The sequence below is a fragment of the Vitreimonas flagellata genome (assembly GCF_004634425.1).
GTDB classification, from domain to species: domain Bacteria; phylum Pseudomonadota; class Alphaproteobacteria; order Caulobacterales; family Aquidulcibacteraceae; genus Vitreimonas; species Vitreimonas flagellata.
Genome location: NZ_SBJL01000004.1, coordinates 1 through 53,463, shown reverse-complemented (window position 1 = coordinate 53,463; position 53,463 = coordinate 1). Strand labels below are relative to the sequence as shown.

The following is a 53,463-nucleotide window of genomic DNA, read 5'->3' as shown; positions in this document are numbered from 1 at the left end:
GCCGTTCGATCAGTGGCGCGTCGGCCTGCACCATTTCTGTTTCCGCCTTCGCTCACGCGAAGACGTGGAGGCGCTCCACACATCGATGCGCGATTTCGGCGCCAAGATCATCCGCGCCCCGGAAGAAGGCGCCTGGGCGCCCGGCTATTATTCGACATTGTTCAAAGACCCCGACGGCATCCGCATCGAAGCGCTGTTCATTCCCGGCAGCGGCAATCTCGATCGCATCAAAGACAAGCCACTGACGCCGGTGGGTTAGCAAATGCGGGGATAGAGCGGCGCTCTATCCCACACGCGCCGGCCCTCTTGGACCGCCGGCGTCCCCGCCGGGGTGGTTGAAACAGCAATATCTTCAAAGATTTTGTACGCCAAACCAAACCGCCGGCTGGAAGCCGGCGGTCAAGAAAAAGAATCTATCCGACCGACTTATGCGCGCACTTACTCTGCCGCGCATGAAACACACCGCCCCCACCATCACAGAGCATAGAAAGACCAGGCTGATCGCCGGGGCTCGTCTGCTGCTCTTCTGGGTGGGCGCGCTCATGTTTCGCGACAGCTTAGGCCGCGTCAGCGAACGTCACCTGCTCGCACGCGGCTTCTACGCCAATCTCGACGCCGTCGCCGGCACCATCAACAACATCATCATCCTTCACGCGGCCGCCAAGCTTGGCATGGGCACAGGTCATCCGCCGAAGCTGCGCACCATCACCCGCGCGGGCCGCGGCTCCTATCTCCGCAAGCGCTTGCAACATCGCGACCTGCTCACGCGCTTCGTGCTCATCGTGAACACACTCAACAACGTCGACGCCCTCGCCGACCGCGCCGCGCGTCGCCTCGCCCGCGGCCTCACGCGCCTCTTCGGCATTCGCTTAGTGCGTCCGCTGCACGAGCGCGTCAGCACGCTGGCTACTCCGCCAGTGTTTGCAGCGGATAGCTCCTAACATGGAGCGCGGGAGTCCTCGCCCGCACCTTTCCGTCGACCCAACCGTGTGAGGCCCCGCTTCACGCGGCCAAGGTCGTGCGCAGTCCCTCCCCGCGCGCGCGGAGGGGTAGGGGTGGGGACCGCTCAGTGTTTGAAGAGCGCACATCATACGGGCCGGCGCGCAACCTTGATCGACGGCGCGGTCCCCACCCCTGCCCCTCCCCACTTCGTGAGGAGGGGTGGGCTATGCGCGCTCTAAAGCCTCGCTCGCTTCGAGCCATGCGGCCTCGGCTTTCGCTAAGCCGGTCGCCGCATGGGAGCGCTCTTTCAACAAAGATTCCCCGCGCTTCTGATCGCGATTGAAAAGCTCCGGATCGGCCAGCGCCGTATCGATCTTCGCGAGCGCAGCTTGCGCTTGTTGCATCTCGGCTTCGGCGGCTTCGAGCTTGCGCTGCAACGTGTATTTCGAAACCTTCGGCTTCGTCTCAGCTTGCGCCGAAGCGGCTTCCACCTGCTTCACCGTGCCCTCATCACGCGGGCGATCCGCCGCCGCGACAAGCTTGCGATAATCTTCGAGGTCGCCGTCATATTGGCGCGCGCGCCCGTGATAGACGAGCCAGAGGCGATCCGCGCAGGCTTCGGCCAGATAGATGTCGTGCGTGATCAGCAGCACGGCGCCTTCGTATTCATTGATGGCGTGGATCAAAGCTTCGCGGCTGTCGATATCCAAGTGCGAGGTCGGTTCGTCGAGGATCAGAACGTGAGGTTTGTGGTGCGCCATCAGGCCCAACAACAACCGCACCTTCTCGCCGCCCGAGAGGTTCTGAACCTTCGTGTCGATCTTCTCGACGCCGAAACCCATCCGCGCCGCAAGCGAGCGCAGACGCGGCGGCGCCCAATCCGGCTCCAAATCGCGCACGTGCTCCAGCACGGTTTCGCCTTCGCGCAATTCGTCCAACTGATCCTGGCTGAAATAGCCCATTACGGCTTTGCCCGAGGCGACGCGCTTCCCGGCCAGTAGCGGCAACCGCGCGGCAATCGATTTCACCAACGTCGTCTTGCCCTGCCCATTCGGGCCGATGATGACGATGCGGTCATCGTGATCGAGCCGCAGCGACACCTTCTTCAGGACCGGCTTGCCTTCGATGTAGCCAAGATCGCATTCGTCCAGCACGACGAGCGGCGACGCCAGCTGCACCGGATCCTCGAAGTGGAACGGGATCGTGCGCTCTTCGAGCGGCACGGCGATGTCCTGCATCTTTTCGAGCTGCTTGATCCGGCTCTGCGCCTGCGCCGCCTTCGACGCCTTGGCGCGGAAGCGATCGATGAATTTTTGCAGATGCGCCTTTTGCGCATCCTGCTTGGCCTTCATCCCTTGCGCCAGCGCCATGCGCTCGGCCTTCTTCTTCAGATACGCATCGTAGCCGCCAACGAAGACTTCAAGCTTCTTGTCATCCAGCGCCAGGATATGCGTCACCGAACGATTGAGCATTTCGCGGTCGTGGCTGACGCAGATCACGGTGTGCTCGTATTCGCGCAGATATTCTTCGAGCCAGGCCGCGCCTTCGAGATCGAGATAGTTCGTCGGTTCGTCGAGGATGAGCAGATCGGGCTTGGAGAAGAGCACGCCGGCGAGTGCGGCGCGCATGCGCCAGCCGCCGGAGAATTCGCGCGCGGCGCGCGTCAGATCTTCTTGTTCGAAACCGAGCCCGATCATGATGGCGCTGGCGCGCGCTTCGCCCGAATAGCCGTCGATCTCGGCCAAGCGCATATGGATGTCGGCGATGCGCTGTGGGTCTTCCGCCGTCTCCGCTTCCTTCAGCAGCGCCGTCATCTCCTCGTCCGCCGCCATCACAAGTTCGATCAGCGGCGTGTCGACCTGCGGGGCCTCCTGCGCAACGAAGCCCATGCGCGCGCCGCGACGCACGCGGATCGATGAATTGGCCTTGCCCACTTCGTCGCGGATCAGCTTCAGCAGCGTCGACTTGCCCGTGCCATTGCGGCCGACGAGGCCGACCTTCCAGCCCTCAGCGATGAACGCATTGGCGTTCTCGAACAACGGCCGGGGGCCGATGCGATAGGTGAGGTCGGAAATCTCCAGCATGGGGGCTGCGTTAGACCCGCCAGCGGGCGCGAATGCAAGCTTTGGCGTGCACTCCACGCAGTCGTGAACGAGTCACACGACGAAAAACGGCCGTGGCGAGCGCCACGGCCGAGTCTTCCCTTGAGAGGCGCGGCGGGATGGACGCCGAGCCTTTATTCCAAAGCGCTTAGTAGCGCGCCCGCAGCGTGATGCCGTAGGTGCGCGGGTCACCCAAGAACGCGCCCTGCGTCGGACCCGCCGTGCCTTGTTGCAATGGCGCGTCGAACGCGACTTGGACGTATTCCTCATCGGTAAGATTACGCGCCCAGAGCTCAACCGCCCAACGCTCGTCCGCCGTGGCCAGACCGATGCGGCCGTTCACCAACGTATAGGACGGTTGCAACTTGGACGGACGCAAGTCCGAACCCGTCAGCTGATCGTCGACATAGCGCGCGTCGAGATAGGCCAAGCCCATCATCGCGCCGTTGAACAGCGGTCGATTGTAAGTGAACGACGTCGTGGCGGTCCACTCCGGCGAATTCGTCAGCTGAGAATTCGGCAAGCGGGCCAGCGTCTGCTCACCTGTGATCGGGTTGCGGTTCGCAAGCACCCAACCATCGTCCGGACCATAGGTCGCGTCAGTGTAAGCGACGCCTCCATTGATGGAGAGGCCTTCGATTGGCGTGCGCCAGATCAGGTCGAGCTCGACGCCTTCCGAAGTTACTTCCGGCACAGTCGTCACAACGAATTGGATGCCATTGTAGGTGTTGAGCTGGAAGTTCGAATACTCATTCGAATAGACGGCCATGTTCAGCAGCAGGTCGCCGTTGAACCATTCCGTCTTCACGCCGATTTCGTACGCGTCAACAAGTTCGGCGTCGAAGTCAGACGACGGCGCACCGCCTTGATAGGTGTAGTCGAAGTTCCGATCGAGGTTGAAGCCGCCGCCCTTGTAGCCGCGCGAGAACGAGGCGTAGGCGGAGATGTTATCGGTGAATTCATGGCGAAGCGAAACAACGCCCGACCATTCGTCTTCACCGCGGCTTTGGTTGTAGCCGACCGCATCAAGCTCGTTACGGAGCCACGGCACGCAATAGCCTGAGCGAAGCGCGGCGATGACCGAGCTGAGCGGCGGGCCCGCGGGCGCAACGGTTGGGTTGCAATTGTTGAATGGCGCAAGCGTGCCAGCTGGCAGCGCGAACGCGGCTTCGAGACCCGCGATCGTCGCCGACCGCAGCGCGTTGACGTTGAACGGTGTGTTGAAGTCCGCTACCAAATCCTTGTCTTCTGTGGTGAAGCGCAAGCCGACCGTGAGATCGGTTTGGTCTGTGATCGCGAAGATGTTGTGCGTGAAGAAGGCGAGCGAGCTGCCGTCTTGCACATAATGGTCGAACGAACCGACATTCGCCGGCACGAGCGCGAGGCCGTTGTACAGCGTCGAGAGCGAGCCGCCGACGGGCGCCGTGCCGAGGCCAGGCGCGACGGTGCCGCCCGATATGATGCTGTCGAGACCAGCGAAGTACGCGCCGTATTGGGAACCGGTTTGGAACGAGAAATTCCGGTCGATGACTTCGTCGGAATAGAACACGCCAAACAGCCAATCGAGACGGCCCCACTCGCCCGCGAGACGGAACTCTTGCGTGAAGATTTCGAACTCGGTGCCGTTCGCGTCGCCTTGCGGGACGTACACGATGTCAGCTTGCGAGTAATCGGAATCGCTGCCGCCGGCGGAAGACCAATTGCGATAAGCCGAGATGGAGGTCAGCGTCGCGTTGCCGAAATCCCAATTCAGCTCGCCCGACACGCCGTAATCTTGCAGTGACGCCGCATAGCCGTAGTTCGAGAAGCCGATGCGATCGCCGATATTGCCATCACCCAGCGCTCCCAGCGGCGTGCCAACGCTGACATTCGGGCCATAGCCGCCCAGGTTGGCGATCCATTGCTGGCGGCCGGTGCCGTAATTGACGGGCGCGCCTTCAACGCCGGAAGCGTTGAGGTTCGTAACCGGATTGCCGTTGAGCAGAACTGGATTGTAAATCTGCGCCGCGCAGCAGGCTTCATCCCGCTCCGAATAGTCGGCAATCAAACGCAGATCGACATCGTCTGTAATCTGCCACAGCAATTGGCCGCGCAGATTGTAAGCGCCGCGTGTGTTTGCATCGCCACTATCGTCGTTCGGACGCGACGGGCCAAGCAAAGTGTTCGGGCCGTCATTGTTAATGTCGAGGAAGCCATCGCGATCGGACTTCGACGCGAAGAAATTCAGACCGATGACGTCCTCGACTAGCGGAATGTTCACACCGGCAGCAAGACGCGTCTCGCCCCAATCGCCGTACGTCGCTTCGCCGAAGGCGTCGAATTCGCCGAGGTCCGGCGCGCGCGTGTTGATCGTGATGAGGCCGGCCGATGTGTTGCGACCGAACAGCGTGCCCTGCGGGCCGCGTAGAACTTCGATCTGAGCGACGTCGCCAAGATCAGACAGCGCCACACCGTTGCGGGCGCGATAGACGCCGTCGATGAAAATGCCGACCGCCGATTCGAGGCCCGGGTTCGAGCCTTGCGTGCCGACGCCCCGGAGGCGCGCCGTGGCCGAGGCTTCACTTTCAGACACGTTGAACTGGAGCGCCGGCGCGACCGATGTCAGGTCCTGCACATCGCGGATGCCTGAGTTTGCAATCATCTCCGCCGTGACCGGCGTGACCGCGATCGGCACTTCCTGCAGCGACTGATCGCGCCGCGTGGCGGTGACGACAATCTCGTCATCCGTTTCTTGTGCCAGTGCGGGGGTGGCCGTGATGGCCCCCGCGACGCCCAAACCAAAAGCCATAAGCGCGCGCGTGCTCGCGCGGATTCCATCCCGCTTCTTCGACATTAAATTCCCTCCCGCGTGTCTCCGAGGTCTTTGAGCCTCGCCGTACACTTGTGTATGGTAGGGTCGTTTTTGTTCCGGCGTCTAGAGCAATTTCGCCCCAATTCGCACGCTGTGTTGATTGCGTAACACTGACAATCGTCATGCTGCACCGCAACATGGCCAATAAGAGCGAGAAAAGGCCATGAGCGAAACGTCGCCAAACGGCACCGCAAGTCTAGATGTCGCCGCCTGGGTCGAAGCGGCGTTCGACGTGATGGCGGAAGGCGGCATCGACGCGGTGCGTGTCGATCCGTTGGCCAAGCGCTTGGGCGTCACGCGCGGCAGCTTTTACTGGCACTTCGCCGATCGCGATGCGCTGCATCTAGCAATGCTGAAGCATTGGCGCGAGGGCGCGAGCTATCTCATCTATGCGCGCGTGGAGCGCGCGGCCGACGCGAAGACGCCGGCGGAACGCCTGGAAACGCTGCTCTCTCTGCCCTATTCGAGCCCCCGCTCAGCGCGCGCTGCAGCGATAGAGCTTGCGGTGCGTCTCTGGGCGCGCCGCGACAAACGCGCAGCCAAAGCGGTCCGCCACATCGACCGGGTGCGCTTGGACTATTTCCAAAAGCTCTTGATGCAACATGGTCTAGACAAGGACGAAGCGCGCAAGCGTGCGTTCTTGTTCTACGCCGCGCTGATGGCCGAGGCGCTGATCTTCACGGACAATCGCGATCAGACCCGCGTCGATCTCAAGCACTCATTGCTGGGCTGAGGCTGGCTGCACCGTGCCAAGCGTGAGCGCGATGTCGCCCGTGTGGGCCGCTGTCGTGTAGCTTGGACGCGCCGCCACAAGCTCGGCGGCGATTTCGGGCGCGCCGAGATATTGACCGAGCACGAGCCAATCCGTCGGGGTCGCGTCCGCATTCACCACCAAGACCGTTTCAGCACCATCGCACGCGCGGCCGACACAGATGATGCTGTTGAAATCGACTGTGGCTGATGAGTTCAGCACCGGCGCGGCGTCGACGCCGTTGATACTCGCACGCGAGAGTTCGGCGGAGAACGGCACGCGGATCGTTGTGCGATAGGCTCCATTTGTCGCGTAGCGTAGACGTACGGTGCGCGCGCCATCGATCACTTCGTCGCTCACAAGCTCGACGCGCGGCGCAGGCAGGTTCGCGCTTGGCACGGACGTGCTCCACGATGGATAGCGATCACCAGGCACGACCATGCGTGACGTGAAAGGTGCGGCGGCGGCGATCTCTTGCGGCAACGGCAAGCGCGGTGGGCCGGCAATGATGTGCGCGTCGTTGTTCAGGGCATCTTGGAAATAGACGAAATTAAACGCGCGCGGCCGCGCCACCGTGGAGGACGGCAATAGCGCGGCGACGCCAATGGCGACCAGGGCAAGCGCGCCAAGTGCAGCGACGGGCAGTCGCCACGGCTTCTCGCCTTGCAACCGCGCGATCGGGCCAAGCCACGGCAGCAGCGCAATCACGATGAGTACGGCATTGAGTGCGGGCATGTCGTAGCCCAACGTCACTTCAACCAAGGCAAAGAGCGGCGCCCAGATGATGAGCGCGGCGAGTGCTGCAAGCAGAGCGCCGAACCGCGCGGCAACCGGCCAACGCCACGCGAGCAATGCGCTCAGCGCGAAAATCGAAGCTGCGAGCGCGTCGAGAATGGAAAGGCCGGGCAATGCAATCGCGCCAGCCAAGCCGAAGAGCGCGAACCACAGCATGGCGGAGGCTTCCACCAGCGGCGCACTGGCGCGTTTGTCGGCGAACCAAAGACCAATGGCGAGCGCGGTGAGCGCGATCAGACCTGTCCAAGCGCGCGTCGCTTCGGGGTGCCCGAACCAGAACATGCCGGGGCGCAACGTATTGAAGGCGTAGCCGATCAGAAATGAAGCGAGCCCCGCGACAAGGAGCGCAATGAGCGGCGCAGCAAAAGCGCGCCAACGGCCTTGGCGCCCGCGCGTCCAGAAATATGCGGCGGCGATGATCGCGCTGATGGCGAGCAGCGCCGTGCCAAGCCATTCCGGCAAACTTATAAGGACGCGACCGAGAATATCGGTGAAGATAAGCGCCTCTGCGCTGCCAGCGTCGGCGTTCAACGCAAAAGCGCGTGTCGTGCCAAGCGCGCTATCGCCCATATGCTGCAAGCTCACGCGGCTCATGTTCGCGAGATTGTCTTGCGGCGTATGATAATTGGGCCAGCTATCCGAGATTGCGATGTTGACGATATCGACGCCCTCGCGCCGCAAGACGGTGACATCCGTCGAGTTCGGCAACAGATCATAAACAGCGGCCATCATCGAATTCGTCATCGGACGCTGCGCGCCAGCGGCGTAAGCGCGGACTGAATCCGCGTTCGGCCGTGCGGTTTCGAAGAACGTCGCCGGACCACTCGTGCCACGCGCTTCAAGGTTCACGATCGCTTGCACGTCGTTCATTTGCGGGTCTTGCGTTGCGAAGGCGTGTGCGCCGAGCAACGCCACCTCTTCGCCGTCGCTGATCAGAAAGATCACGCGGCGCTGCAAATCTTGTTGTGAGAGCAAACGCGCGATCTCGAGCCAAGCGGCCATACCCATGCCGGCATCGCTCGCGCCTGGGCCGGCCGGTACTGAATCATAATGTGTGGCGGCGAGGATCGCGGGGCCTTCGCTTGGACCCACGCTGAACACGACATTCCGCACGCGTGCGCAATACGAAACGGGCGCTTCGGGGTGCGGCAGACAGGTAAAATGCTCGCGCACCTCGGGGGTGAAGCCGAGCGCGCGGATCTCGATGAGCAAGCGCTCGCGCACCCGATCAGCAGCTTCGGTGTCGAGCGGGTGCGGCTCTTCCGGCGACAGCACGCGCTCAATGCGGGCGAACGCAGCATTGGCGTCGAAGGCGTCCGGTGCGTTGGAGGTGCGAACCGGGTCAGGCTGGATGACGTAGCCGGCGCCCATCAGCGCCAGGAACAGCAGGCCGAACAAAAGCAAAGCGCGCAACGACATAGATCAGCTCCCAGAACCGGGATCTCACGGCGCAGCGTTATTGCCTAGGCTGAGTGAAGGTACCGGAGCCCGATCTGGCGCAAGCGAAAGGATGGTGGACCTGAGCGGGATCGAACCGCTGACCTCGTCATTGCGAACGACGCGCTCTCCCAACTGAGCTACAGGCCCCCTTCGCGGGAGCCGCGATATAGTGCCGGTGCGGCTGGGGCGTCAAGGCGCTCACCTTGCCGAATCCAGGCGGACCGGTTTAGACCCCTCCGAACCGCTGAAACACGCTGAAGAGCCGCATGATCAACATTTTATACCAGCTCATCCACACGGTGCTCGGCCTTCTGGTCGTGGTGCTGATTGTGCACGTGGTGCTGTCCTGGCTGTTCGCGTTCGACATTGTCAGCCGCCGCAACGAATTGGTGAGCGGCATCTGGCGCTTCACCAGCGCCATTACCGAACCGATGTTGCGACCGTTGCGTCGCCTGATCCCGCCGATCGCGGGCGTCGATCTGTCGGTGCTGGTGTTGCTGCTCGTCATTGTGCTGGTGCGCGACAGCGTGCTGCCGTGGCTGGTCAATCTGCTGGTGGGCGGAGGCTCGTTCCTCTGAGCCGGATGCGCGTCCGGCTGACGCCCTCGGGCGGCGCTGACCGCATCGATGGCGCGGATCTTGACGAAGCCGGCCTGCCCTATCTGAAAGCGCGCGTGCGTGCGGCGCCGGAAAAGGGTGAGGCCAATGCGGCGCTGGAAAAGCTGCTGGCCAAAGCGTTGGGCGTGCCAAAATCGCGCGTGCAGGTGGCGCGCGGCGCGACAGCGCGCTTAAAGACGATCGAGATTGACGGCGTCAGCGAAGCGGAGATCGCATCGTTTCTCGCCAAGCATAAGGAGTCGCAATGAGCGGACGCATCATCGACGGGAAAGCGATCGCGGCGAGCCTGCGCGCCGATGTAGCTGCGGCCGTGAAAGCTCTGCCGAGCCAGCCGGCCCTCGTGGTCGTGCTGGTCGGGGACGATCCAGCCAGCCAAGTCTATGTGACCTCCAAGGGCAAAGCCACGCGCGAAGCCGGTATGCGCTCGGTGGAAATCCGACTGCCGGCGGACACGAGCGAGGCCGACCTGATTGCACGCGTCGATGCCCTCTCTCGCGACCCGGAGGTGGACGGCATCCTCGTGCAATTGCCGCTGCCCAAGCACATTCACGAAGCCAACGTGCTGGCGGCGATCGATCCGCTGAAGGATGTGGATGGGCTCACGGAAGCCAGCGCTGGCAAGCTCGTGCTCGGCAAGCCGGGCTTGCGGCCTTGTACGCCGGTGGGTTCGGTGATCCTGGCGAAGACCGAGCGCCCCGATCTCGCGGGTGCGAACGTGGTCGTGATCGGCCGCTCGATCCTTGTGGGCAAGCCGGCGGCGCTTTTGTTCCTCGAACAGAACGCGAGCGTGACGATTGCACACTCTAAAACACGCGATCTGAGGATGGTGTGCCGCGGCGCGGACGTTCTGGTGGCGGCTGTGGGCCGCCCAGAAATGGTGCGCGGTGATTGGATCAGGCCGGGCGCGATCGTGATCGACGTCGGCACCAATCGCGTGCCTGCGCCTGAGAAGGGTGAAGGCAAAACCAAACTCGTCGGCGACGTGCATTTTGCCGAAGCCATTCAAGTCGCTGCGGCGGTAACGCCGTCGCCGGGCGGCGTCGGCCCCATGACGATCGCCTGCCTTCTGCGCAATACCGTGCTCGCGGCATGCGCACGACGGGGCTGGACCGTGCCCGACGCACTCGCACAAAGTTAAAAGCGACCCTCGGCGCTTGTGAGCACCCGAAAGCGCGTCTAGCTTCCGCCCCCTAGCCCACCAGGGAGGGGATCCAACGTGGCAAATCCATCGAAGCCAAGCGGTCTCGGCCGTCTGTTCATCCGCAAGTCGGTTGAACAAATGCACGCCGAGCACGAGCAAGGCGAATTGAAAAAGACACTAGGCCCGATCAATCTGATCTTGCTCGGCATCGGCTGCATTATTGGCACCGGCATTTTCGTTCTGACCGGACGCGCGGCGGCGGAATTCGCCGGCCCCGGCATCATGATTTCATTCGTCATCACCGGCACGCTCTGTGCGCTGGTGGCTCTCTCGTACGCGGAGCTTGCGTCGGCGATCCCGGTCTCGGGGTCGGCGTATTCCTATTCCTATGCATCGATGGGCGAGATCGTCGCCTGGGTGATGGGTCTGCTCCTCGTGCTCGAATACGGCCTCGCCGCTTCGACCGTGGCCGTGGGCTGGTCGGGCTACACGGTCAGTTTGCTCGCAGATCTCGGCGTGCACATACCCGCGGCACTCACAGCGGCGCCAGGCGTGCCAGTGCTTGATCACGACACCGGCGAACAAATCGCCGTTGGCATGGTCAACTTGCCGGCGATCATTGGCCTTATCGCGGTCACGTGCTTGCTGGTTGTCGGCATTTCGGAATCGGCGTTGGTCAACAACATCGTCGTGTTCATCAAGGTTGGCGTTGTTATCGCGTTCATCGTGATCGGCGCGGCCTACGTGAACCCGGACCTCTGGACCCCGCTCATTCCGGAGCAAATCCCGGCGCCTGCGCCGGGCACGGACATGAGCATCTGGGCGCAGATTGGACGCGCACTTTGGGGCGTGCTGACAGGCGCCGACACCGGCCAGTATGGCGTGCCCGGCCTGATCACGGGCGCGGCGACCATCTTCTTCGCCTATATCGGCTTCGAAGCGGTCTCCACCGCCGGCGCGGAATCGAAGAACCCGGGCCGCGACATGCCGATCGGCATTCTCGGCTCGCTCATTATCTGCACCATTCTCTATATTCTGACCTGCGCTGTGCTGGTCGGCATCGTGCCGTACACCCAGCTCAACAATCCGGCGCCGATCGCGCTGGCCGTCGATCAAATCGGCCTGCCGTGGTTTGCCTTCGTGGTGAAGCTCGGCGCGTTCGCCGGTCTTTCGTCGGTGATGCTGGTGCTGCTCTATGGCCAAACCCGCATCTTCTACACGATGGCGCGCGACGGCCTGATCCCGCAGGTGTTCGCCAACGTGCACCCGAAGCTGAAGACGCCCTGGATCAATACGATCCTGGTCGGCCTGCTCGCCATGGGCTTTGGCGGCTTCATGAGCCTCGACTCGCTGGCGAACCTCACCAACGTCGGCACGCTCGCCGCGTTCGGCATTGTCTGCTTGACGGTGATCTATCTGCGCTTTGCCCGGCCGAACATGAACCGGCCGTTCAAGACGCCGCTGTTCCCGATCACGCCTTTGCTCGGCGCGCTGATGTGCATCTTCTTGCTGCTGTCGCTGATGGCGCACGACGAGACGCGCAACTTCTTCCTGATTTATCTGGCGGGCGGCTTCGTGCTCTACTTCGCCTACGGGCTGTGGAACTCGAAGCTCGGCAAGGGTGAAGTGGTCACGGGCCACGAACAGCCGAACCCGGTTCAGCCGAACCAATAAGGCAAACACCAAACTCAAGAGCGCCGCCGTCGAAAGACGGCGGCGTTTTTGTTTGGGCTCGCCTTCGGACGCGGTCGCGCCATATTGAACGCAAAGGAGCGAGCCATGCCTGCAGAGAAGATTGGCGCATCAGCCGCAATCGCCCGCCTCCAAGGCTGGCATGCCACGGGTGACCGCGACGCGATCACCAAGGAATTCCGTTTCAAGGATTTCAACGCCGCCTTCGCGTTCATGACGCGCGTGGCGCTGTTCGCGGAAAAGCACGACCACCATCCGGAATGGACGAACGTCTATAATCGCGTCGAGGTCACGCTCACGACGCACGACGCGGGCGGGGTCACGGACAAGGACGTGGCCCTGGCGCATTTCATGGATCGCGCCGCCGAGGATTATCGCGACTAATTCCCCGTTCCACACGGCGGCGCTGGGAACTACAGGATCAGCGCCCGCAGCGCGTATGCAACCGTCGCCACAGCAACTAAGCCGCCAACCCACAACGCCACGAACCATAGCAGCCGTTTGCCCAGAGGCCGCGGCGCTTCCCCCTCTTCCGGCGGGCCTTCAATGATAGGCGGCATCGTTGTCGACCTTGGCGCGGAAAATCCAATAGACGTAAGCCGTGTAGCCCAAGATGATCGGTAGCATCGGGATAGCGCCCCAGAGCATGAGTGAGAGCGCGTTGTCCGCTGCGGCGGCGTCCGCTGGCGTCATCGCGAAGGGCACGATGTAAGGCCACAGGCTGAACGCGAGGCCGAGATAACCGATGAGGAAAAGGCCGACCGCGTAGAGATAGGGCGCGAAATGGCGGCGTTGGTCTGCGCCGCGCCAGAGCAGATAGCAAATCACGGCGGCGAGGATCGGTAGTGGCGCGAGCTTGATGAAGGTTGGCCAATCCACACTTGTCATGGTGAGGCCCCAACGCTCAGTTACGCGCGGATCGACGCCGAGCGTGGCGAGGCTGACCGCGCCCATCGCGAGCGCCGTGAAGAGCGCGAGTTGCTTTACCCATGCGCGTGCGCGTTCGAACAGTTCGCCTTGGGTTTTGAATACGAGCCATGTGGCGCCGAGTAACGCGTAGCCGGCGACAAGTGAGGCGGCGACGAGCAACGAGAATGGCGTCAGCCAATCGAGCGGGCCGCCGGCGAATTGGCCGTTTTCTAGCGCCACGCCTTGGATGAAGCCGCCGAGCACGAACCCCTGCGCAATGGCCGCGACCATCGAGCCGGCGGAGAACGCGATCGTCCACCATTTGGCGCCGAGGCCGCGGCCGTGGTGACGAAACTCGAACGCGACGCCGCGGAAGATCAGCGCGAGTAGCATGAGAATGATCGGCGCGTAGAGCGCCGGCATGAGGGCCGCGTAGGCTTTCGGGAATGCGGCGAACAAGCCGCCGCCGCCGAGCACGAGCCACGTCTCGTTGCCATCCCAAACCGGCGCGATGGCGGCTTGCATCTGGTCACGCTCGCGCGCGTCTTTCGCGAACGGGAAGAGAATGCCGACGCCGAGGTCGAACCCATCGAGCGCAACATAGAGAAAGACGGCGACGGCGATCAGGATCGCCCAGATCATGGAAAGCTCGATCATCACGGCGCCTCCTCGATCGCGGCGCCGAGCGGCGTACCGGGCGGTTGCTTGGATTGCGGCGGCGGCTCGTCGCTCTCCGGCCCTTTGGCTATAAGACGCAGAATATAGAGAGCGCCAGCGCTGAACACGATCGCGTACACGACCATGAAGAAGATGAGCGACGTCGCGACTGAAGCGGCGCTGACCGGTGAGACGGCGTCGGCGGTGCGCAGCACGCCATAGACGACATAGGGCTGGCGTCCGACTTCGGCAGTGATCCAACCGGTGAGCACGGCGACGAAGCCGCTGGGCGCCGCGAGCACGAGCGCGCGATGATACCATGTGGCGGCGTCAAGACGTTTGAGCGCCCAAGCCGCCGCGCCCCAAAGACCAAGCGTCACCATCGCCAAGCCCATCGCCACCATAATTCGGAAAGACCAGAATACGATCCAAACCGGCGGGCGATCTTCGGGTGCGAACGCGTCGAGCCCCTGCACTTCCGCGTTGGCGTCGCCGGCGACAACCCAAGAGCCAAGTCCTGGCAAGCCGAACTCAAAATGATTGCGTTCGGCCGCCTCGTCCGGCCAGGCGAAGAGAATTGTGGGCTGCTGTGTTTGCGTTTGCCACCAGCCCTCCATCGCCGCGACTTTGGCCGGTTGGTGCTCGTGCGCGACGACGCCGCTCTCGTGACCGACAACGATCTGCATCGGTGCGACGATGGCCATCATCAGAATCGCCATGCGCAACGCCATACGACTCTCCGGCAGGGCTCTATTCTTCAAGAGCGCAAACGCCGAGGCGCCGGCGACGACCATCGCCGTGGTGAGATAAGCGGCGAGCACCATATGCGCGAAGCGGCTCGGCAGAGACGGATTGAAAATCACGTCGATGAAATTGGTCGCGATCATCGTGTCGTCATCGGCCCAGGTCCAACCCTGCGGCGTCTGCATCCAAGAATTGGCGGCAAGAATCCAGAACGCGCTGATCAGCGTGCCGATTGCGACAGCGCAGGTGGAGAAGAAGTGCAGCCCCGGCCCCACTCGCTTCCACCCGAATAGCATGATGCCGAGGAAAGACGCTTCAAGGAAAAACGCGGTGAGCACTTCGTAGGCCAGAAGCGGCCCTATCACACTGCCGGTGATGGAGGAGAACAAGCTCCAATTCGTGCCGAACTGGTAGGACATGACGACGCCGGAGACGACGCCCATGCCGAACGACAGCGCGAAGATCTTCACCCAGAAAAGGTAGAGGTTCTTGAAGATCGGCTTCTTTGTGAAGAGCCACAGGCCTTCAAGCACGGCGAGAAATGACGCAAGCCCGATCGTGAAGGCCGGAAAGATGATGTGAAAGCCGATCGTGAATGCGAATTGCAAACGCGATAAAAGCAGCGCGTCCCATTCCATGCGTCACCTCGTTGGAGGCAACCTATGCCGCAACGCCAGCTTGGCCAAGCTTGCGCTTTGCCGCGCCGCGCCACACAGTCGCGCGACATAAAGGGAGGACATCATGGCCGGGCGTGTTGCGGGTAAGAAGGTGTTTGTGACTGGCGCAGCGCAGGGTCTGGGTGCGGCGATCGCGGCGGCGGTGGCGGCCGAAGGCGGCAAGGTCGCGATCGCGGACATCAATTCGGCTGGCGCGGAAAAAACCGCCGCTGAGATCAACGCGACGCACGGTGCGGGCACGGCTTCAGCCTATGCACTCGATGTCACGAACGAAGCGCAATGGATCGCAGCGCTCGAAGCGGCGAACAACGCGATGGGCGGCATTTCGGGGCTGGTGAACAATGCCGGCGTCGCGGGCGACAAGGGCGGCGTCGAAGAGCTCGATTTCGCGACCTTCAAGCGCATCATGAGCATCAATGTCGATTCGGTGTTCTTGGGCGCGAAGTACGCGATCAAATATCTTGCCGCCAACCAACCGGCCTCGATCGTGAACATCAGCTCGATCGCCGGCATCATCGCGAGCTGGAATACGCCGGCATACAACGCGTCCAAGGCGGCGGTGCTGCACCTCTCCAAGAACATCGCGCTCTATTGCGCAAAGAAGAAGCTCGACGTGCGCTCGAACTCGATCCATCCGACCTTCATCAGCACGCCGATTCTGGATCCGCTGCGGGCGATGTTCGGGGCCGAAGAGGCCGAGGCGAAATTGGCGCGGCAGGTTCCCCTGGGTCGCATTGGCCAGCCAGCGGACATCGCCCTGGCGGCGATCTATCTCCTTTCGGATGAAAGCCGGTTCGTCACGGGCGCGGAACTGAAAGTCGATGGCGGCATCTCGGCTATGTGATTTGCCGATCCGGTTCCCCCGTCCAACATTGAGAGAATGAAAGCACTGATGCGGAAGCTCGCAGCCCTCCTCTGCATGTTCACGCTGGCGGCGTGCGGCCAGCCTGCCGCGCCTAGCGGTGGCGAAGCCCCAGCGGCGCAAGGCGGCGCAGACGAGGTGATGCTCGGCTCGACGCAGAATTTGCCCGATTGGCTCCTGGTGGCGCGGCAACGCGATTGCCGGGGCGAAGGCGCCGCGGACCAGGAGTGTTTGGGACAGGTGCATTTCAACCAGCGCACGATCACGCGCAGCGCCGATGGTTCGACGGCCGACATTTGGGTGCAGGTCACGCACGGACAGGAGCAGCCCTACCAATACGAAACGGAAACCACGCGCACCACGATCCGCTTCACGCAACAGCGCCTGCACTATCGCTTCAATTGCAACGAGCAGACATTCACGTTGGTTGAGCGTCAGATCATGGGCGCGAACGAAACCGTGATCACGCGCGACGAGCCGCGCCAGATTTATCGCGCGCCCGCGCAAGGCAGCGTTACGCACATCGTGATGCCAATCGCCTGCCGGGGCGCTTAAGAGCTGCGGCGTTGATAGATGATGTTGACCAGCAGTACGCGGGCGCCTGGCGCGCCGAGCGCTTGATCGATGGATTGCTGCATCAATCTCGTAAGCTGCGTTGGGTCCGGCGCGGTCCGGTCGCGATAGTAAGTGTTCGCATAGACCGCCAAAGCGGTGCGAAGCGCATCACGTAAGCGGGGCCCGTTGCGTTGTGCGCGCTCGCGCAGGGCCGCATCCGGCACGTCGATGCCCATGTCGACGACGAGCGTGCCGCGTGTGGAGGCGCGTTGCAGCACGCCCGCCGAAAGCGTCGGCATCGGCACGAACGATTCGGCGGAGGTCAGGCGCTCCTGGCGCGTGGCGGGCGCTTGGCTACCCCCGCCCGAACCGCCAGCCGCGGCGGCGGGCCCGGCGACGAGCGCCGCACATAAGCCAACAAGAAGGGCGCGCCTTTGCATGAGACGTGAAAATGCGCCGTCGTGGTTAGGGAAGGGTTAGCGCAGCGGCTTGGCTTCGCCGGGTGCGGGGTCATCGCGAAACATGGCGGCGAGATCAACGGTGGAGCGTTGACCGAGAGCGTCAAAATGCTCGGCAAGCCATTGGTCGGCGGCGGTGCGCCCGGTTTCAAACAGCCTATTGAAGAAGCCAATGTCGGTGTTGAGATCGACGCCCAGGCCAAGCGGCGTAAGCGCTGTCCCTTCGCTGACGTTGTGCACCAGCATTTTGCGATAGCGCTTCGACGGGAGCATTTGCTGATCGAGCATGCGGCCGACAAACTCGATGGCGCGGAGTTCGCTCAAGAGATTGGCGTTGAAATTGATCTCGGCGACGCGCGCGGTGATTTCCACCGGCGAGCGCGGCGCGCCGGCCCGCTCGATCGGGTTGATCTGCACGATAACGATGTCGCGCGTAGCTTCGACTCCGAACAACGGAAAGAGTGCGGGATTGCCGGTGTAACCGCCATCCCAATACGGCGCGCCATCGATCATGACGGCTTGGAAGAGTTGCGGCAGACACGCGGACGCCATGACGTGATCGGCGGTGAGTTCGGCATTTTTGAAGATACGGATGCGGCCGGTTTCGACATTGGTGGCGCCGATGAAGAGCTGAATCTCATCGCAGGCGCGCACGTGTTCGAAATTGACCAGTTCGTTCACGACTTCTTTGAGCGGATTCACATTGAGCGGGTTGAAATCGTAAGGGCTCGCCCAACGCGAGGCGATGTCTGCCCACATGGCGAGGTAGGATTCAGGCGCCCAACCGGGCTTGAACGCGTTCAAGAACGCCATCATCGGCGTGCGGCGATAGGGATTGGTCCGCCCTTCGCGCGCGATGCTTTCCCAGAATTGGCGCAGCTTCGCGCGCGCGCACTCCGCGCCGCCTTCGCGGAAGCCATCAGCCAACACCACCGCGCACATCGCGCCGGCGGATGAGCCCGACACCGCCTTGATGGCGATGCGCTCATCCTCCAGCAAACGATCGAGCGCACCCCAGGTGTAAGCGCCGAGCGCGCCGCCGCCCTGCAGCGCGAGCGAGATTGGCTTCGGTTTGACTTTCGCCCGACTCACTGCGCCGTCCAGCCGCCGTCTACACTGAGCGACGCGCCGTTGATTTGATCGGCGGCGGGCGTGGTGAGGAAGAGCGCGATGCCGGCGACATCTTCGATTTTCACGAACTCTTTTGTCGGCTGCGCGGCGAGCAGCACGTCATTGATGACTTGTTCGCGCGTCATGTTGCGCGCCTTCATCGTGTCCGGGATTTGGTTCTCGACCAACGGCGTCAGCACGTAACCAGGCGAGATGGCGTTGCAGCGCACGCCGAACGCCGCGCTTTCGAGCGCGACCGTTTTGGTCAAACCCAAAATGCCGTGCTTGGCGGCGACGTAAGCCGACTTGAATGGTGAGGCGACATGCGCGTGCGCGGAGGCGATGTTGATGATGCGGCCGTATTTGCGCTCCTTCATCGGGCGCATGGCGGCGCGAATGGCGTGGAACGCGGCGGAGAGATTGAGCGCGATGATCGCGTTCCATTTGTCGACCGGGAAATCCTCGATCGGCGACACATATTGGATGCCGGCGTTGTTCACGAGCACATCGAGGCGACCAAACGCGCCGACCGCACTGTCGACCATGCCGGCGCAGGCCTCGGGCTGCATCAGATTGGCGCCGTCGTAGCGGACCTCAACGCCGGTTTCGGCGGCGAGCGCGGCGCGAACCTTCTCAATTTCGTTAGGATCGCCCAGGCCGTTGAGGGTGACGTTCATGCCGGCTTTGGCGAAGGCGGTGGCGACGCCGAGGCCAATCCCGCTGGTTGAGCCGGTTACCAATGCGGCTTTACGTTCGCTCATGTGCTTACCTTCTTCTGGTCGTCTTGCGCGCGTCACCCGGAACCGCTAGCGCAGGCGGGGATATAGCCGGCCTGCGGCACGCGAGGGACACGTCATGGATTTTTCCGCGCCTATCAATGCCTTCGTCGCGGGATTTCCGGATTTCATCATTCAGTTAGGTGTGGCGCTCGGCCTCTTCATCGCCTCGCTGATCATCTACGTCATTATGACGCCGCATAAAGAGCTGGCCTTGATCCGCGCCGGCAATCCGTCGGCTTCGCTTGCTTTTGGCGGCGTTGTGGTCGGCCTTGCCATTCCTTTGGGCTCCTGCCTCGCCCACTCGTTCGGGGTCTGGGATTTGCTGATCTGGGGCGTGGTGACGCTGCTGATCCAGCTGCTGGCGTTCCGTTTTGCAGATATGTTCCTGCGCGGCCTGCCGCGCCGGATTGCCGAAGGTGATGTGGCAGCAGCGGTATTTTTGATGAGCGTGAAAATTGGTTTGGCGCTGATCCTTTCGGGCGCGGTCGCCGATCCCAATGTGAGCATGATCAGAGGCGGCTGATTTGTTTCGTCTGATCCCGGACTGGTTGCTCTACATCATCGTCATCGCGGCGGTGGTGTTTGTACTGTTCCGCATCGACCAACGCGCGGACGCACCGGAAGCGCTGCCAGATGCGCCGTCATCGGTGAACGGCTCCTATCTGCCGCCGCCCTCGATCTATGATCCCGAAGTGCTGGTTGAAGTCGGCCCCGTTTCGTCTGGAATGGGGTCAGCGTTTGCGATTTCAGAGGAAGGTTGGTGGCTGACGGCGCGCCACGTCGTCGACGGATGCGAGCATGTCGGCCTTATCGTCTCGCGCGGCCAAGCCGTGCAGGTCACCGAAGTGAAGCGCGCGCTGTTTGCCGACCTTGCGCTGCTGCGCACGGACCAAGCGCCGGTAGCGCTGGCGCTCGACACGTCAGAGCGCGATTTCCAAATTGGCCAACGCGCCTTCCATGTCGGCTTTCCGCAAGGCAGGCCAGGCGAAGCGTATTCGCGCTTGATTGGCCGCGAGACGCTCGTTGCGCGCGGCCGTTACGATGTTGAAGAGCCGGTGCTGGCATGGGCTGAGCTTGGCCGTACGTCGGGCCTCGGCGGTTCGCTTGCCGGCATTAGCGGTGGGCCTGCATTCTCATCGAACGGCCAAGTGATTGGGGTAACGATCGCGGAATCCGCGCGCCGCGGGCGCATTTACACGGCCGCGCCCTCATCGGTGTTGCGCTTGTTGCGCGTTGAACAAGTTGAAGCCGCTGGCGCTCCAGCGCCGCGCCTCACCTCAGACAATTACGGCCAGCAATCGGATGATTTGCGGCGCGAGCTTGCAGTGGCGCAAGTGGTCTGCGTTGCGCCCGGCGATGGGCCGTTGAACAGATGACCGCACCTTTCGCAGATCGCTTGATCGAAAGCGTCCGCCGCCACAACACGCCGCTCTGCGTTGGGCTCGATCCATTCGCGGATAAAATTCCTGCGGCGCTCTTCGGCGACGTGCGCGAAGATATGCAAGCGCTGCTAAAGTTCGGCGCGAGCGTGATCGACGTGGCGGCCAAACATTGCGGCGTGTTGAAGCCGCAGCTTGGTCTGTTCGAGCAATTCGGCGAGATGGGCTACGCAGTGGCGCGCATGTTGTGCCAGCATGCGACCGATACCGGCATGATCGTGATCCTCGACGCCAAGCGCGGCGACATCGGCACGACGGCGGAAGGCTATGCGCGCGCGTCGCTGGGGCCGAAGCCGGGCTTCAACGCCGATTGCGTCACGGTGAACCCCTACATGGGCAAGGACACGCTCGAGCCGTTCGTCACGTTGGCGCAGCGCGAGGGCAAAGGCGTCGCCGTGCTGGTGCGCACCTCGAATCCGGGCGCGGGCGATGTGCAAGATCTGCAAGTTGGCGGCGCACCGGTATGGCGGCGCGTTGCCGAGATGCTGGCGCCGGAAACGCAGCGCCTTTTGGGCGCGAGCGATTGGTCGGGCCTGATGGCGGTGGCCGGCGCGACCTATCCGGAGGAAGCGCGCGCGCTGCGCGAGGCTATGCCCCACGCGCTGTTCCTAGTGCCGGGTTACGGCGCACAGGGCGCGAGCGCCGCGGACGCGGTGGCTGGCTTTGTTGCAAGCGGGAAAGGTTTGGAGGGCGGCGTCGTCAACTCGTCGCGCGGCGTGACCTATCCACAAGCCGCGCAGGCCGCGACCAGCATCGCTGAGTGGCGCAGCGCCATAAATGACGCGATGACTCGCGCGTCAGGGGAACTTCGCGCAGCTGTCACGCGCTGACGCGCGACAAAGCTCGCGAGATTGGTTAATCACCGACTCGGGGGAAGCGCCCGGACCGGGCGCGCGAGGGAGACTACCCATGCGCAAGAATGTAACGCGCGCCCTTTTTGCCGCGCTGGCGATCTTCGTCGCCACACCTGCTTTTGCCGATGGTCCGGGCACTGCCGGACCTGATGTCGCCGCGCCGCCAGTGCGCGCGCAACCTGTTCAACCGGCAACGCCGCCAGCGGCTCAGCCTGCCGCCGCGCCTGCCGAAGGCCGCTCGGGCGTGATCCCGCTGAACGGCGACGAACTCACGATCAACGTACCAAACGGCTACAGGCTCTATTCGGCGGAAGAAGCGTACGCCTTCCTGCAACGCAACAACGCAACGGCGCCGAGCGGCACCGTGCTTGGCCTACTCGCGCCGGCGAACACAGACGTGCGCGCCAACAATGTTTGGGCGACGGTGATTTCCTACGACGCAATTGGCTACGTGCAGGCGGAAACAGCCTCGGGCTTGAGCGACACCAATCTCGAAACGCAAACACGCGATGCGCGCGCGGCACAGAACAAGCCATTCGAAGGCTTCGCGGTGATGCCGGCGTTTGTCGCTGAAGGCACGCCGCAAGTCGTGTGGGCTGAGCGCACGGCTGCACCTGGCGGCGGCCAAGGCAAGGATTTCCGTCACGAATTGAAATTGCTGGGCCGCTATGGCGTGGCGACGATGACGAGCATCGGTAGCGCCGACCAAATGCCAGCGATCGAAGCGGCGGCGTCTGAAATGCAGAACATGCTGAGCTTCCCGACTGGCCGCACGCATGCGGATTTCCAAGCGGCAAGCGACCAAGTCTCGGCCTATTCGATACCGGGCTTGGTAACCGGCGTGGCGGCGGAGAGCGGCACGGCGGAAGCCGCTGGCGATGGCGGCGGGCAAGCGCAAACCGCGTTTGGCGGCTTGGCTGGCTATTTCCCTTGGATCGCGCTGGGTGTCGTGGTGCTCGCGGGCGTCGGCTACATGATGATGCGCCGTCGCGACGACGATGATGAGGACGACGAGGAAGAAGCGGCCGCTTAAGGTGCTGATTCAGCTTAGTGAGATTGAGGCGCGGCGAAAGCCGCGCTTCTTTTTTGTGGCTTATGCGATGAAAACGCCGTCGTCGCGCAGTTCGATGGCGAAGCGCTCCAAGCCTTCGCCATTGCACGGCCCCCCGGCACAAGCGCCGGATTCGAGCGCAAAACTTGCGCCGTGCGCGGTGCAGACGAGATAGCGGCCTTCTTGGATCACCATGCGCCCATCGGGGCGTTCCATGGGATAGCCGGCGTGCGGGCAGCGATTGCGGAACGCGGCGATGGCATCACCACGGCGCGTGATGATGATCGAGAGCCGCGCCTCGCCTTCCGCGAAATCGACCACGATCGCGCCAGGATTTGGCACCGCATCGACGCGCGCCAAGAAGAGGCCGGACTTGGGAGTCACACGCCTTCAGCTTTGAACGGACGCGACAGCAAAGCTGTGATCGCGTCATCAATGCTGATGCGTTCACCGACAATAGCGTCGACGGCTTGGCAGATCGGCATCTCGACTTTGTATTTCGCCGCGAGCGCCACGACGGCCGGCGCGCTCTCCATGCCTTCAGCGACGGAGCGGCGTTCGGCGAGAATGTCTTTCAGCGCGCGGCCTTCGCCGAGAGCTGCGCCAAGCGATGTGTTGCGCGAGGTGAGCGAGGCGCAGGTGAGCACCAGATCGCCCAAGCCGCAGAGGCCGGAGAGCGTTTCGGCTTTTGCGCCCATCGCGAGGCCGAGGCGCGTGAGTTCGGCGAAGCCGCGCGTGATGAGAGCAGCGCGCGCGCCGTCGCCAAGCTTGCGGCCTTCGGCGACGCCGCAAGCGATGGCGATGACGTTCTTCACCGCGCCGCCAATTTCAGCGCCGATGAGATCGTCTGCGAAGTACGGGCGGAAGGTTGGCAGGCCGATCGTGGCGACGATGCGTTGCGCGAGCGCGGCATCCGGGCTCGCGATCGTGATTGCTGTCGGCAGGCCGCGCGCGACGTCTTTCGCGAAGCCAGGACCGGACAGCACGGCGGGGCCGATTTCGGGCAACTCTTCCCTCAGCACGTCCGTCATGAGCGCCAGCGAGCCACGCTCGACGCCCTTGGCGCACAGCACCAGCGGCGCGCCAAGCTGCAGGTGCGGGCGGGCGCTGCGCAGGACGCTGCGCATATGTTGGGCAGGCGGTACGGCGAGGATCAGGTCGGCTTTTGCGGCCTCTGCGATGTCCGCGGTGGCTCGGACAGCGGGGTTCAGCTTCTGGCCGGGCAGGAACAATGTGTTCTCGTGCGCCTGGTTGATGCCTTGGACAACTTCGTCCTCGCGCGCCCAGATCAGCACATCGCGGCCCGCGGCGGCGGCCACCTGCGCCAAGGCGGTGCCCCACGCCCCCGCCCCAAGGACGGTCACGTTCTGATAGGGCTGGGTCACAACGCTGAATCCTTCATTGATCGTTCAGTAGAAACCGCATAAATGGAAGGGATGGACGAAAAGACAGCTACGCGCGATCGCATTCTCCAGGCGGCCATGAACCGCATCAAACACTACGGCTATGGCAAGACAACCATGGCCGAGATCGCGGCCGATTGCGATATGTCGCCGGGCAACATCTATCGCTTCTTCGAAGCCAAGATCGACATCGCCGAGGCGATGGCGCGCAAGCATTACGCTGAAGAACAGGCCGAAATGGCCGCGATCGCGCGCAAGAAGGAGTGGCCGGCGGATAAGCGGTTGCGCGAGATTTTCTTCAAGCGCATGCGCGATTCCTACGCGATGTTCGAGGAAAACGCCAAAATCCTCGAGGTCGCCGAGGTCCTGGTGAAGGAGCGTCCGCTCTTCTCGAACGAGCAATTGGCGCTGGAGCGCGTATTTCTCTCAGCGCTTCTGGAAGAAGGCGAAAAAGCCGGTCTGTTCGCGCCGGCCGACCATATGTTCAACGCAGAGATGATGCAGTCGGCGACTATGAAATTCGGCGTGCCGCAGCTCTTCTCGAAGCTCACCCTGCCCAAGCTGGAGCGGGAGCTTGAGGGCGTGCTCAACCTCATCCTGAACGGCATCTACGCCCGCAAATAAGCTCGTAGCGCATATCCCAGCCTCAAGCGAAACGAGCTTTACACAAATACTGAACGAAAACTATTTTATTCATTGAATACGTGACGGCGTCAGGGTACATATAATCCACCGAACAACGCCAAGCCCTGGAGAGCCCAATGACCGCCACCCGCCCCTCACACCTTCTCAGCTTCAGCTTCGTCGTCGCAGCAGCGTTGCTTGTTACCGTTGCGATGAGCCCGATCGTCGAAATCGCGGCCCGCGTGGTCGCCTAGAATTTCTGCCTGGGCGCGTTTCCCAGCGCGCCCCTGTCCCCTTGTGCAGGCGCGAAGACTTCGGTCTTCGCGCCTCTCTTTTGCCTGCAATTATGGATCGACATTAACGATTTGCCCTGCATAATTGCATATCAGGGCTGGTTTTTGCTGACTACCGCCGCCGCGTAGCAAAGATTATCTACCGGCCGTCGATGTTAGCAGTTGCAGCATCGACTCACTGATGAGGGGAATTTCGAATGTCTGCGCAAGACCTGCCTGCCACCGCTCGGGCCCTGTCCGTTGTGGTCGCGATCGCACTGGTCGCCACCGCGCTGGCGCCGTTGTTGTTCGCTGCCGCGCGCGTCGTGGCCTAAGCTTTTGCTCCCTTGCGTCCCGGCTTGTGGCTGGGGCGCAAGCGGGCAGCGGCCTCGTCTAACGGCCAGCGTGGACGGGCTGGAAATGACAGGTCGTCACTAAATCCCAGCCGCAATCTTTCAGCTCCGGCCAAAGCGATCATCGCCGCATTGTCGGTGCACCATTTGAGCGGCGGGGCGATAAAGTCGTAATTTCGATCCGCCGCCAGAGCTTCGAGCCGGCCCCGGATCGCCTGATTGGCGGCCACACCGCCGGCCGCCACCAATCTTCCCTTTGCACCCCAGACCATATCGAATGCGCGCATCGCGTTGCGCGTGCGATCGGTGATGATGTCGAGCACGGCCGCTTGGAAGCTGGCGCAAAGATCGGCTTTGTCCTGATCCGTCAGCACGCCGAGCGTCGCCACCTCGCGCGCACACGCGGTCTTCAAGCCCGCGAAGGAGAAGTCGCAACCTTCGCGGCTGAGCAACGGACGGGGCAGCGCAAAGCGCTTCGGATCGCCGTTTTTGGCGGCTTTTTCCACGAATGGCCCGCCGGGGAAGCCGAGATCGAGCAGCTTAGCGAGCTTGTCGAAAGCTTCGCCGAGCGCGTCGTCGATGGTGGAGCCGAGGCGACGATAAACGCCGACGTCGAGCACAGAGATGAATTGGCAATGGCCGCCCGAGACCAGCAATAAGAGGTACGGGAAGGTCGCGCCGCCTTCGGCGAGGCGCGGGCTGAGCGCGTGGCCTTCGAGGTGGTTCACGCCGATCAGCGGCTTGTTTTGGGCGAGAGAGATCGCCTTCCCAGCCATGAGCCCGACCATGACGCCGCCGATCAGGCCGGGGCCGGCTGTTGCCGCCACACCATCCAAATCAGCAAAATTCATCCCCGCGTCGGCCATCGCCGCTTTGATCGTCCCGTCCAGGCCTTCGACGTGCGCGCGGGCGGCAATCTCGGGAACCACACCCCGATACGGCGCGTGATGGGCGGCTTGGCCGAGCACCACGTCGGAGAGCACGTGCGGTCCCGCCTCATCCAGGCGCAGCACGGCCGCCGCGGTCTCGTCGCAGCTGGTCTCGATGCCGAGGATGGTGAGCGGTTTCATGGCGGCTCATTTGGCGCGTTCCCCCGCGCCGCGCCAGCGGCTAAGTGAAGTTATGGCTGTTCTCTTCCGCATCGGCGCGCGTGGCTCGAAGCTTTCGCTGGCGCAGACCGAGCAGACGCGCGCGCGTTGGGCGGCGTTGCTGGGTGTTGAGCTGAGCGCGCTGGAGATCGTCCCGATCGTGACGACGGGCGACACGATCCAGGATCGGCGGCTGATTGAATCCGGCGGCAAAGGGCTCTTTACTAAGGAGCTCGATGAAGCGCTGCTCGATGGGCGCATCGATGTCGGCATTCATTCGTTGAAGGATCTGCCGACGCGGCTGCCCGATGGCATAGTGCTGGCCTGCGTGCCGGAGCGCGAAGATCCGCGCGACGCCTTTGTGAGCCTTAAAGCGAAGAGCCTGGCTGAACTGCCGGCGGGCGCGAATGTCGGCACGGCGAGTTTGCGGCGCCAGGCGCAGGTGCTTTACGCGCGGCCTGATCTGGGCGTCGTGACGTTGCGCGGCAATGTCGATACGCGCTTGAAGAAGCTGGAGGCCGGCGATGCAGACGCGACGTTCCTGGCGCTCGCGGGCCTGAAGCGTTTGGGTTTGGAAGCGCGTGCGGTAAGCTTGGTTGATCCGATCGAAACGCCGCCTGCTGCGTGCCAAGGCGCGCTTGCAATTACGGCGCGCGCAGATGATGCGCGCACGCTTGAGGCGCTGGCGAAATTTGAGGACGCGAATGCGCGCATTGAAACCGAAGCGGAGCGCGCGTTTTTGGAAGCGCTCGATGGCTCGTGCCGCACGCCGATCGGGGCGCTCGCCCGCGTAAATGGCGCGGAAATGCGCTTTGTGGGTGAGACGCTGACGCCCGATGGCGTGACGCGTTGGCGACGCACGGAGACGGTTGCGCTCGGTGGCGAGGTGATTGCGCAAGCGCGAGCCTTGGGCGCAACGCTTGGCGGTGAAATTCGCGACGAAGCGGGGGATTCCATCATGATGGATCACGGGTGACGCGGGTCGCCATCACGCGCGCGATGCCGGAAGCGGAAATCACGGCGCAGCGCGTGCGTGCGTTGGGCGCGGAACCGGTGATTGCGCCGCTGCTGACGATCGTGCCGTGCGGCTACGACACGAACGTTGAAGGCGCGCAGGCGCTGATCTTCACCAGCATCAATGGCGTACATGCGTTTCCGGCGGTGCGCGAAGCGCAGGACAAGATCATCCTTGCTGTCGGCGATGCGACAGCGGCGGCGGCGCGTGCGGCGGGGCATAAGAATGTGCGCTCGGCCGACGGCGATGTGGCCTCGCTGGCGGCGCTCGCGAAAGCGACGCTCGATCCCGCCCGAGGCAAAATCATTCATATCGCCGGCGAACACATTGCCGGCGATTTAGCGGGCGAGTTGCAACGCGCCGGCTATCGGATCGAGCGACGCACCGCGTATGCGGCGGTGCAGGCGAGCGTGCTGCCGCCGCAACTCACAGAAACCCTGGATATCATCCTCTTCTACAGCGCACGCGCTGCGGAGGCGTTTGTTGCGCTCGGCGCACCCAATGCGGCGCAACTCACAGCGGCCTGCATGAGTCCCGGCGTGGCTGAAAAAGCGGCGAAAACCATCTGGAAGCGCATAATCGTGGCGCCCGCGCCACGCGAAGACGATCTCTTGCGCGTCACACTCCAAGAGTAATTCTCCCCTGCTGGGGCAAGCGCTTGAGCGGCTTCACCGGGGGCCGTAGGTTTCTGCTTCGGCCCCGACTCATTTCCGATGCGAAATCGCGGAAACGTCGCGGGAAAATTTTGGGGAGCCACATGAGCAGAGACGACGACGAAGCGGAGCGCGGACGCGCCGAGCCGATCGACGTTGAGTACGAGCCGGCTTATCGCGACGATGATCGTCGCGGCGGCGGCATCGGCGGGGGCACGGCTCTGGCGCTGGCGGTGTTGGCCGCGGGCGTGGGCGCAGCGGGTGGCGCTATCGCGCCACGCCTGCCGGCCGTGCAAGCCGCCCTCAATGACGTGGCGCCTTTGCAGGCGGCGAGCGTGAACGGCGCAGAGGCGCCGTCGAATGTCACCGAATTGGATCAGCGGCTCGAGGCGATCGAGGCGATCGTGAACGCACCGCTGGCCATCGCGGCGAGCGATGAAGCCGAGGGCGGCAGCGCCACGGCGCGTCTGTTCGCGCTGCAAGCAGGCCTGCGCGATGTGGAAAGCCGCTTGAGCACGATGCCGTCGACGGCGGAAGTGCAAGCACTCGTCACCGAAGTGCGCCGCTTGCAGGAAGAATTGCCGGCGGTGGCGGCGGAAGCACGGGCGGCCGCGACCGCGGCGCGTGCCTCGTACGCAGTCGTGGCGGCGGCGGAAGCGGCGCGCTCCTCCGGCCCATTCCCGCAGGCGCATGCAGCGCTTGCGACGTTGCTGCCGAACGATCCGAACGTGGCCGCACTCGAGCCGCTGGCGCGCACCGGCGCACCGACACGGATCGAATTGCGCGATCAGTTTGACCGCCTCGACAACGAGATCATTCGCGCCGCACGGCAAAGCCAAGCGGGCGGCGGATTCTGGGGTCGCATCCAAGCGGCGCTGGCGCAATGGATCGTCGTGCGCCAATCGAACGCGGGCGACACACCGGAAGGCATTGTCGAACGCGCCGAGCAATATCTCGCTTCCGACCGCTTGGCGGAAGCCATTCAAGAACTGAACCGGCTGACAGGCGCATCCAAGCGCGCCGCCCAGCCTTGGCTGAATGACGCGCAGCGCCGGCTCGAAATCGACCAGCGCCTCGCGGCGATCCGACAAGAATTGTCGCGGAGCTAAAGCACGATGTTGCGCCTCGCTTTCCTTTTGATCATCGCGGTCGCCGCGATGCTGGCCTCGTGGCAGATCGTCACCACCGACCCAGGCACGGTGGAGATCAATTGGTTCGGCACGGAAGTGAGCACGAGCGCATTGTTCGGTTTGCTGATCTTGGTGGTGCTGATCGCGATCGCGCTGCCGGTGTTGCGTTTGCTGATGTTCTTGATCGATGCGCCGGGACGTATCGGCAAGGCAGGCCAACGCGCGCGCATTCGCAAGGGCCAAGAAGCTTTGGCGCTGGGCTTGATCGCGGCGGAAGCCGGTGAGTTCGAGGAAGCGCGCCGCCAAGCGGATCGCGCGGAAGATCTGATCGAAGAGCCGCGCCTGGCCATGCTGTTGCAAGCGCGCGCAGCGGAAGTTGCCGGCGATACGGCGGGCGCGGAGCGCGCCTATTCGGGCATGTTGCAGCACGAGGATACGGAAATCCTCGGCCGCAAAGGCTTGATGGCGGCAGCGTTGAAGCGTGGCGACCGCACCGCGGCGCGTGCCCACGCGGAAGCGGCGCTGAAGGCCTCCAAGACATCGACTTGGCCCTATCAATACGCATTCGATCTCGCGGTGCAGGCCGGCGATTGGGACGCTGCGCTGGAAACGCTGGAAATCGGCGACAAGCGCAAACTCGTGGAGGACCGAGTCGCCAAGCGCCGGCGTGCGGTGCTGATGGCGGCGCAAGCCGCGAAGATGGAGCGCGAGCGCCGCATCGATAAGGCGTCCGACCAAGCGCAGAAGGCGTTTCGCATGGCGCCGCAATTCGCGCCAGCGGCCGCACTCTCCGCGCGCCTACTGGTGGCCGAAGGCAAGAACGAACGCGCGGCCTCCATCCTTGAAGATGCATGGGAAAACGCACCGCACCCGGCTTTGGCGCATGCCTATCGCGACCTCGCGGCTGGTGAGTCACGCGAAGCGCGCGCGGGCCGCATGGGCGCCTTCGCCGACAAGCGCCGAGATCACCGCGAGTCGAAGATCGTGCTGGCGGAACTCGCGATGGAGCGCGGCGATTGGGCGACGGCGCAATCGCTGCTGGAAGACGCCTATCGCGAAAACCCTTCGTCCCGGATTTGCATTCTGTTCGCGCAAGTCGCGCGTGGACGTGGTGACGAGAACGGCGCGCGCACGTGGTTGGCGCAAGCGGCCGCTGCGCCGCGTGAATTGGACTGGTCGGATCTGGATCCGGAAGGTCCGGCTTTCATGTATGACGACGCGGATTGGGCGCGGCTCGTCTATGTGTTCGGCGACAGCGGCCAGCTTATCCACCCACGCATGGAGCGCGGCCAAAACGATGCGCTTGGGCCGGTGCTCGCATTGCCGACGGCGGCTCTCACCGCGCCGCGGGCAGACCTCCGGGCCGAACGCGCGCCGGATGAAGCTGAAGTCGAAGAGGTGCGCTAGTATCAGCTAGCGTGCCCGCGCCTCATTCTCCTCGACGAAATGCGTCCATGCTTCGTCGGCGATCATGCGCGCGCGTCCGAGATCGAACACGGCGACGCGCGCTTCCTTGGAGAAGTCTAGGCCATCGCCGCCTTCGAACGCTTCGGGGATAGCTGCGACGTGATACTCCATGGCGTTACGCCGTGCGAATGCGGCGTTGGCGATGAGCGTTGCGCGGAGATTGGCCTTGAGTGCGGCGTTGAGGGCCCGCTCCGCGACGCTGATGGGCGCATCGATCGTGACCTCCAATTCGGGGTCGGCCTTGCCGTTCACAATCACCCAGACCCGACCGCCCTCCAGCACGCGGTTCTGATCATCCCACGTCCAAAGCATTTGCGGCAGCGCCACAAACGGATTCATCACGCCGCCATCGACATGCATCTCACTGAACACGTCGGGCGCGCCATCCGCGGCCAAGCCACGCTGCGCGTGAATCATCACGGGCGGAAAGGCGCCTGGGATGCTCGCGGAGGCCTGCAGCACGTCGCGAAAGAGTTCGAGCGCTTCCGGCCCGCCGCGCGCGGCGATCGCGCCCATATTCCAGATCACACCGCGCTCTGAATCGAGATCGGTGGTCGCCACCAATAACGTGCGGCCAGCATTGTGCTCGGCGGCGATGCGCTCAAGCAACGCGGCGTCGATGTAAGTCTCAATCAGTTCGCGCAACGGCCCGGCGCGAAACACACCCGAGCCGACGAAGGCGCGGAGGCCGCGGTTTTGAAGCAAATCGGAAGCTTGGTCGCTGGTATAAGCCTCGCGCAATTCATCGTCATAGTCTGGACCAAGAAACACGAACGGCGCCGCGAGCGCGCCTGTGGACACGCCTGTGACCACTTCAAAGTCTGGGCGATCGCCGCGCTCCGTCCAAGCCGTGATCAACCCCGCCGTATAAGCGCCGTTCGAGCCGCCGCCCGAGAGTGCGATCAAGTCGAAATGTCCGTCGGCGCCACGCGGCACGCCTTGGCTCAAGCCCTGTTCTAGAGCCAACGCCGCCTCACGATCCTCGATCGAAAAGCGCACGCCGGGAAAACCAATCGGATAGGCGCCGTCGCGATTTATGATCCCGAAATCGGACCGCGAACCGCTGGCGCAGCCGGCGAGCGCAAGCGTGCATGACGCAGCGATGACAATTGTGCGGACCACAACGCGCATGAACTCACCAATCAATAGCCTGCCGCACATTGTACGGCAGGCTTCTGGATAAGCTCAATTGCGGGCGATCGCCTCAGTTGAAGCTTTCGCCCTTCTCGGCCTTCGCCTTCAGCAACGGCGCGACCTCGACGCCGTACTTGCCGAGCGCCGCGGCGATCTTGTCGAGCCCCACGGTGTCCGCCCAGAACATCGGGCCGCCGGTGTAGGCCGGCCAGCCATAGCCGTTGAGCCAGACGATATCGATGTCGGAGGCGCGCTGGGCCATCTTCTCCTCAAGAATCTTCGCGCCCTCGTTGACCATGGGATAGAGCAGGCGTTCGAGGATTTCTTCATCGCTGACGGCGCGCTGTTGCTTGCCTGACTTAGCGATGAAGTCGGCGATGATGGCTTCGGTTTCGGGCGACGGCGACGATTTGCGGTTCTCGTCGTAATCGTAAAAGCCCTTGCCGGTCTTCTGACCGCGACGGCCACGCTCGCACAAAACGTCGCGCACAGACTCGCTCTTCGACGTTTCCGCGCTCCAGCCGATATCGAGACCAGCGAGGTCCGACATTTGGAATGGCCCCATCGGGAAACCGAATTGCGTCAGCACGCGATCGACATCCCAGGGCTTCGCGCCTTCGAGGATCAGGGCCTGCGCTTGCGCCTGGCGCTGACTCAGCATGCGATTGCCGATGAAGCCAGGGCACACGCCGGAGACAACCGCGACTTTGCCGATCTTGCGGGCCAATTCCATGCTGGTCTTCAGCACAGCCGGCGATGTCTTGGCGCCCCGCACCACTTCCAAGAGCTTCATCACATTGGCCGGCGAGAAGAAGTGCAGGCCGATGACGCTTTCCGGCCGCTTGGTCTCCGCCGCCATTTCATCGACGTTGAGATAGGACGTGTTCGAGGCCAGGATCGCGCCGGGCTTGATCGTGGCGTCGAGACGGCGGAACACGTCGCGCTTGATGTCCATGTTTTCGAATACGGCTTCGATGACGAGATCGCTGTCGGCGAGCGCGTTGAAGTCGAGCGTTGGCGTGAGCAGACTCATTGCCTTCTCGACTTGCTCGGCGGTGATACGGCCCTTCTTCGCGGTGTTCTCGTAATTCTTGCGGATGATCGAGACACCACGATCGAGCGCGGCTTGTTCGCGCTCCACGATCGTAACCGGGATGCCGGCCGACAGGAAATTCATGGTGATGCCGCCGCCCATCGTGCCAGCGCCGAGCATGCCAACCTTCTTGATTGGCAATACCGGCGTATCGGCCGGGATGCCGTCGATCTTCGCGGCCGCGCGTTCGGCGAAGAAAACGTGGCGCAGCGCCTTGGATTGGTTGCCGGTCAGCAGCTTGAAGAAGACCTCGCGCTCTTTCTTGACGCCTTCGGCGTACGACAAATCGACCGCCGCACGTACAGCTTCTATGCACGCAGCCGGCGCGTCGAGCCCACGCAGCTTGCGTGCGTTCTCGGTGACGAAGCGCTCGAACACGCCGGCATCGGCCTTCGCGGCTTCGATCTTGTCCGTGCGTGCGCTGCTCACCGGTAGCGGTGTCTTCTTTGCGATCTCGCGCGCGAAAGCGATGGCGTCGGCCTCAAGCGAATCTTCGCCGGCGATGCGATCGACGAGACCGATGCTCTCGGCCTTCTTGGCGCTGACCGGATCGCCGAACACAATCATGGGCAGCGCGTCGGCGACGCCCGCGACACGCGGCAGACGCTGCGTGCCGCCTGCGCCCGGCAGCAGCCCAAGCTTCACTTCAGGCAAGCCCAGCTTCGCGGTCGGAACCGCGATGCGATAATGGCAACCGAGCGCGACCTCGAGGCCGCCGCCCAGCGCCGTGCCGTGGATGGCCGCGACCACCGGTTTGCTGCTTTGTTCGATCAGATCGCACACATCCGGCAGGCCAGGCGCCTGCGGCGGCTTGCCGAATTCGGTGATATCGGCGCCGGCGAAGAAGGTGCGGCCCTCGCAGCGGATGACGATCGCGGAGACACCCGAATCCGCCGCAGCGGCCTTTACCGCAGCCTCGAGCCCCGCCCGCACGGCGTGCCCCAGCGCGTTCACCGGCGGATTGTTGGCGCTAACGACAAGAACGTCGCCATCCTTGCGGGTGGTCACTGCGGACATGGGAGGTCTCCTTGTTTTTGAATTGGCCGGGACCGTAGCGGCTCGGCGCCGGCCCGGCCAGATTGTGTCTCTAAGTCAGGCGGATATGCGCGGTCTGCGGTCGGAACGGCCAAAACCCGCCCTGTCCGGCTTGCCCTAAAGCGCGGCTGCGCGTATTGAACCGCCCTCCCGAAGGGGCCACAACGCCCCAAGGTCAGGGCCGCCTTAGCTCAGCCGGTAGAGCGGCGCATTCGTAATGCGTAGGTCAGGTGTTCGAGTCACCTAGGCGGCACCATTTTCCGGCGGCAGCGCGCGCTCAGGGATCGCGTCGAGCGCCACGCCGCGCGGCATTGCCTTCAGCACCCAGCCCCAGAAGATCGGCAGCATCAGCAGGATGATGGCGAGCTTCACGAGATTAGCGAAGGGCAGCGCATCAAGCGGCGTGTGCACTGCGACGAGAACGTAGAGCAACGCGCCGAGTCCAAACAGCGACGCCAGCAACAAGAAGAAATAGCGCTTCGGCGTTTCGCCGATCAGCGCCTGCGTTTTGGGATTGGCGTCAGCAAGACGCGCAAGCGCTGCGCGCACGAACGGTGTGTAGCTGGCGGAGCGCTCTTCGTATTTGCCGCCACCGAGAAAATGACCGTTGTCGATCTCGATCTTGCGATTGTGTTTGGGCTGAAGCTCGAACACGTAGCGCCAGGGCTTGGCGCGCGTCGGTTCGTGGCAGAGGCGGACGCTGACGATGTCCTTCCACGCATAGCGGCGTTCATGGCCGGATGCGCCGCGCGTGACGAGTGCGTCCGGCTCGACGCGCCATTCGCGCTCGCCGCGAGAGATCGCGCCCCACCGACTGACGTACTTAACCGGCTCCATTCCAGGAATCTGCCTCAAGACTGGCGCACCCGACAGGATTCGAACCTGTGACCTTTGCCTTCGGAGCTGGGCCCGCGCGGTTTTCCGGATACTACATTTAGTTTCCGGATTTTTCCTACTTCTCTGATCTCGTTGCAAATTTCAAGCGAGTACGCACTTTCGAGTTGCTGCGCGTTTCCGCGCGTTTTCGCAGCTTGGTGGTTGCCCCGTGGTAGCCATGACATCGCCTTCAACACGCGACCGGTCCGAGCAAAGACAATGTCGCCGACATTTATTGATTTTGCGCGCGCCGATTTCGATACGATCGCAACGCCGGCAAAGCGCATTATCGTTTGGGACAGTGCACAGAAGGGCTTGGGTCTTCGCATCTCGCCCAAACGCGCGATGACCTATATCGTCAAAGTGCGCTTGGGGCGCGGCCGCTTTGCCGCACAGCGTTTCGTAAGCCTCGGACCACTTGGCCAACTCACCATCAAGAACGTGCGCGCCGAAGCGCAGGCAGTACTCGCCCGCGCGCTGACCAAGTCGCAACCCGAGCCACGCCCAATTGTCGAGTTCAATGACGCGCTGACGATCGCCAAGCTCTGCGACATGTGGCTTGAGAAGGCCGCCCACCGCAGACGAGGACGCGGCCCCCTCGCCGGCTCGCTGCGCAAAGAGGCGCATGTGCGTAACGACAAGGGCCGAATCGAGGCCCACATCAAGCCGCTTCTTGGCAAAGCGCGCGTGCGCGAGCTCAACCGCTCTATGATCGAATCCTACCGCGACGCAGTTTCACGCGGCGACACACGGCTGACCAAGAAGGGTCAGCGCAAGCGGGCCAAGCACATCATTCGCGGCGGCGAAGGCACCGCCAATCGTTCACTTGCGCTGCTTTCGACCATCATGTCGTTTGCCGTGCGTGAAGAGATCATCGATCGCAACCCGGTGTTCGGAATCGAGCGATCGCCTGGAAACATGCGCGAGCGCTTCCTGAGCCAGGAGGAATTCGCACGCCTGGGCGAGGTGATCGCCCGCGCAGAGAAAGAAGGCGCCCATCCATTCGGGTTGGCGATCATTCGCCTTCTGGCGCTCTCGGGCGCGCGCAAAAGCGAAATTCAGAACCTTACCTGGTCCTCGGTCGATCTGAACACGGGCTTCCTGCGTCTGCCGCGCTCGAAGACGGGGCCCCGCATCATCCTCATCACCTCAGCCATGCGGGCCATCCTTGAGAAGATCAAACGCGTGGACGGAACTGATTTTGTATTTCCCAATGCCGACAAGACCGCGCCTTTCAATGGCGTGCCGAAAATGTGGGTCGGCATCCGCGAAGCTGCGGGCCTGCACGATGTGCGCCTGCATGATCTTCGCCACTCGGCGGCGTCTTTTGCACTGATGAGCGGCGTTGGACTTGAGGTTATCGGTAAGCTTTTGGGGCATTCGGACCTGAAGACGACACGGCGCTATGCCCACCTCGCCGACGTTGTAGTGCGCGCAGCCGCGGAACACACTGCGGACCAGATCGCTGATCTGATGGCAGCCCGTGCCTCCGAACCGCCCGTCCCTGTCCCGCCATCTCCCTCAACGCCCCACGCGACCGAGCCCAGAGGAATGAGGTTTGGCCCCGCGCCCGGCGCCCGGCGCGCGCCCGCCAGGCCCGACGGGCGCCGGCCGGCGCGCGCCTGACGCTTGCTCCATTGGTTGCACTTATGGTACCATTATGAACATCGAGGAATATCTCGACGTCGATGGCCGCAGTCCATTTGGGGCTTGGTTTGACGCATTGGACGCCAGTGCAGCCGCGCGCGTAACAGTGGCGTTGGTGCGGATGGCGCAGGGAAATCTCTCCAATGTGAAATCCGTCGGCGCGGGCGTTCTGGAATATCGGATCGATTTCGGTCCGGGCTATCGGGTCTATTTTGGACGGGACGGCGCCACGCTCGTCATTTTACTCGCGGGCGGCACGAAGAAGCGGCAGCAGCAGGATATCCAAGCGGCGCAGGCGCGCTGGGTCGAGCACCGGCGGCGGAAAAGGGAAGAGAGATAGCCACAATGTCGCTCACACGCGCCTTCAAGGAAACGGTCCAAGCACGCGCGCAACGAGACGCAAAGTTCCGCCGCGCGCTTTTGATCGAAGCGATCGAGGCGCTGCTGGCGGGCGAGCTTCAAGTGGGAAAAGCGATCCTTCGCGACTACATCAACGCCACGATCGGTTTTGAAGCGCTCGCGGAAGCCGTCGACATCAACGCAAAGAGCCTGATGCGCATGCTTGGTCCTGAGGGCAACCCTCAGGCGGCCAATCTCTTTGCCGTGGTGAAGCGCCTTCAAGACATCGAAGGTGTCGCGCTCGAATTGCGCCCCGTGAGGCAGCGCCGCCCCTCGCATTGAGATGGGTGGAGACGCCTGCGATCCTTATTCCGCCAATTTCTGGCTTCACGCACCTGTCCCTCAATGTTGGCTTATACACGATCGTAGCGCTAAACGCCCTCGACTCAGCCGTCGTGGATTACGCGGCATGTTCATACATAAGGGGGAATGAGACGAAGGATTGAGGGCAAGATAGAATGCGCCGCAGTACTGAACGTACTAGCGGCTTGTCTGCACATCTATTTTTGCAGGCCGCGCGCGACCCGCGAACGCACCCTGCAGGCCGCAGGCGGGCCGCGTGACGAAATGAGCCGCTAACGCGAGAGATCGGAGCGTTGGCGATGGCGTCGAACCATGGCGACGACGAGTTCGAAGGCAAGCTCGGCCACGCGCGCCAGATCCGTCATGGCCCGAACAGAATGTTTCCCACGCCATCGGCGGCGAACTCGAAACGTGTTTCCCAACGCACGCGCGCGGCCTGGTTCAATCGCAAACGCGGCGCCCCGAACGTCAAACCGCCCTCACCGCAGCGCCCGTCGCGCAGCCAGAAGGTCATGGTCAAGATCAAGCCCGTGACGCATGGCGGCGGAGGGCGCAGTGCAGCCTCGATGATGCGCCACACGCTCTATGTCGAGCGCGACGGGGCTGGTCGAGACGGCGAAAAGGTCCAGGTATTTGATCGGGACCTCGATGAAGCCAACGGCGCGGCCTTCGTGGAGCGCTGCGAGAAAGACCATCACCATTTCCGGGTGATCGTCTCCCCGGAATATGGCGGCGCCATCGAGGATCTGAAGGAATACACCCGCGAGCTGATGCGCCGGGTCGAGTTGGACTTGGGAACTCGCATCGATTGGATTGCGGCGGAGCACCACGACACGGGCCATCCGCACATTCACCTGCTGGCGCGCGGGGTGGATGATCATGGCCGCGACCTCGTCATGTCGCGTGAGTATGTTTCCCATGGTTTTCGGGCCCGCGCCGAAGAGCTGGCGACGGAGATCTTGGGGCCTCGGCTTGAGCAAGACCGGTTGAGCCAGGCGGTGAAACTCGAGCGCTTCACTGATCTTGATCGCGAGCTGCTGCATCGTGCGCGCGGCGGCGAGATTGCGATGAGCATGCTTGGCGACGACCGCATGCAAGCAAGCCGCCTGGTGCAGAGGCTCAATCAGCTGGAGGCTTGGGAGCTTGCCGACCAATCCAGACCAGGCGTTTGGCGGCTGGACAAGGAGCTGCAAGAGAAGCTCATCCGCTTGGGCGATTCCCGCGACCGCGAGCGCGCGACGGCGCGGCTCTTGGCGCAGGAGAACCGAGGTCTCGAGCCCGAACGAACGCGCGAGCTGGAAGCGGCGCATTCAAGCCAGCGCGTCAGGGGACGCTTGGTCGGCTGGGAAAGCCTTGGAAGCGACGAAAAAGGCCCCTGCCTCATTGGTGTTGAGGGCATCGACGGCAAATTCTGGACGGCGCGGGTTTCGCGGGTGGAAGATTTGCGTGCGCTTTCCGGCGTCGAGCATGGCGCGATCGTTGAGCTGTCGCGGGGAACGGCGGACATCAAGCCGTCGGACCGCACCATCTGGGAGATCGCCGAAGAGAATGGTCTCACCTATTCGGCCGAGCTGCATCGCGAAGCCCGCCCCACGGACAGAGCTTCTTACATCGAGATGCACGAGCGCCGGCTTGAGGCGTTGAGGCGCGAAGGCATTGTCGCGCGGGAGAGCGACGGCACATTCCGGCTGCCGGAGAATTATCTCGATCGCGTTATGGCGCGTGAGACTATGGGCGGGCGCGAGAGTGCGGAGGTCCAGCTGATCGATCCACACTCCATTGAGCACCAAGCCAGATATCGCGGACCGACCTGGCTCGACCGCATGGCGGATGGTTTGGAAGACAAGAGCCAGCTTCGCTACGAGGGCTTCGGCGCCGAGGTGCGCGATTCCTGGAAACAACGGGAAACACTTCTGGAGCGGATGGGGCTTGGCGAGCGCCAGCACGATGGCTTCTATCTCACGGAAGGCTGGCACGAACGCCTGGCGCAGCTGGAACTCAAATCCATCCGCGACCGCATCGAACGCGACACCGGCCTTGTGGCGCATCTGGCGCGCGACGGCGAGCATGTGCAGGGCGTCTTCACCTGCCGCATTCATGGCGCCCAACAGAGCTGGGCGTTGATCGCGCACGATCGCACGGCCACGCTTGTGCCCTGGCGCAAGGAAATGGATCGCGCCTTCAATCAACTCGTCTCAGGTCGGGTCAACGATCGAACCTTCGACTTCAAATATGGACGCGGCACTGAGAAGAACCTCAATCGCGGGAAGGGCTTCGGCCTCGATATCGGCTTTTGATTGGCTCGGCGCCTTGGGGCGCGGGCTTGTCGGCTTCGCCAAACAGATCGGGCTGAGCCGCAGCGGGCTTTGCTTTGCGCACCTTGCCGCGCAGCCCGGTGGATTCCGCACGGGCCGCCACGGCCCGTGCATGACGGCGATTTTGTTCGAAGGCTTTGCGTCCACGGAATTGATCGAGTGCGGCGCGAAGTGCGGGGAGCTCAGATGGTCGCCAATAAAGCCGTCTGCGAAAGATCGTCGGTGCGGGAAAGTCCTCGATGTTGCTGTGCATGGCGCGCCATAGACTGGAGCGGCTGATGTCGAGTTCAGCCAGGACACGCTTTTGTGGGATGAGGTCTTTTAGTATCCGCACCCTACTTCCACCCTACCATGAGGTGATGCAGGGTTAGACGCGGCGGCGGGAAACACGCGCGAACGCGGCGCGATCGAATAAAAGCGGGTGCATCACGCTTGATCATCGCACCATGATGAAAACATGCGCGGGCGCGAACGCCAATGGCGTTCTAGTATTGCGCGAGCCGTTCGCGCCACGCGCTCGAAGAGGTATCATCGGCTTTGGCCATCACGCGGTTTGCGCGGCTCACTGGACGAACGGCGCGGAGCCGAGATCTGGCTTTTGAAATATTCTAGAAGATGGGAGCGGCGATACATGGCGCGATCTGCGACGTGCGTGCAGAGCGGACCAGTCCCCTCGTGGAATTTGCGCGCCAAGGTTTGCGGCGCGGTCTCCAAGCCCAATTGCGTTAGATAGCGCGCGGCTTCCTTGCGCGAATAGAGCGGGTCCTTACGCGGGTCCTCGTGTGGTTCCTCGATAATCTCAAGCATGGCGTTCTGCTCCTGTGGATGGGGTGACGCACAAGAGCCGCACGGCGCGATCGTTTCGGTCAAGACGATGAAGGGCGCGGGAAACAACGGGCAACGTATGGGCGACAACGGGAAACGATAATCGCAGGTGGCGATGCGTTTCGTGTGGTCGTTTCGATGAGACGCGCTTACTTCTTCAGGCGCACGCCTGGGCCGCCGTCTTTGCTAACTTTGGCGTCCAAGAAAATCACACCCGCAATCTCAAGCGCGCGGCGCACGGCCTCGACGTTGGCCTCGGTGCTTCTTTCCGGCCCCATTGCCCCTTCCATACGCTTGATCGTCGGCACCGAAAGCTTCGACTTCTCCGACAGCTCTCGTTGACTCCAATCGAGAAGGGCACGAGCAGCCCGGATTTGCGAGGCGGTGAGCATCGGATGTGCCTTTGGGATTATTTGATCCCTTTGGGTTGACTCTCTCGGGTGATTTGATACCCTTGGGATCATTGTAGACCGAAAGCGTTACAAATGTCCCGACGCCCACAAGGGGCGGCGCCTGCCGGCGGCTGCCTGAACGATCTCTCACGCCGCTCCGTCATCGGCGGCGCGACCGTCGCGCCGTGGATTGCCGCCGTCCCCGCGAGCGCCAACGACATCGATCCTTGCATCAATGCGTGCGAGCACTGGCTAGCGCTCCACGCAGAGCACAAGCGCCTTGCCCATCGATGGTGCGATTTGGAGGCGGAGCTTGAACGCACGCACAATTATCTGAGCCTGCCGCGCCGCAAACAGCGTCGCCTGCCGCAAGCGCATGAGTTGGAGGACATCGACGACCGCTTGGACGAATTGCACGAGGAGATGCAAACCCTCCTAGCACTGCTGCCGACCATGGTCGCCACCAGCGACCTCGGTCTCGCCGGAAAGCTTGCCGTCGCCGCGATCGAGGTTTGCCCAGAAGAGAACGCCGAGGCCCATCACCTCATTGCGTCGATACTCCGCGATTTCAAATCCAGGCCCACAGCGATCGCGTGATGGCGTCAGTTCTCGGCTTCATCGCCCTATTGGCGCTCGCAGGCGCGCTCTTGCATCTAGCTTGGTACCTAGTGCTCGCGGTGTTGATCTGGGCGCCATCCGCAGCCGGCGCGCTCGTGGTGGGTTGGTACGTCGCCATTTGGACCGACAACGCCCTCCTCGGGATCGCCCTTGCCATTCTCGCGGCAACAATGATCCGCGCGTTTGTCGCCCGCGCCTTGGCTTGGCTTTGGGCGCACACATTTGGCGAGGTGGTGGCCCGATGAAGAAGCTCACGCCACCCAAGCTTTCGCGTCGCCACCTAATCGGCGGCGCGGCAATGTCGCCGTTGATCGGCGTCTCTACGGGCAAGCCGCTCAGCAGAACCACTCCTTTGTCCGCCTCCGCGCCTGCGATCGATCCGGTGGTCGAGATGGCGCAAGAGTGCTTGGCGCTCCACCACGAAAGCGAAAGGCTCCATCGGCGCTATGGCACGGTCGAGGAATGGCTCGTCGACCGTCATGATTGGTTCAAACTATCTAAGGCTCAGCGCCGCGCTCTGCCCGAAGGGCGCAAACTCCAAGACATCAAGGATCGGCTCGACTTCCTGTGGAAGGAACGACCGCGCAAAATGCGCCGGATGCGAAACACGAGGGCGACGAGCCTTGAAGGCGCCATCGGCAAGCTAAGATGTGTGGCAGGCGGCATGGAGCCGGACGAGTTTCCGAGCGCCTTTAAACTCCTGCAGGCCACGATCCGCGATCTGGAAGCAATGCGCATCTGAACGCCGAGACGGCGCGAAACTCGATCATCGACTGGCGCGAGTGTGCGCCATGCCGGACATTCAGAAAAAATCGGCGATTGGCAATCTATCGCCGAAAGCTGCCGTTAATCCCTGCGCCGCGTAAGGACGCCGAGAAAACGGAAGAAGTAGCGTAGGCCGAATACAGTGAAGAGCCCGAAGATTACGAACTGCAGTACCCGAGTGCGCTCAGCGCCAAGCATGCTCTCTGCCCAAGGCGACAAAAAATAAAGCGAAGCCGCAGCCACCATCGCTGCCGCTACAAAGCCGATCCAGTCGTGCAAGAACTTCTTCAAGTCGCCTGTCTTCGCTTCAAACCGAAGGTGTCAGTATGACCGGGCCGAGACGTTTGGGCCAGTCGCTAGCGCCGCTTTGCGCCACTCGTGCGCCGTCCGACATTTTTTCCGAATGGCCTGCTCGACTGAATCCAGCGTTTCGTGCCCTGCCCGCCAATTCGGCACGGCGTCGCCGATAAGCGTCATTCCGAGTATCTCATGAAACGATAGGTGGCGAGGTGGGGCGGCCATTCGCGGCGGGTGACTTCGAGCTCAACCCGAGAGCCCGACAAATACAGAACGCCGCGCGGAAGAGGCACGGTCACCGTGCGGCCGGAGTCCAGACGCACGGCTATCATCATGGGCTTGTTGTTGTCTTCCGACGCGGGCTGATGGGCTCCGATCGCCGTTCCATAAACAACCTCACCGGCCGTTCTCGGGGTGGCGTTGTAGTACGCTAGGCCGACGAAGAGCGCGCCGATGATCGCCCACACATACCAAGAGCGTTTCAGGTCGAGCAGGAAGTCCTGCCGTCGCACCTGCTTGAAAGCTCGCTCTATCTCTCTGGGATGGCGGGTCATCACCCCGCTTCTTGAGCGGCCGGCGCGCTCCAATCAAGCCGTTGCTGCCCCGCCCAACAATTCGGCGCACGATCGCCGCAAGCGACATCAGGGTTGTGGCGAAGCGGCGACCCGTTCGCCGATCAACCGTGCTCGTTCATTCCATCGTTCTGGATCATTACGGAGACGCGGCGCTCGAAGCAGAGCGGCAAGTCGGGCGCTCTCGGAGGGATCAAGTTCGGCAGCGCCTTTCCCGAACAGTGATTGCGCCGCACTTTCGATGCCGAACGGACGCGCTCCAAAGTATGCGTTCGACAACCAAGCTCTGAGCATTTGCGTATCGCTATAGCGCTGCTCAAGCTGACAAGCCGCGAGGACCCGCGTGAAATGTCGCCGCAGAGAGCGGTCGGGCTCAAGCTCCATAAAGATCATCGTTGAAAGCGCGGTAGAGACCGACGAACCAGATACGCGAACGTCAGGCTGTGTTGCGGCTCTCCAAAGACTAGCCACAGGTCGGCAGGGAGCATTTCGGGCGTTCCATGTGCCCCCGAACTCCGCAATCGAAATCGCCCTCTCAGCAACCGTCAGCGTCGTGTCAGGCGGTGGTCCGCGTAGAACGCCCGCGCGTTCCGCCGAAGAAATGGCCGAACCTGCCTGCGCCCAAAGGACCGCGAACGTCACCACCGGGATCGTGACGACCGCCAGCAACACAACCAAAACCACCGTTCGGATCGTCCTCATGGACGGCATCATACACGAGGCGGCAGTGTCTGCTCTGGGCCACGCCCCCGCGCTGAGCAATAATTTTCGAATGGCGTGCGCGATTCAATCGAGCCTTTCGCGCCCTATCTATCAATCCGGCGCGCTCTCGCCGATTGCGGACATGCGCAGGCGAGTGTTCATCGAGCATCCTTCCATCCGCCATTCTTCGATCTGACGACCTTGAAGACGAGCAATCCCATAAACTCTCGAGGTACTCGTATTGTGGGAGTCGTCAGCACTCGAACGACTATTCCATTTATTGGGCCGAGCTTTCCCGCTTCGCCAACAATAACTTCGTTTGGCGGACCGCATTGCGGATGGGCCTGTATGAAGGCCAAACGCACGGCCTCGAAGATCGGCGGGTCGTCATAAGGATTGAGTTGCTGGAACGCGCGACCGCGTTCGCCGTCCGGCATCGCCGAGAACTCTTCCCACGTCATGGCGTGAGATCACGATGACGACGGCCAAGTGTCAACGTCGCCTTTGGGCCAGTCGTGCGCCATTCGACGATTTTTCCGAATGGCGGCCCTGCTCCAATGCAGCCGCTCGCACCCTATCCGTCAAATCGGCGCATGATCGCCGTAAGCGGCCAGTCCGACATTCGCGTTGCACTACTCTCGCACATCCTCACGAAATGGAGAGATCCCGATCCGGCCGCCTAATGGACCAAAACACAAGCGCGAATACGATCATCGACAGAATACAAATCGCGGAAATCTCGATAAGCCCATGCCAAGATTGAAGGAAGCCGGCACCTTCTGATTGGCGCATGTACTCCATGCGCACGAAGGGCCGCAGAATAGCGACCGAGAGCCCGCAACCAAGCACAACTCCGACTAGGCTGTAGCTCACGACTGAAGGCGAAAACCGCGTCAGCAACCAGTGGATCGGGAGGAATATGAGCACGCCAACCGCGAAGAGAATGGCAAATGAAATCGCGATGCCTGTCAAATGGGCGTCAACGGGATAAGCCTCGCCGTAAACGATGAGCGCTATCGCCACGCCGGCAGCGTTGCCCACGATCCCAGAGGCCAAAGCAGCAAAAGCAACGCTGACCAAAGTTCGGAATATGCTTGGACGCTGGTCCTTTGCGCTTCGCTCAACCGGCATGACAGAACCCTTCCGGCAAAGAATTGTATTGAGTGCACGATGGTGACCGGCTGCAAAGGGCCAGCCGCGCGCCATCCGACATTTTTTCCGAATGGCTGGTGCGCTCCAAAGCCGCCGATCGTGCCCCACCGGTCAATCCGGCAAGCCGTCGCCGAGACACGACGTTGCAGATGAACGAGATTCTTCAACTGCCCGACGACGTGAGAGTCATCGCGCGTTTAGCGCCAGCGGACCCCCGCTGGTGCGCATTCGTCTCCCGCCAGACAATACCGAAGCGAACCCCGCACACTCGAGCCACATAGCTAACCTCCAAGCCCCGCTATCCAGCGTGCGGCCGAATCCCACGCCGCCAGCTGGCTGACCTGGACCAGCGTCGCATACTTCGCCACGAGCACTCCGGCGCCGATCATATAGACCGGGTGTGGCCGACCGCGCGTGCGCCAGTCAAAGATGATCGGCACGAGCAGGAACATCACGGACAGCGCGCCGGGGATCAGATCGACGAACACAGGCGGTGGCGGGATTTCTCCATTGACCGCCGGCGGCAACCCGCCCATCGCCACCAGAAACCAGCGCGCAATTGGTGCATCAAGAAGCCCGATCGTGGCCAGCAGCATCAGCCGCTTGTGGATATCCGGCTTCTTCACATTGGCGATGGCAAGCGCCACGACTGATCCAAAGAAGATCATCCCGCTCACTTGCACCCACGAGAAGGCGCGCATGCCTGCGGCAAACTCTGGATTGGCATAGGCGTTGATGCGGATACCAACGATCACGAAGACCGAAGCCACCATCGCGGTGGCCAGCGCCACGCCGAGCATGCCCCAGTCTCGGTGCGCCTGCGCGCGGCCCGTCGCAACCAGCCAAGTCTGGGTACAAAAAAAGATCATCCATCCGAAGAACAGCAAGCCGTGAATGTGCTGGAACGGCGGACTAAAAGCGGCGCCTCGCGTCAACGGCACGAAATAGGTCGGCACAAAGCCGACGACTGCAATGGCGAGGCACGCCATCGCCATCCAGGCATAAAACCACCGCGACCTGTCGCCCACGCTGTCCGCCGCATTGATGGCCGTCATCGATCGCTCCCTGTGGCGCTGAACCTTCATTCCGCTGCAGACTGGGTGGGAGCGCAATGGGACAAACGTCCCTTTGCGCCTGATTTCGTGTATGTTGACCAAACCACGCGTGGAGCAACGCTATGGATCAGGAAATCCGTTACGCTTCTTCGTCCGGGGATGTTCGCATTGCTTGGACGGCGAGCGGGCGCTCTTCTCCTATCCTTTTATTCGCACCTAACCACTTCACCAATATCGTCGAGGACTGGGAGCATTTCGCCCGTGCTCCGATCTTGAAAGGTCTCACTGAACGCTTTCGCGTCGTTCGCATGGATCAGCGAGGATGCGGCCTCTCTACCCGCGGCGATCTGGTGCAATCCGTCGCAGCCTGGGCGGACGACATTGATGCGGTGGCCAAAGCCGCCTCTCCAAGACAGCCCGTCGTGTTGTTCGCGCTGTCGCAGGGCGCTGGCGGCGCCATCGAGTTTGCAGCGACGCGCCCAACCCGAGTTTCACATCTTGTAATTGTCGGCGGCTACGCGCGCGGCGGCTCAGAAAGCCAGAACCCCATCGCTCAGTCGCCCCTGGCCCTTCTGACGAACGGCCTTACCGCCCCCAACCCGGGGTTTCGAATGCTGTTGAACGCCGGCTTTGCACTGGACGCCAGCCGAAGCGATCAGGATTGGCTGGAGGCCTCGTTGGTTCGCGCGATCGACGCAGGGAGTCTGGGCCCACTTGTTGCCGCTATGCGGTCCTTCGATGTGCGCAACCGGCTCGCTCAGATTGCGGCGCGCACGCTCGTGATGCACGTTCGTGGCGATCTGGTGATCCCGAAGGCGGCTGGTACAGAGATCGCTCTCGGCGTGCCGGGTGCGCGCTTCGTTGAACTGCCCGGACAGAGTCATATGATCCGGGAGTCCGAAGGAGCCTTGCGGGCCATGTTTGACGCTCTCGACGCTTTCATTCCAGCCGCGGCGCCTAGAAGGCCGCGCGCCGCGCCGAAGGAGCTGTCACGACGCGAACGCGAATTGATCCATCGTCTTTGCCAGGGCGCTACAAACGCCGCGATTGCGCAAGATTTAGGCTTATCGGAAAAAACGGTGCGCAACCAACTATCGCGCGTTTTCGAGAAGCTTGGCGTATCGTCCCGAACCCAGGCCGTCGCGAAGGTTCTGTCTGAGAGGAAAGGCCGATAGCCATCGCGCAGGGATGGTTAGAGTAAGTGACGCTCTACTCAACGGCGATAATAGTGGCCTGGCGGATCGAAAGGCGCCATTGCTCTCCAACCCTGCTCCAAACATCCGTGAAGCGACGCCGGACTGTTTTGCCAGCGTTGGACGCGTCCTCACGGGGCCGAACGACCTCAAGCCCCATCATCACGACACTCTCTCCGCGGACGCCAACGAAATCGAGTTCGGTGACCACGTCCTCGTAATTCATGCGACCGCTTCGGAAGAATCCTAAGACGGCGGCGCGTTCGGCAACTGCGTTGTGTGGGGCGTTCACTAGCAGGTCGTCCGCCAGGAGCGGCGCCAGTCCCTCGGCGTTCTGGACGGCAAACATCGCGAGCAATTGCTCTCGAGCAGCCAGCGCCCCGACAATACGCGGATCGGCGGCGGTCGGGTCAAATTTAGTCATAAGCGGCAGCTCCACTCGCAGACACGGTGTAAGGACTACAGAAGCCCACTCGAATTGCGAAGGGCCGGATCGGGCGAAGCTAAGCCGTAGCGACGATTTCAGCGACCGGCGTAGTCGATCAACTGCTGCCGCTAGCACCCCACCCCGTGCGGCGGCTCAAGTTCGCCGAATTGCCGCCGCTTCCAATCTGGCTTCGTTGGCTTCAAATGCTCCCTGCAGTTCGAGGGCTGGGAGTATCCTGTATGACGGATGACGAGCTAGCGGAGATCGTAGTGCGAACCGAACGCGCCAATCAGGCTTGGGTCGATGGCGAGTGGGATGCCGGTTACGGCAGCTTTATTTCCCATGCCGACGACGTTTCAATCTATGGGCCATTTGGAGGCCCGTTGACCCTCGGAGGCAAGGAGTGGGCGGCGCGCGGCCCGCAAGCGGTGAAGCAATTCAGCAACGGCGCATCCAAGCTCCACGTCCTCGCATCATACCAGTCCGGTGATCTTCTTGTTCTCGTCACCTTGGAAGAGCAGCGCACCGACATTGCCAACAAGGTCCGCCATCCGTGGAGCCTGCGGACAACGCAAGTGTATCGTCGCGAAGGCGGCGAATGGAAAGTTGTGCACCGCCATGCCGATCCGCTCACGCGCTTCCGCTCTACCGAGGAGACACTTGCGTTGGCGGCCCCGCCTTAACAATGGAAGCGACGCGAATGGCGGGCATGGGCCAACCGCGCGCCGTCCGACACTTTTGACGAGCGGCTTACCAGCTCCAATCCTGCCGTTGGCGCCCTACCCTAGAATCCGGCTCACGATCGCCGAGAGGCGTCACTTGTGGGTTCAAAACACCAAGTCGGCGTTTGTCAAACCTTCTCTATCATCGTCCGATCGGGCAGTGGCCCGCCTTGGACTCAAGCTTGGGTCGGCTCAGCCGACTTTATCCCGCTGCTCGCTTCACGTCTGTTTCTTCGCCGCGATCTCGCTCGGAGTAACCATCACAAGGCTGAACGGCCGTAACCGCCAACCCACATCGGACGTCTTTAGAAGATCATGCCCCTCACTCTCTATACCGCGCCACACTCTACAGCGACCTTGACGGAAGCCGCCCTTAATGCACTCAGTCTCGATTATGAGCGTATTGTTCTCGACATTGATGCCGGGGACACGCGCAAGCCCGGCTTCCGCGCATTGAATCCAAATGGGCGCGTTCCTGTGTTGGTGCACGATGACGCCGTCTTATGGGAATCCGCGGCCATCGTGATGCACCTTGGCGAGACATTCGGCCAAGCCCGCGGTCTTTATCCAGGTCCAGGTATGGCGCGCGCGCACGCGATGAAGTGGATCATTTGGGGAAGCGCGACGCTTGCCGAGGCCGCTGGCCGGTTAGCGTCTTCTCTGCCTCCTGACTCCCCAGGCGCGGTGCAGAGCGGCTCGGTAGATTTTGTGGCGATGACTAAAGATCGAGGCGACAATCGAGTCCGTGCTCTCGACGATCTCGCTTTCTTGCTCGACATACTCAACCAAAGGCTTGAGGAGCAAGAGTATCTGATTGGGAGCTATTCTCTTGCCGACACTCACGTAGCCGGCATTGTTGGGTGGATCGCCTCGATGGATGCGCCGATGGATAAGTATCCAGCGGTCGTGTCCTGGCTCGTACGGTGCGAAGCCGCGTTGGGGCATACCTAAAGATTGGAAGCGAACGCGTTTGCCCTGAAGGTAATTGCCAATGTGAGCGCTTAGCCTTGAGTCCACAGCACGGTGATAGCCTCGCAATTTTTCTCGGGTGTCCGTCGCTCCGCAATCCTGTCGTTGGCGCCCTGCTCGCCAATTCGGCTCGAGATCGCCGACTCCGGTCATTCGCTATTGGACGCTCTGATACCCCAGCTAGGTTTTGCCTCGTGCTCCCCTCGGTGCCGTTATGGGCAATCAGCTGACAGATTCCATCTCTTCTTCCAGCACCAGGGAAGAGTAGTTTCGCCTTAGCGCCTACCAGTGTTGACCGAGCGCCTTGAGCTGCTCTTGCGCAAAAGCGTTACCTTGCTGCGCAGCAAGCATCCAGAGGCGTACGGCTTCGCGGTCGTCGCGGGGCAAACCGCCGAGACCGTTGGCGTACATGAAACCAAGATAGCCCTGCGCTGGTACGTCTCCATTCGCCAAGGCGAGTGTGAAGAGGCGCACGGCCTCTTGGTCGTTCTGCGGCAGCCCGCCTCGTCCGTTCTGGTGCATGACCCCAAGCCTGCGCTGCCCGTAGGCGTTGCCCTGCGCTGCGGCGAGCGTGTAGAGGCGCACCGCTTCGTGCTCATCCTGCGGCAGCCCGCCCGAGCCATTCTCGTACATGCTCCCGAGATAGGCTTGGCCGTTGGCATCTCCTTGGTCAGCGGAGAGCTTGTACAGGCGCACGGCTTCGCGCTCGTCCTTGAGTAATCCACCGAGCCCCTTCTCGTACATGAAGCCGAGATAGACTTGCGCTACGGCGTGTCCTTGAGTGACGGCGAGCTTGTAGAAGCGCACTGCCTCGTGCTCGTCCTTGGGCAGTCCGCCGTGGCCTTCACTGTACATGAAGCCGAGATAGGCCTGCCCGCCGCCGTACCCCTGGTCGGCAGCCAGCCGGTAGAGGCGCACGGCCTCGCTCTCATCCTTTGGCAATCCGTCGCGGCCGAAATGATAAGCGTACCCGACTTCAAGCAACGCGGCGGCGCTTCCCCGTTTGGCATTCTCCCAATGCTGCGCCATGTTCGGCGAAACGCCTTGTGGTGGAGTACCGAGAACCTCTTGCGCGGGCCGCACGGATTGGGAGCGCAGCGCATCGGGCGTCAGAGCCGGTCCTAGCGCGAAATGCGCCAACGTCGGCGCCCCGTATCCCCGCCAGTCCTCATCAAGTTCGCGCAAACGGTTGAAATTGACGGACGGATCGCGCCCGAGCCGCCGCGCGATGTCGCCAAGCAAGCGGTCGAGCATATGGCTGCGCGGAGCGCCATCCCACCCAGTCAAATTAATCGTGTCAGCGCCCGCGAACTCAGCCGGCAGAGCCACGCTCTCAATTTGGCACGGCAGAAATTTTCCCTGGCGCTTGGCCTCCATAGCCTCCCTGTTCACCCACTCACTGCGAACAGCCATGGCGCACCAAATCACGACGACAATCTTTGCCGCCCTCAGCTCTCCCATGAGACGTGGCTCGAACTCGTCGCCCGGAACGAGCCCGTAATCGTACCACACGGTGTACCCGTAAGCGTCGAGCACCTTGGCCAAGTGACGCGCGGCAGGACGCCGTTCGCTCTTGTAGGAAATGAAGATGTCCGCCATGCCGCCCTCCGAGCTTCGCTAGACTTGGCTAGCAAAGCTGCTGGCCTCCGTCATCGTCCGTGAAACCGGCAGCACTCCACAAGTCGGCGACCATCCTAAAGCACAAACGTGCGACGGGCAGCCAATGGAAAACGTCTCCCCATTCATTGCGGGTCACGTCGTGACATTAGAGATTATTTCTGAGCGTCTCGCACGCTCAAACCCAGCCGATCGCGCCCTGCCCGTCAATTCGGCTCACGATCGCCGACAACGCCGAAGGAATCATGGCTTACCAACGCGCAAGGACACCAATCAGGATGCCGATGGCCACGACTACGGCAATAACGCGCCAATATTGCTGAGCTGGCCGCTGATTCCGCAGCATAGAACTTTCAAACACCGTCCAGTTCTCTGGGCGAAAGAATGCCGCATAAGCGCCGGCCCCGAAGAAGAAGGCGGCACCAATCATGGCGAACATCATGCCGGCGTCTCGCGCCACCCAAAGCGCGACGATGCTGGCGCACGCCAGCGTGACACAAACGAAGCCTAGGAGAACTTTCCTTCTAGGATGCAACACGCACTCCGCCAATGTCGTGGTCGATCCAACAAATAGTGCGCGAGTGTGAGTGCCCGCGCCAAACCTGAATTCGTTGAGTAGTTGCATTTGCGCTTTTTCGGCGACGTTTGCCGAATTGCCGAATGGCTTGTTTCGCGACCGTCTGATCTGGGCCAGTCGTGCGCCGTCCGCGATTTTTTCTGAGCGGCTGACGCGCTCCAATCCCGTCGCTCGCGCCCTGCCCGTCAATTCGGCTCACGATCGCCGAAAGTTGCCATTCATTTCGCGCTGCGGAATTGGTAACGTCCGCCAAGATCCACGCGCGGCCCTTTTTGCTAATTCCCCGCGGCCACGCACTGCCCATTCACCTGCTGCGTTCCGCCCGGGCAGGGACATTGGGCGGCGTTCGCGGCGTTGCGCAGGCACGCGGCGTGTGCTCGCAAGGCCCGCCGGCGCTGATTATCGCGCTGCACCGCCGACATACTGTCGCGTAGATCCGCGGTCGCGTCTTGCGCGGTTTGTCCCAAGGTTTGCTGTGTCAGCGCTTCGATATCTTGGCCTTGTTGGATGGGGTTTTGCGTAACGACGCCCGCGCTGATCTGGCTGGTGCCAGAAGCTACGCCTGTCACGAGCGCGCTGTTTGCCGCGTCCATTCGCTGATCCGCCTGCTCGCGCGCTTCGTTCATGCCTTCGTTGATCCGTGCACTGTCCGCTTCACGGCGCGCCGCGTCGCGCTGCGCTTGCGATGGACCGGACACGCTAGGCGAAGGCTGCACTGTCGATTCCACGGCTTGGCCGACAGGTGCCTGGCTCGGGAGGCGCGTCGCATCGCGCTGCACTTGCGCCAACGTGGGCTGGGCTAACAGAAGCAAAATTGCGGAGGCGAAGACGCGGGCGGAGAACATCGAGCTACCTCACTATCGGTTGGCTTAGCATGAACCCTGCGGCACGCGTTGATTCTGCTCCACTGGCTCAGTCAGTCAATACCAGTCACTAGAACCCCACCCGCGCAAGCGGCGCGACTTCGCCGAAGACAGCCAGTCCCGCCGGCGCCGCACCACAGAAGCATCCCTGTCCGCCCTGTCTCTCGCGGTCCGTTGTCAGGCCACTCTAAGGGCGCGGTCTACCGCATCAGGCTCTTTGGCGATCACTGTCAGCAGCACTCGAGCGGCGCCCGCCGGTGCGCGCCGTTCGCTCTCCCAGTTCTGCACGCTGTCGAGCGTGAAACCAAAGCGCTGTGCAAACTCCGCTTGGCTTAGCCCCATGCGTGTGCGGATCGCCTTCACATCAACGCGATCGGGCACATGCACAACCACCTTGGTCTTCGCGCCCCTTTCGTGAGCGATAGCCTCTTTGAGACCCCGGATGACTTTCTTGCCTGCCTTGCTCATGTGCCAACCTCCAAATTCAAGCTCAGCCTTTTCGCTTCGGCTTCGCCGCTTTGAGCTCCGTCATAAATTTTTTCATCTCCGCGATGTCGTCGTCATCGAAGTTGTCCGCATCGCCCTTACTCAAAAGCGCGAGCAGATACACGGGACGATCTGCGCTCAAATAAGCGGTCATCACCCGGTAACCGCCGCTCTTGCCTTTTCCGCGCCCGGCGACCCGCACCTTACGGACGCCGCCTGAGTTCTTGACCAGATCGCCCTGCTCTGGATCGCGCGCAATCATCTTCACGATCGCCAAGCGCTGCTGGCCATCGACGCCCGCATCATCGCAATCGCCGATAAAGCCATCGGTTTCGGCGACAGTTTGGAGCGGCTCGTCCATGTGCGCGTATATACGCCAATGGCGTATATACGCAAGATCGCCGAAGGCAACCGTTGGTCAGAAAATTTGAGATGTGCCCTCGGTCACGGCGATAAGCGCCGCTCCTGGGTAGGTTTGCTCATCGAAGCGATGACGCTTCGAACCGAGGAGCAAAGCCAATGACCAAGTTTTACGCCCTGATCGCCGCCTGCGCTGTGTTCGCCCCGATGGCTTTCGCCACGCTGAACCAAGCCGCCCAGATCGTCGCCTGATCGGCCCCGACTAACCCCAAATTCGAGAGCAGTCCAATGACCAAATTCTACGCCTTGATCGCCGCTTGCGCCGTGTTCGCGCCGATGGCGATGGCCACGCTCAACCAAGCCGCTCAAATCGTCGCGTAATCGCGATCAGATCGACCGGCAAGACAAGGCCCGCGAAGGATGCTCCCCCTTCGCGGGCCTTTCTTTTTCGCGAACGGCTGACGCCATCCAATCAAGTCACTAGCGACCCGCCCGTCAATTCGGCGCGCTCTCGTAGAGTCGGGATGTGGCGCGGTGGTGTTAGGCCGGGCGTAGCTGTTGCCGCCTCTTTCGTTTGGCGGTGCCTGAGGAGCCTGACCATACTCCGTTTCCACATCCCTCTCATCGAACCGGACATG

The 53,463-nt window shown here is 62.4% G+C and carries 58 protein-coding genes, 2 tRNA genes and 1 pseudogene (1 of these 61 only partly in view); 31 read left to right on the top strand and 30 right to left on the bottom strand.

Going from position 1 to position 53,463, the window contains the following annotated elements:
* Both EPJ54_RS16040 and EPJ54_RS16035 read left to right on the top strand, forming a co-directional pair.
* A protein-coding gene (locus EPJ54_RS16040; RefSeq protein ID WP_135212774.1) for a VOC family protein crosses the window boundary here: on the top strand, positions 1-259 show its 3' portion. Its footprint begins 194 nt before the window's first position; the window shows 259 of its 453 coding nt (coding positions 195-453); its start codon lies beyond the left edge, outside the window; the stop codon is at positions 257-259.
* Between the two features lie 193 nt (positions 260-452).
* Positions 453-941: a hypothetical protein gene (locus tag EPJ54_RS16035; protein ID WP_135212773.1), complete on the top strand. Its 489-nt coding sequence runs from the start codon at positions 453-455 to the stop codon at positions 939-941.
* A gap of 225 nt (positions 942-1,166) precedes the next feature.
* Here EPJ54_RS16035 and EPJ54_RS16030 read toward each other — a convergent pair whose 3' ends face one another.
* Both EPJ54_RS16030 and EPJ54_RS16025 read right to left on the bottom strand, forming a co-directional pair.
* Positions 1,167-3,026, bottom strand: coding sequence for an ABC-F family ATP-binding cassette domain-containing protein (locus EPJ54_RS16030; protein WP_135212772.1), 1,860 nt, complete (start codon positions 3,024-3,026; stop codon positions 1,167-1,169).
* A 166-nt stretch (positions 3,027-3,192) separates the two neighbouring features.
* Positions 3,193-5,877 (bottom strand): TonB-dependent receptor, encoded by a 2,685-nt coding sequence (locus tag EPJ54_RS16025; RefSeq protein ID WP_135212771.1) that lies wholly within the window; start codon positions 5,875-5,877, stop codon positions 3,193-3,195.
* A 181-nt stretch (positions 5,878-6,058) separates the two neighbouring features.
* Between EPJ54_RS16025 and EPJ54_RS16020 the strand changes: the two genes are divergently transcribed.
* Positions 6,059-6,628, top strand: a complete 570-nt coding sequence (locus EPJ54_RS16020; RefSeq protein WP_135212770.1) for a TetR/AcrR family transcriptional regulator — start codon at positions 6,059-6,061, stop codon at positions 6,626-6,628.
* On the opposite strand, the gene EPJ54_RS16015 is transcribed toward EPJ54_RS16020, so the two are convergent.
* Positions 6,614-8,860, bottom strand: coding sequence for a M28 family peptidase (locus EPJ54_RS16015; RefSeq protein WP_135212769.1), 2,247 nt, complete (start codon positions 8,858-8,860; stop codon positions 6,614-6,616). The genes EPJ54_RS16020 and EPJ54_RS16015 overlap by 15 nt on opposite strands.
* A 92-nt stretch (positions 8,861-8,952) precedes the next feature.
* Positions 8,953-9,028: transfer RNA gene (locus EPJ54_RS16010), tRNA-Ala, on the bottom strand.
* Positions 9,029-9,147: 119 nt separating this feature from the next.
* Between EPJ54_RS16010 and EPJ54_RS16005 the strand changes: the two genes are divergently transcribed.
* The 5 genes from EPJ54_RS16005 to EPJ54_RS15985 all read left to right on the top strand — a co-directional run bounded on the left by EPJ54_RS16005 (position 9,148) and on the right by EPJ54_RS15985 (position 12,715).
* The gene (locus tag EPJ54_RS16005; protein ID WP_135212768.1) at positions 9,148-9,459 is read left to right on the top strand and encodes a YggT family protein; all 312 of its coding nucleotides are present in this window, start codon (positions 9,148-9,150) and stop codon (positions 9,457-9,459) included.
* A gap of 5 nt (positions 9,460-9,464) precedes the next feature.
* Positions 9,465-9,746, top strand: coding sequence for a DUF167 family protein (locus EPJ54_RS16000; RefSeq protein ID WP_135212767.1), 282 nt, complete (start codon positions 9,465-9,467; stop codon positions 9,744-9,746).
* Complete coding sequence (locus EPJ54_RS15995; RefSeq protein WP_135212766.1) at positions 9,743-10,636, top strand: bifunctional 5,10-methylenetetrahydrofolate dehydrogenase/5,10-methenyltetrahydrofolate cyclohydrolase; 894 nt, start codon at positions 9,743-9,745, stop codon at positions 10,634-10,636. Before EPJ54_RS16000 ends, EPJ54_RS15995 begins: the two co-directional genes overlap by 4 nt.
* 78 nt (positions 10,637-10,714) lie before the next feature.
* Positions 10,715-12,313, top strand: a complete 1,599-nt coding sequence (locus EPJ54_RS15990) for an amino acid permease (protein WP_239590976.1) — start codon at positions 10,715-10,717, stop codon at positions 12,311-12,313.
* A 105-nt stretch (positions 12,314-12,418) separates the two neighbouring features.
* Entirely contained in the window at positions 12,419-12,715 is a 297-nt protein-coding gene (locus tag EPJ54_RS15985; protein WP_135212765.1) for a 4a-hydroxytetrahydrobiopterin dehydratase, read from the top strand.
* Positions 12,716-12,744: 29 nt separating this feature from the next.
* Here EPJ54_RS15985 and EPJ54_RS15980 read toward each other — a convergent pair whose 3' ends face one another.
* The 3 genes from EPJ54_RS15980 to EPJ54_RS15970 are packed head-to-tail and all read right to left on the bottom strand — an operon-like array spanning position 12,745 to position 15,279.
* The gene (locus tag EPJ54_RS15980; RefSeq protein ID WP_135212764.1) at positions 12,745-12,891 is read right to left on the bottom strand and encodes a DUF2474 domain-containing protein; all 147 of its coding nucleotides are present in this window, start codon (positions 12,889-12,891) and stop codon (positions 12,745-12,747) included.
* The gene (cydB, locus tag EPJ54_RS15975; protein WP_135212763.1) at positions 12,875-13,900 is read right to left on the bottom strand and encodes a cytochrome d ubiquinol oxidase subunit II; all 1,026 of its coding nucleotides are present in this window, start codon (positions 13,898-13,900) and stop codon (positions 12,875-12,877) included. The genes EPJ54_RS15980 and cydB overlap by 17 nt, the downstream gene beginning before the upstream one ends.
* Positions 13,897-15,279, bottom strand: coding sequence for a cytochrome ubiquinol oxidase subunit I (locus EPJ54_RS15970; protein ID WP_135212762.1), 1,383 nt, complete (start codon positions 15,277-15,279; stop codon positions 13,897-13,899). Before EPJ54_RS15970 ends, cydB begins: the two co-directional genes overlap by 4 nt.
* Positions 15,280-15,382: 103 nt before the next feature.
* Here EPJ54_RS15970 and EPJ54_RS15965 point away from each other — a divergent pair, with 103 nt between their 5' ends.
* Together EPJ54_RS15965 and EPJ54_RS15960 are read left to right on the top strand one after the other, a co-directional pair.
* Positions 15,383-16,162, top strand: a complete 780-nt coding sequence (locus tag EPJ54_RS15965) for an SDR family oxidoreductase (protein WP_135212761.1) — start codon at positions 15,383-15,385, stop codon at positions 16,160-16,162.
* A gap of 36 nt (positions 16,163-16,198) precedes the next feature.
* Positions 16,199-16,735: a hypothetical protein gene (locus EPJ54_RS15960; RefSeq protein ID WP_135212760.1), complete on the top strand. Its 537-nt coding sequence runs from the start codon at positions 16,199-16,201 to the stop codon at positions 16,733-16,735.
* Here the strand turns inward: EPJ54_RS15960 and EPJ54_RS15955 are convergent.
* Genes EPJ54_RS15955 through EPJ54_RS15945 form a run of 3 tightly spaced genes read right to left on the bottom strand, consistent with a single transcriptional unit; the run spans position 16,732 to position 19,064 of the window.
* Positions 16,732-17,175 (bottom strand): Tat pathway signal protein, encoded by a 444-nt coding sequence (locus EPJ54_RS15955; protein ID WP_135212759.1) that lies wholly within the window; start codon positions 17,173-17,175, stop codon positions 16,732-16,734. The genes EPJ54_RS15960 and EPJ54_RS15955 overlap by 4 nt on opposite strands.
* A 36-nt stretch (positions 17,176-17,211) precedes the next feature.
* Positions 17,212-18,285 carry a patatin-like phospholipase family protein gene (locus tag EPJ54_RS15950; RefSeq protein WP_135212758.1) on the bottom strand — a complete coding sequence of 358 codons (1,074 nt, stop codon included), beginning with the start codon at positions 18,283-18,285 and terminating at the stop codon, positions 17,212-17,214.
* A complete protein-coding gene (locus tag EPJ54_RS15945) occupies positions 18,282-19,064 on the bottom strand; it encodes a 3-hydroxybutyrate dehydrogenase (RefSeq protein WP_135212757.1) in 783 nt (260 codons plus the stop codon). Before EPJ54_RS15945 ends, EPJ54_RS15950 begins: the two co-directional genes overlap by 4 nt.
* A 94-nt stretch (positions 19,065-19,158) precedes the next feature.
* Between EPJ54_RS15945 and EPJ54_RS15940 the strand changes: the two genes are divergently transcribed.
* From EPJ54_RS15940 to EPJ54_RS15925, 4 genes are all read left to right on the top strand, one after another.
* Entirely contained in the window at positions 19,159-19,605 is a 447-nt protein-coding gene (locus tag EPJ54_RS15940; RefSeq protein ID WP_135212756.1) for a DUF350 domain-containing protein, read from the top strand.
* Position 19,606: 1 nt separating this feature from the next.
* Positions 19,607-20,458: a S1 family peptidase gene (locus EPJ54_RS15935; protein ID WP_135212755.1), complete on the top strand. Its 852-nt coding sequence runs from the start codon at positions 19,607-19,609 to the stop codon at positions 20,456-20,458.
* Positions 20,455-21,351, top strand: a complete 897-nt coding sequence (gene pyrF, locus EPJ54_RS15930; protein ID WP_135212754.1) for an orotidine-5'-phosphate decarboxylase — start codon at positions 20,455-20,457, stop codon at positions 21,349-21,351. Before EPJ54_RS15935 ends, pyrF begins: the two co-directional genes overlap by 4 nt.
* Positions 21,352-21,430: 79 nt before the next feature.
* Positions 21,431-22,408 carry a DUF2167 domain-containing protein gene (locus tag EPJ54_RS15925; protein ID WP_135212753.1) on the top strand — a complete coding sequence of 326 codons (978 nt, stop codon included), beginning with the start codon at positions 21,431-21,433 and terminating at the stop codon, positions 22,406-22,408.
* A gap of 60 nt (positions 22,409-22,468) precedes the next feature.
* On the opposite strand, the gene EPJ54_RS15920 is transcribed toward EPJ54_RS15925, so the two are convergent.
* Together EPJ54_RS15920 and EPJ54_RS15915 are read right to left on the bottom strand one after the other, a co-directional pair.
* Complete coding sequence (locus EPJ54_RS15920) at positions 22,469-22,810, bottom strand: Rieske (2Fe-2S) protein (protein ID WP_135212752.1); 342 nt, start codon at positions 22,808-22,810, stop codon at positions 22,469-22,471.
* Complete coding sequence (locus EPJ54_RS15915) at positions 22,807-23,811, bottom strand: NAD(P)H-dependent glycerol-3-phosphate dehydrogenase (RefSeq protein WP_135212751.1); 1,005 nt, start codon at positions 23,809-23,811, stop codon at positions 22,807-22,809. Before EPJ54_RS15915 ends, EPJ54_RS15920 begins: the two co-directional genes overlap by 4 nt.
* Positions 23,812-23,862: 51 nt before the next feature.
* Between EPJ54_RS15915 and EPJ54_RS15910 the strand changes: the two genes are divergently transcribed.
* On the top strand, positions 23,863-24,453 hold the full coding sequence (locus tag EPJ54_RS15910; RefSeq protein ID WP_135212750.1) for a TetR/AcrR family transcriptional regulator: 591 nt from the start codon (positions 23,863-23,865) through the stop codon (positions 24,451-24,453).
* Positions 24,454-25,056: 603 nt separating this feature from the next.
* Here the strand turns inward: EPJ54_RS15910 and tsaD are convergent.
* The gene (gene tsaD, locus EPJ54_RS15905) at positions 25,057-26,148 is read right to left on the bottom strand and encodes a tRNA (adenosine(37)-N6)-threonylcarbamoyltransferase complex transferase subunit TsaD (RefSeq protein WP_135212749.1); all 1,092 of its coding nucleotides are present in this window, start codon (positions 26,146-26,148) and stop codon (positions 25,057-25,059) included.
* 52 nt (positions 26,149-26,200) lie between these two features.
* On the opposite strand from tsaD, the gene hemC reads away from it, so the two are divergent.
* The 4 genes from hemC to EPJ54_RS15885 all read left to right on the top strand — a co-directional run bounded on the left by hemC (position 26,201) and on the right by EPJ54_RS15885 (position 30,371).
* Entirely contained in the window at positions 26,201-27,142 is a 942-nt protein-coding gene (gene hemC / locus EPJ54_RS15900) for a hydroxymethylbilane synthase (RefSeq protein WP_135212748.1), read from the top strand.
* A complete protein-coding gene (locus EPJ54_RS15895; RefSeq protein ID WP_135212747.1) occupies positions 27,139-27,816 on the top strand; it encodes a uroporphyrinogen-III synthase in 678 nt (225 codons plus the stop codon). The genes hemC and EPJ54_RS15895 overlap by 4 nt, the downstream gene beginning before the upstream one ends.
* 122 nt (positions 27,817-27,938) lie before the next feature.
* Positions 27,939-28,943, top strand: coding sequence for a COG4223 family protein (locus EPJ54_RS15890; RefSeq protein ID WP_135212746.1), 1,005 nt, complete (start codon positions 27,939-27,941; stop codon positions 28,941-28,943).
* Between the two features lie 6 nt (positions 28,944-28,949).
* Positions 28,950-30,371, top strand: coding sequence for a heme biosynthesis protein HemY (locus tag EPJ54_RS15885; protein ID WP_135212745.1), 1,422 nt, complete (start codon positions 28,950-28,952; stop codon positions 30,369-30,371).
* Positions 30,372-30,377: 6 nt separating this feature from the next.
* On the opposite strand, the gene EPJ54_RS15880 is transcribed toward EPJ54_RS15885, so the two are convergent.
* Positions 30,378-31,562: a patatin-like phospholipase family protein gene (locus EPJ54_RS15880; protein WP_135212744.1), complete on the bottom strand. Its 1,185-nt coding sequence runs from the start codon at positions 31,560-31,562 to the stop codon at positions 30,378-30,380.
* Positions 31,563-31,635: 73 nt separating this feature from the next.
* Positions 31,636-33,675, bottom strand: a complete 2,040-nt coding sequence (locus tag EPJ54_RS15875; RefSeq protein WP_135212743.1) for a 3-hydroxyacyl-CoA dehydrogenase NAD-binding domain-containing protein — start codon at positions 33,673-33,675, stop codon at positions 31,636-31,638.
* Positions 33,676-33,873: 198 nt separating this feature from the next.
* Here EPJ54_RS15875 and EPJ54_RS15870 point away from each other — a divergent pair.
* Positions 33,874-33,949: transfer RNA gene (locus EPJ54_RS15870), tRNA-Thr, on the top strand.
* On the opposite strand, the gene EPJ54_RS15865 is transcribed toward EPJ54_RS15870, so the two are convergent.
* A complete protein-coding gene (locus EPJ54_RS15865; RefSeq protein WP_135212742.1) occupies positions 33,937-34,530 on the bottom strand; it encodes a hypothetical protein in 594 nt (197 codons plus the stop codon). The two genes, EPJ54_RS15870 and EPJ54_RS15865, sit on opposite strands and share 13 nt — an antisense overlap.
* Positions 34,531-34,788: 258 nt before the next feature.
* On the opposite strand from EPJ54_RS15865, the gene EPJ54_RS15860 reads away from it, so the two are divergent.
* From EPJ54_RS15860 to EPJ54_RS15845, 4 genes are all read left to right on the top strand, one after another.
* Positions 34,789-36,195: a tyrosine-type recombinase/integrase gene (locus tag EPJ54_RS15860; RefSeq protein ID WP_135212741.1), complete on the top strand. Its 1,407-nt coding sequence runs from the start codon at positions 34,789-34,791 to the stop codon at positions 36,193-36,195.
* A gap of 34 nt (positions 36,196-36,229) precedes the next feature.
* Positions 36,230-36,556: a type II toxin-antitoxin system RelE/ParE family toxin gene (locus tag EPJ54_RS15855; protein ID WP_135212740.1), complete on the top strand. Its 327-nt coding sequence runs from the start codon at positions 36,230-36,232 to the stop codon at positions 36,554-36,556.
* A gap of 5 nt (positions 36,557-36,561) precedes the next feature.
* Positions 36,562-36,897: a helix-turn-helix domain-containing transcriptional regulator gene (locus EPJ54_RS15850; protein WP_135212739.1), complete on the top strand. Its 336-nt coding sequence runs from the start codon at positions 36,562-36,564 to the stop codon at positions 36,895-36,897.
* Between the two features lie 320 nt (positions 36,898-37,217).
* The gene (locus EPJ54_RS15845) at positions 37,218-39,215 is read left to right on the top strand and encodes a DUF3363 domain-containing protein (RefSeq protein ID WP_135212738.1); all 1,998 of its coding nucleotides are present in this window, start codon (positions 37,218-37,220) and stop codon (positions 39,213-39,215) included.
* Positions 39,216-39,761: 546 nt separating this feature from the next.
* Here EPJ54_RS15845 and EPJ54_RS15840 read toward each other — a convergent pair.
* The 3 genes and pseudogenes from EPJ54_RS15840 to EPJ54_RS20475 all read right to left on the bottom strand — a co-directional run.
* Entirely contained in the window at positions 39,762-40,040 is a 279-nt protein-coding gene (locus tag EPJ54_RS15840) for a hypothetical protein (protein WP_135212737.1), read from the bottom strand.
* A 167-nt stretch (positions 40,041-40,207) separates the two neighbouring features.
* Positions 40,208-40,336 (bottom strand): hypothetical protein, encoded by a 129-nt coding sequence (locus EPJ54_RS20270; RefSeq protein ID WP_275574761.1) that lies wholly within the window; start codon positions 40,334-40,336, stop codon positions 40,208-40,210.
* An 18-nt stretch (positions 40,337-40,354) separates the two neighbouring features.
* Positions 40,355-40,450: pseudogene (locus EPJ54_RS20475) on the bottom strand (helix-turn-helix domain-containing protein); the annotation flags it as partial.
* A gap of 93 nt (positions 40,451-40,543) precedes the next feature.
* Between EPJ54_RS20475 and EPJ54_RS15830 the strand changes: the two are divergent.
* From EPJ54_RS15830 to EPJ54_RS15820, 3 genes are read left to right on the top strand one after another with little or no spacing between them, the layout of a single operon-like run.
* Positions 40,544-41,047 (top strand): hypothetical protein, encoded by a 504-nt coding sequence (locus EPJ54_RS15830; protein ID WP_135212735.1) that lies wholly within the window; start codon positions 40,544-40,546, stop codon positions 41,045-41,047.
* Entirely contained in the window at positions 41,047-41,313 is a 267-nt protein-coding gene (locus EPJ54_RS15825) for a hypothetical protein (protein ID WP_135212734.1), read from the top strand. The genes EPJ54_RS15830 and EPJ54_RS15825 overlap by 1 nt, the downstream gene beginning before the upstream one ends.
* Entirely contained in the window at positions 41,310-41,810 is a 501-nt protein-coding gene (locus tag EPJ54_RS15820) for a hypothetical protein (protein ID WP_135212733.1), read from the top strand. Before EPJ54_RS15825 ends, EPJ54_RS15820 begins: the two co-directional genes overlap by 4 nt.
* Positions 41,811-42,306: 496 nt before the next feature.
* Here the strand turns inward: EPJ54_RS15820 and EPJ54_RS15815 are convergent, their stop codons facing one another.
* Both EPJ54_RS15815 and EPJ54_RS20470 read right to left on the bottom strand, forming a co-directional pair.
* Entirely contained in the window at positions 42,307-42,684 is a 378-nt protein-coding gene (locus EPJ54_RS15815) for a hypothetical protein (RefSeq protein ID WP_135212732.1), read from the bottom strand.
* Positions 42,685-42,771: 87 nt separating this feature from the next.
* Positions 42,772-43,404 carry a transglycosylase domain-containing protein gene (locus EPJ54_RS20470; protein ID WP_420823047.1) on the bottom strand — a complete coding sequence of 211 codons (633 nt, stop codon included), beginning with the start codon at positions 43,402-43,404 and terminating at the stop codon, positions 42,772-42,774.
* On the opposite strand from EPJ54_RS20470, the gene EPJ54_RS19915 reads away from it, so the two are divergent.
* On the top strand, positions 43,304-43,600 hold the full coding sequence (locus tag EPJ54_RS19915; protein WP_167755778.1) for a hypothetical protein: 297 nt from the start codon (positions 43,304-43,306) through the stop codon (positions 43,598-43,600). The genes EPJ54_RS20470 and EPJ54_RS19915 overlap by 101 nt on opposite strands.
* Here EPJ54_RS19915 and EPJ54_RS20465 read toward each other — a convergent pair.
* From EPJ54_RS20465 to EPJ54_RS15795, 3 genes are all read right to left on the bottom strand, one after another.
* On the bottom strand, positions 43,563-43,865 hold the full coding sequence (locus tag EPJ54_RS20465) for a hypothetical protein (protein WP_135212730.1): 303 nt from the start codon (positions 43,863-43,865) through the stop codon (positions 43,563-43,565). The genes EPJ54_RS19915 and EPJ54_RS20465 overlap by 38 nt on opposite strands.
* Before the next feature lie 187 nt (positions 43,866-44,052).
* A complete protein-coding gene (locus EPJ54_RS15800; protein ID WP_135212729.1) occupies positions 44,053-44,535 on the bottom strand; it encodes a hypothetical protein in 483 nt (160 codons plus the stop codon).
* A 302-nt stretch (positions 44,536-44,837) separates the two neighbouring features.
* A complete protein-coding gene (locus EPJ54_RS15795; RefSeq protein ID WP_135212728.1) occupies positions 44,838-45,611 on the bottom strand; it encodes a hypothetical protein in 774 nt (257 codons plus the stop codon).
* A 122-nt stretch (positions 45,612-45,733) separates the two neighbouring features.
* Here EPJ54_RS15795 and EPJ54_RS15790 point away from each other — a divergent pair, with 122 nt between their 5' ends.
* The gene (locus tag EPJ54_RS15790; RefSeq protein WP_135212727.1) at positions 45,734-46,786 is read left to right on the top strand and encodes an alpha/beta fold hydrolase; all 1,053 of its coding nucleotides are present in this window, start codon (positions 45,734-45,736) and stop codon (positions 46,784-46,786) included.
* A 34-nt stretch (positions 46,787-46,820) separates the two neighbouring features.
* On the opposite strand, the gene EPJ54_RS15785 is transcribed toward EPJ54_RS15790, so the two are convergent.
* Positions 46,821-47,228, bottom strand: a complete 408-nt coding sequence (locus tag EPJ54_RS15785; RefSeq protein ID WP_135212726.1) for a nuclear transport factor 2 family protein — start codon at positions 47,226-47,228, stop codon at positions 46,821-46,823.
* A gap of 242 nt (positions 47,229-47,470) precedes the next feature.
* Here EPJ54_RS15785 and EPJ54_RS15780 point away from each other — a divergent pair, with 242 nt between their 5' ends.
* Together EPJ54_RS15780 and EPJ54_RS15775 are read left to right on the top strand one after the other, a co-directional pair.
* Positions 47,471-47,914 carry a YybH family protein gene (locus EPJ54_RS15780; RefSeq protein ID WP_167755779.1) on the top strand — a complete coding sequence of 148 codons (444 nt, stop codon included), beginning with the start codon at positions 47,471-47,473 and terminating at the stop codon, positions 47,912-47,914.
* A gap of 354 nt (positions 47,915-48,268) precedes the next feature.
* Complete coding sequence (locus tag EPJ54_RS15775; RefSeq protein WP_135212724.1) at positions 48,269-48,904, top strand: glutathione S-transferase family protein; 636 nt, start codon at positions 48,269-48,271, stop codon at positions 48,902-48,904.
* A 300-nt stretch (positions 48,905-49,204) separates the two neighbouring features.
* Here the strand turns inward: EPJ54_RS15775 and EPJ54_RS15770 are convergent, their stop codons facing one another.
* From EPJ54_RS15770 to EPJ54_RS15750, 5 genes are all read right to left on the bottom strand, one after another.
* Positions 49,205-50,521, bottom strand: coding sequence for a toll/interleukin-1 receptor domain-containing protein (locus tag EPJ54_RS15770; RefSeq protein WP_135212723.1), 1,317 nt, complete (start codon positions 50,519-50,521; stop codon positions 49,205-49,207).
* 268 nt (positions 50,522-50,789) lie between these two features.
* On the bottom strand, positions 50,790-51,278 hold the full coding sequence (locus EPJ54_RS15765; protein ID WP_135212722.1) for a hypothetical protein: 489 nt from the start codon (positions 51,276-51,278) through the stop codon (positions 50,790-50,792).
* A gap of 113 nt (positions 51,279-51,391) precedes the next feature.
* Complete coding sequence (locus EPJ54_RS15760; protein WP_135212721.1) at positions 51,392-51,961, bottom strand: hypothetical protein; 570 nt, start codon at positions 51,959-51,961, stop codon at positions 51,392-51,394.
* 195 nt (positions 51,962-52,156) lie between these two features.
* Positions 52,157-52,447: a helix-turn-helix domain-containing protein gene (locus EPJ54_RS15755; protein WP_135212720.1), complete on the bottom strand. Its 291-nt coding sequence runs from the start codon at positions 52,445-52,447 to the stop codon at positions 52,157-52,159.
* A gap of 22 nt (positions 52,448-52,469) precedes the next feature.
* Positions 52,470-52,826, bottom strand: coding sequence for a type II toxin-antitoxin system RelE/ParE family toxin (locus EPJ54_RS15750; protein ID WP_135212719.1), 357 nt, complete (start codon positions 52,824-52,826; stop codon positions 52,470-52,472).
* Positions 52,827-53,463 lie beyond the last annotated feature (637 nt).

Bases quoted from the DNA above. Each gene is read 5' to 3' on its own strand.
- EPJ54_RS16035 (WP_135212773.1), top strand. From the start codon at position 453: ATGAAACACACCGCCCCCACCATCACAGAGCATAGAAAGACCAGGCTG.
- EPJ54_RS16030 (WP_135212772.1), bottom strand. From the start codon at position 3,026: ATGCTGGAGATTTCCGACCTCACCTATCGCATCGGCCCCCGGCCGTTG.
- EPJ54_RS16025 (WP_135212771.1), bottom strand. From the start codon at position 5,877: ATGTCGAAGAAGCGGGATGGAATCCGCGCGAGCACGCGCGCGCTTATG.
- EPJ54_RS16020 (WP_135212770.1), top strand. From the start codon at position 6,059: ATGAGCGAAACGTCGCCAAACGGCACCGCAAGTCTAGATGTCGCCGCC.
- EPJ54_RS16015 (WP_135212769.1), bottom strand. From the start codon at position 8,860: ATGTCGTTGCGCGCTTTGCTTTTGTTCGGCCTGCTGTTCCTGGCGCTG.
- EPJ54_RS16005 (WP_135212768.1), top strand. From the start codon at position 9,148: ATGATCAACATTTTATACCAGCTCATCCACACGGTGCTCGGCCTTCTG.
- EPJ54_RS16000 (WP_135212767.1), top strand. From the start codon at position 9,465: ATGCGCGTCCGGCTGACGCCCTCGGGCGGCGCTGACCGCATCGATGGC.
- EPJ54_RS15995 (WP_135212766.1), top strand. From the start codon at position 9,743: ATGAGCGGACGCATCATCGACGGGAAAGCGATCGCGGCGAGCCTGCGC.
- EPJ54_RS15985 (WP_135212765.1), top strand. From the start codon at position 12,419: ATGCCTGCAGAGAAGATTGGCGCATCAGCCGCAATCGCCCGCCTCCAA.
- EPJ54_RS15980 (WP_135212764.1), bottom strand. From the start codon at position 12,891: ATGCCGCCTATCATTGAAGGCCCGCCGGAAGAGGGGGAAGCGCCGCGG.
- EPJ54_RS15970 (WP_135212762.1), bottom strand. From the start codon at position 15,279: ATGGAATGGGACGCGCTGCTTTTATCGCGTTTGCAATTCGCATTCACG.
- EPJ54_RS15965 (WP_135212761.1), top strand. From the start codon at position 15,383: ATGGCCGGGCGTGTTGCGGGTAAGAAGGTGTTTGTGACTGGCGCAGCG.
- EPJ54_RS15960 (WP_135212760.1), top strand. From the start codon at position 16,199: ATGAAAGCACTGATGCGGAAGCTCGCAGCCCTCCTCTGCATGTTCACG.
- EPJ54_RS15955 (WP_135212759.1), bottom strand. From the start codon at position 17,175: ATGCAAAGGCGCGCCCTTCTTGTTGGCTTATGTGCGGCGCTCGTCGCC.
- EPJ54_RS15945 (WP_135212757.1), bottom strand. From the start codon at position 19,064: ATGAGCGAACGTAAAGCCGCATTGGTAACCGGCTCAACCAGCGGGATT.
- EPJ54_RS15940 (WP_135212756.1), top strand. From the start codon at position 19,159: ATGGATTTTTCCGCGCCTATCAATGCCTTCGTCGCGGGATTTCCGGAT.
- pyrF (WP_135212754.1), top strand. From the start codon at position 20,455: ATGACCGCACCTTTCGCAGATCGCTTGATCGAAAGCGTCCGCCGCCAC.
- EPJ54_RS15925 (WP_135212753.1), top strand. From the start codon at position 21,431: ATGCGCAAGAATGTAACGCGCGCCCTTTTTGCCGCGCTGGCGATCTTC.
- EPJ54_RS15910 (WP_135212750.1), top strand. From the start codon at position 23,863: ATGGACGAAAAGACAGCTACGCGCGATCGCATTCTCCAGGCGGCCATG.
- tsaD (WP_135212749.1), bottom strand. From the start codon at position 26,148: ATGAAACCGCTCACCATCCTCGGCATCGAGACCAGCTGCGACGAGACC.
- hemC (WP_135212748.1), top strand. From the start codon at position 26,201: ATGGCTGTTCTCTTCCGCATCGGCGCGCGTGGCTCGAAGCTTTCGCTG.
- EPJ54_RS15890 (WP_135212746.1), top strand. From the start codon at position 27,939: ATGAGCAGAGACGACGACGAAGCGGAGCGCGGACGCGCCGAGCCGATC.
- EPJ54_RS15885 (WP_135212745.1), top strand. From the start codon at position 28,950: ATGTTGCGCCTCGCTTTCCTTTTGATCATCGCGGTCGCCGCGATGCTG.
- EPJ54_RS15880 (WP_135212744.1), bottom strand. From the start codon at position 31,562: ATGCGCGTTGTGGTCCGCACAATTGTCATCGCTGCGTCATGCACGCTT.
- EPJ54_RS15875 (WP_135212743.1), bottom strand. From the start codon at position 33,675: ATGTCCGCAGTGACCACCCGCAAGGATGGCGACGTTCTTGTCGTTAGC.
- EPJ54_RS15865 (WP_135212742.1), bottom strand. From the start codon at position 34,530: ATGGAGCCGGTTAAGTACGTCAGTCGGTGGGGCGCGATCTCTCGCGGC.
- EPJ54_RS15860 (WP_135212741.1), top strand. From the start codon at position 34,789: ATGTCGCCGACATTTATTGATTTTGCGCGCGCCGATTTCGATACGATC.
- EPJ54_RS15855 (WP_135212740.1), top strand. From the start codon at position 36,230: ATGAACATCGAGGAATATCTCGACGTCGATGGCCGCAGTCCATTTGGG.
- EPJ54_RS15850 (WP_135212739.1), top strand. From the start codon at position 36,562: ATGTCGCTCACACGCGCCTTCAAGGAAACGGTCCAAGCACGCGCGCAA.
- EPJ54_RS15845 (WP_135212738.1), top strand. From the start codon at position 37,218: ATGGCGTCGAACCATGGCGACGACGAGTTCGAAGGCAAGCTCGGCCAC.
- EPJ54_RS15840 (WP_135212737.1), bottom strand. From the start codon at position 40,040: ATGCTTGAGATTATCGAGGAACCACACGAGGACCCGCGTAAGGACCCG.
- EPJ54_RS20270 (WP_275574761.1), bottom strand. From the start codon at position 40,336: ATGGGGCCGGAAAGAAGCACCGAGGCCAACGTCGAGGCCGTGCGCCGC.
- EPJ54_RS15830 (WP_135212735.1), top strand. From the start codon at position 40,544: ATGTCCCGACGCCCACAAGGGGCGGCGCCTGCCGGCGGCTGCCTGAAC.
- EPJ54_RS15825 (WP_135212734.1), top strand. From the start codon at position 41,047: ATGGCGTCAGTTCTCGGCTTCATCGCCCTATTGGCGCTCGCAGGCGCG.
- EPJ54_RS15820 (WP_135212733.1), top strand. From the start codon at position 41,310: ATGAAGAAGCTCACGCCACCCAAGCTTTCGCGTCGCCACCTAATCGGC.
- EPJ54_RS15815 (WP_135212732.1), bottom strand. From the start codon at position 42,684: ATGACCCGCCATCCCAGAGAGATAGAGCGAGCTTTCAAGCAGGTGCGA.
- EPJ54_RS19915 (WP_167755778.1), top strand. From the start codon at position 43,304: ATGGCCGAACCTGCCTGCGCCCAAAGGACCGCGAACGTCACCACCGGG.
- EPJ54_RS20470 (WP_420823047.1), bottom strand. From the start codon at position 43,404: ATGAGGACGATCCGAACGGTGGTTTTGGTTGTGTTGCTGGCGGTCGTC.
- EPJ54_RS20465 (WP_135212730.1), bottom strand. From the start codon at position 43,865: ATGACGTGGGAAGAGTTCTCGGCGATGCCGGACGGCGAACGCGGTCGC.
- EPJ54_RS15800 (WP_135212729.1), bottom strand. From the start codon at position 44,535: ATGCCGGTTGAGCGAAGCGCAAAGGACCAGCGTCCAAGCATATTCCGA.
- EPJ54_RS15795 (WP_135212728.1), bottom strand. From the start codon at position 45,611: ATGACGGCCATCAATGCGGCGGACAGCGTGGGCGACAGGTCGCGGTGG.
- EPJ54_RS15790 (WP_135212727.1), top strand. From the start codon at position 45,734: ATGGATCAGGAAATCCGTTACGCTTCTTCGTCCGGGGATGTTCGCATT.
- EPJ54_RS15785 (WP_135212726.1), bottom strand. From the start codon at position 47,228: ATGACTAAATTTGACCCGACCGCCGCCGATCCGCGTATTGTCGGGGCG.
- EPJ54_RS15780 (WP_167755779.1), top strand. From the start codon at position 47,471: ATGACGGATGACGAGCTAGCGGAGATCGTAGTGCGAACCGAACGCGCC.
- EPJ54_RS15775 (WP_135212724.1), top strand. From the start codon at position 48,269: ATGCCCCTCACTCTCTATACCGCGCCACACTCTACAGCGACCTTGACG.
- EPJ54_RS15770 (WP_135212723.1), bottom strand. From the start codon at position 50,521: ATGGCGGACATCTTCATTTCCTACAAGAGCGAACGGCGTCCTGCCGCG.
- EPJ54_RS15760 (WP_135212721.1), bottom strand. From the start codon at position 51,961: ATGTTCTCCGCCCGCGTCTTCGCCTCCGCAATTTTGCTTCTGTTAGCC.
- EPJ54_RS15755 (WP_135212720.1), bottom strand. From the start codon at position 52,447: ATGAGCAAGGCAGGCAAGAAAGTCATCCGGGGTCTCAAAGAGGCTATC.
- EPJ54_RS15750 (WP_135212719.1), bottom strand. From the start codon at position 52,826: ATGGACGAGCCGCTCCAAACTGTCGCCGAAACCGATGGCTTTATCGGC.